59 protein-coding genes (1 of these 59 running past the window's edge) are annotated in these 56,804 nt (G+C 39.5%); 19 read left to right on the top strand and 40 right to left on the bottom strand.

The window, feature by feature from the left end:
- The 4 genes in view from WNY98_RS15795 to speA are tightly spaced (at most 60 nt apart) and all read right to left on the bottom strand, a layout consistent with a single transcriptional unit that may run on beyond the window.
- Positions 1–392 carry the 5' portion of a mechanosensitive ion channel domain-containing protein gene (locus tag WNY98_RS15795; protein ID WP_024599475.1) on the bottom strand. The gene continues 865 nt to the left of window position 1, outside the view, so 392 of the gene's 1,257 nt are visible here — the first part of the coding sequence; the start codon lies at positions 390–392; its stop codon lies beyond the left edge, outside the window.
- Positions 389–1,309: an acetyltransferase gene (locus WNY98_RS15790; protein WP_121955065.1), complete on the bottom strand. Its 921-nt coding sequence runs from the start codon at positions 1,307–1,309 to the stop codon at positions 389–391. The genes WNY98_RS15795 and WNY98_RS15790 overlap by 4 nt, the downstream gene beginning before the upstream one ends.
- An 18-nt stretch (positions 1,310–1,327) precedes the next feature.
- On the bottom strand, positions 1,328–2,212 hold the full coding sequence (locus WNY98_RS15785; protein WP_342878381.1) for an acyltransferase: 885 nt from the start codon (positions 2,210–2,212) through the stop codon (positions 1,328–1,330).
- Between the two features lie 60 nt (positions 2,213–2,272).
- Positions 2,273–4,153: a biosynthetic arginine decarboxylase gene (speA, locus tag WNY98_RS15780; RefSeq protein ID WP_342878369.1), complete on the bottom strand. Its 1,881-nt coding sequence runs from the start codon at positions 4,151–4,153 to the stop codon at positions 2,273–2,275.
- 198 nt (positions 4,154–4,351) lie between these two features.
- On the opposite strand from speA, the gene speE reads away from it, so the two are divergent.
- Positions 4,352–5,215, top strand: a complete 864-nt coding sequence (gene speE / locus WNY98_RS15775) for a polyamine aminopropyltransferase (protein WP_010554937.1) — start codon at positions 4,352–4,354, stop codon at positions 5,213–5,215.
- Between the two features lie 220 nt (positions 5,216–5,435).
- Here the strand turns inward: speE and WNY98_RS15770 are convergent, their stop codons facing one another.
- Complete coding sequence (locus tag WNY98_RS15770; protein WP_342878368.1) at positions 5,436–6,668, bottom strand: hypothetical protein; 1,233 nt, start codon at positions 6,666–6,668, stop codon at positions 5,436–5,438.
- Positions 6,658–7,281, bottom strand: a complete 624-nt coding sequence (locus tag WNY98_RS15765; protein ID WP_342878367.1) for a methylamine utilization protein — start codon at positions 7,279–7,281, stop codon at positions 6,658–6,660. Before WNY98_RS15765 ends, WNY98_RS15770 begins: the two co-directional genes overlap by 11 nt.
- Before the next feature lie 158 nt (positions 7,282–7,439).
- Between WNY98_RS15765 and WNY98_RS15760 the strand changes: the two genes are divergently transcribed.
- Positions 7,440–9,482 carry a glycoside hydrolase family 97 protein gene (locus WNY98_RS15760; protein WP_342878366.1) on the top strand — a complete coding sequence of 681 codons (2,043 nt, stop codon included), beginning with the start codon at positions 7,440–7,442 and terminating at the stop codon, positions 9,480–9,482.
- Between the two features lie 22 nt (positions 9,483–9,504).
- Here the strand turns inward: WNY98_RS15760 and envZ are convergent, their stop codons facing one another.
- Both envZ and ompR read right to left on the bottom strand, forming a co-directional pair.
- Positions 9,505–10,818 carry a two-component system sensor histidine kinase EnvZ gene (envZ, locus tag WNY98_RS15755; protein WP_024599469.1) on the bottom strand — a complete coding sequence of 438 codons (1,314 nt, stop codon included), beginning with the start codon at positions 10,816–10,818 and terminating at the stop codon, positions 9,505–9,507.
- Between the two features lie 5 nt (positions 10,819–10,823).
- A complete protein-coding gene (gene ompR, locus WNY98_RS15750) occupies positions 10,824–11,543 on the bottom strand; it encodes a two-component system response regulator OmpR (protein ID WP_002959552.1) in 720 nt (239 codons plus the stop codon).
- A 195-nt stretch (positions 11,544–11,738) separates the two neighbouring features.
- On the opposite strand from ompR, the gene greB reads away from it, so the two are divergent.
- The 4 genes from greB (at position 11,739) to WNY98_RS15730 (ending at position 15,774) form a co-directional block, all read left to right on the top strand.
- Positions 11,739–12,218: a transcription elongation factor GreB gene (greB, locus tag WNY98_RS15745; protein ID WP_076925836.1), complete on the top strand. Its 480-nt coding sequence runs from the start codon at positions 11,739–11,741 to the stop codon at positions 12,216–12,218.
- A gap of 116 nt (positions 12,219–12,334) precedes the next feature.
- Positions 12,335–12,646 carry a hypothetical protein gene (locus WNY98_RS15740; protein WP_342878365.1) on the top strand — a complete coding sequence of 104 codons (312 nt, stop codon included), beginning with the start codon at positions 12,335–12,337 and terminating at the stop codon, positions 12,644–12,646.
- 50 nt (positions 12,647–12,696) lie between these two features.
- Positions 12,697–13,278 (top strand): CBS domain-containing protein, encoded by a 582-nt coding sequence (locus WNY98_RS15735; RefSeq protein ID WP_024599663.1) that lies wholly within the window; start codon positions 12,697–12,699, stop codon positions 13,276–13,278.
- A 168-nt stretch (positions 13,279–13,446) separates the two neighbouring features.
- A complete protein-coding gene (locus WNY98_RS15730) occupies positions 13,447–15,774 on the top strand; it encodes a Tex family protein (RefSeq protein WP_342878364.1) in 2,328 nt (775 codons plus the stop codon).
- Positions 15,775–15,844: 70 nt separating this feature from the next.
- On the opposite strand, the gene WNY98_RS15725 is transcribed toward WNY98_RS15730, so the two are convergent.
- From WNY98_RS15725 to bioH, 3 genes are all read right to left on the bottom strand, one after another.
- Positions 15,845–16,705: a putative metalloprotease CJM1_0395 family protein gene (locus tag WNY98_RS15725; protein ID WP_170072829.1), complete on the bottom strand. Its 861-nt coding sequence runs from the start codon at positions 16,703–16,705 to the stop codon at positions 15,845–15,847.
- Between the two features lie 5 nt (positions 16,706–16,710).
- A complete protein-coding gene (locus tag WNY98_RS15720; protein ID WP_024599660.1) occupies positions 16,711–17,019 on the bottom strand; it encodes a hypothetical protein in 309 nt (102 codons plus the stop codon).
- Positions 17,020–17,109: 90 nt separating this feature from the next.
- Positions 17,110–17,847 carry a pimeloyl-ACP methyl ester esterase BioH gene (gene bioH, locus WNY98_RS15715; RefSeq protein WP_342878363.1) on the bottom strand — a complete coding sequence of 246 codons (738 nt, stop codon included), beginning with the start codon at positions 17,845–17,847 and terminating at the stop codon, positions 17,110–17,112.
- Positions 17,848–17,921: 74 nt separating this feature from the next.
- Between bioH and WNY98_RS15710 the strand changes: the two genes are divergently transcribed.
- Positions 17,922–18,599 (top strand): ComF family protein, encoded by a 678-nt coding sequence (locus WNY98_RS15710; protein ID WP_342878362.1) that lies wholly within the window; start codon positions 17,922–17,924, stop codon positions 18,597–18,599.
- A 223-nt stretch (positions 18,600–18,822) separates the two neighbouring features.
- Here WNY98_RS15710 and WNY98_RS15705 read toward each other — a convergent pair whose 3' ends face one another.
- Positions 18,823–21,375, bottom strand: a complete 2,553-nt coding sequence (locus tag WNY98_RS15705) for a M14 family zinc carboxypeptidase (RefSeq protein ID WP_342878361.1) — start codon at positions 21,373–21,375, stop codon at positions 18,823–18,825.
- A 146-nt stretch (positions 21,376–21,521) separates the two neighbouring features.
- Here WNY98_RS15705 and nfuA point away from each other — a divergent pair, with 146 nt between their 5' ends.
- Both nfuA and WNY98_RS15695 read left to right on the top strand, forming a co-directional pair.
- Entirely contained in the window at positions 21,522–22,097 is a 576-nt protein-coding gene (gene nfuA / locus WNY98_RS15700; RefSeq protein ID WP_002959571.1) for a Fe-S biogenesis protein NfuA, read from the top strand.
- Between the two features lie 9 nt (positions 22,098–22,106).
- Positions 22,107–22,376: a hypothetical protein gene (locus tag WNY98_RS15695; RefSeq protein ID WP_002959572.1), complete on the top strand. Its 270-nt coding sequence runs from the start codon at positions 22,107–22,109 to the stop codon at positions 22,374–22,376.
- A gap of 13 nt (positions 22,377–22,389) precedes the next feature.
- Here the strand turns inward: WNY98_RS15695 and WNY98_RS15690 are convergent, their stop codons facing one another.
- Positions 22,390–23,724, bottom strand: coding sequence for an MATE family efflux transporter (locus tag WNY98_RS15690; protein ID WP_342878360.1), 1,335 nt, complete (start codon positions 23,722–23,724; stop codon positions 22,390–22,392).
- Here WNY98_RS15690 and WNY98_RS15685 point away from each other — a divergent pair.
- Positions 23,704–24,741 (top strand): polysaccharide deacetylase family protein, encoded by a 1,038-nt coding sequence (locus WNY98_RS15685; protein ID WP_024599655.1) that lies wholly within the window; start codon positions 23,704–23,706, stop codon positions 24,739–24,741. The genes WNY98_RS15690 and WNY98_RS15685 overlap by 21 nt on opposite strands.
- Here the strand turns inward: WNY98_RS15685 and WNY98_RS15680 are convergent.
- The 13 genes from WNY98_RS15680 to WNY98_RS15620 all read right to left on the bottom strand — a co-directional run bounded on the left by WNY98_RS15680 (position 24,731) and on the right by WNY98_RS15620 (position 36,811).
- Positions 24,731–25,762: a chemotaxis response regulator protein-glutamate methylesterase gene (locus tag WNY98_RS15680; protein WP_170072825.1), complete on the bottom strand. Its 1,032-nt coding sequence runs from the start codon at positions 25,760–25,762 to the stop codon at positions 24,731–24,733. The genes WNY98_RS15685 and WNY98_RS15680 overlap by 11 nt on opposite strands.
- Positions 25,763–25,770: 8 nt before the next feature.
- Complete coding sequence (cheD, locus tag WNY98_RS15675; RefSeq protein ID WP_039489124.1) at positions 25,771–26,388, bottom strand: chemoreceptor glutamine deamidase CheD; 618 nt, start codon at positions 26,386–26,388, stop codon at positions 25,771–25,773.
- Complete coding sequence (locus WNY98_RS15670) at positions 26,378–27,202, bottom strand: protein-glutamate O-methyltransferase CheR (protein WP_342878359.1); 825 nt, start codon at positions 27,200–27,202, stop codon at positions 26,378–26,380. The genes cheD and WNY98_RS15670 overlap by 11 nt, the downstream gene beginning before the upstream one ends.
- Positions 27,203–27,282: 80 nt before the next feature.
- The gene (locus WNY98_RS15665) at positions 27,283–29,589 is read right to left on the bottom strand and encodes a methyl-accepting chemotaxis protein (protein ID WP_170072822.1); all 2,307 of its coding nucleotides are present in this window, start codon (positions 29,587–29,589) and stop codon (positions 27,283–27,285) included.
- A 45-nt stretch (positions 29,590–29,634) separates the two neighbouring features.
- On the bottom strand, positions 29,635–30,120 hold the full coding sequence (locus WNY98_RS15660) for a chemotaxis protein CheW (protein ID WP_024599650.1): 486 nt from the start codon (positions 30,118–30,120) through the stop codon (positions 29,635–29,637).
- On the bottom strand, positions 30,117–32,207 hold the full coding sequence (locus tag WNY98_RS15655; RefSeq protein ID WP_342878358.1) for a chemotaxis protein CheA: 2,091 nt from the start codon (positions 32,205–32,207) through the stop codon (positions 30,117–30,119). The genes WNY98_RS15660 and WNY98_RS15655 overlap by 4 nt, the downstream gene beginning before the upstream one ends.
- Before the next feature lie 10 nt (positions 32,208–32,217).
- Positions 32,218–32,580, bottom strand: coding sequence for a response regulator (locus tag WNY98_RS15650; RefSeq protein ID WP_024599648.1), 363 nt, complete (start codon positions 32,578–32,580; stop codon positions 32,218–32,220).
- Positions 32,581–32,588: 8 nt separating this feature from the next.
- Complete coding sequence (locus tag WNY98_RS15645) at positions 32,589–32,861, bottom strand: STAS domain-containing protein (RefSeq protein WP_024599647.1); 273 nt, start codon at positions 32,859–32,861, stop codon at positions 32,589–32,591.
- Positions 32,862–33,012: 151 nt separating this feature from the next.
- Complete coding sequence (locus WNY98_RS15640; protein ID WP_076925824.1) at positions 33,013–33,630, bottom strand: SCO family protein; 618 nt, start codon at positions 33,628–33,630, stop codon at positions 33,013–33,015.
- The gene (gene cyoE / locus WNY98_RS15635; protein ID WP_024599645.1) at positions 33,627–34,556 is read right to left on the bottom strand and encodes a heme o synthase; all 930 of its coding nucleotides are present in this window, start codon (positions 34,554–34,556) and stop codon (positions 33,627–33,629) included. The genes WNY98_RS15640 and cyoE overlap by 4 nt, the downstream gene beginning before the upstream one ends.
- 12 nt (positions 34,557–34,568) lie before the next feature.
- Positions 34,569–35,558 (bottom strand): COX15/CtaA family protein, encoded by a 990-nt coding sequence (locus tag WNY98_RS15630; protein WP_024599644.1) that lies wholly within the window; start codon positions 35,556–35,558, stop codon positions 34,569–34,571.
- Between the two features lie 28 nt (positions 35,559–35,586).
- Positions 35,587–36,081: a transmembrane cytochrome oxidase associated protein gene (locus WNY98_RS15625; RefSeq protein WP_342878357.1), complete on the bottom strand. Its 495-nt coding sequence runs from the start codon at positions 36,079–36,081 to the stop codon at positions 35,587–35,589.
- Positions 36,071–36,811, bottom strand: a complete 741-nt coding sequence (locus WNY98_RS15620; RefSeq protein WP_342878356.1) for an SURF1 family protein — start codon at positions 36,809–36,811, stop codon at positions 36,071–36,073. Before WNY98_RS15620 ends, WNY98_RS15625 begins: the two co-directional genes overlap by 11 nt.
- 14 nt (positions 36,812–36,825) lie before the next feature.
- Here WNY98_RS15620 and WNY98_RS15615 point away from each other — a divergent pair, with 14 nt between their 5' ends.
- On the top strand, positions 36,826–37,134 hold the full coding sequence (locus WNY98_RS15615; RefSeq protein ID WP_076925819.1) for a DUF2909 family protein: 309 nt from the start codon (positions 36,826–36,828) through the stop codon (positions 37,132–37,134).
- Here the strand turns inward: WNY98_RS15615 and WNY98_RS15610 are convergent.
- The 5 genes from WNY98_RS15610 to lexA all read right to left on the bottom strand — a co-directional run bounded on the left by WNY98_RS15610 (position 37,037) and on the right by lexA (position 42,312).
- Positions 37,037–37,912 (bottom strand): cytochrome c oxidase subunit 3, encoded by an 876-nt coding sequence (locus tag WNY98_RS15610; RefSeq protein ID WP_342878355.1) that lies wholly within the window; start codon positions 37,910–37,912, stop codon positions 37,037–37,039. The genes WNY98_RS15615 and WNY98_RS15610 overlap by 98 nt on opposite strands.
- Positions 37,913–37,947: 35 nt before the next feature.
- Positions 37,948–38,478, bottom strand: a complete 531-nt coding sequence (locus tag WNY98_RS15605) for a cytochrome c oxidase assembly protein (protein WP_024595090.1) — start codon at positions 38,476–38,478, stop codon at positions 37,948–37,950.
- Positions 38,478–40,070 (bottom strand): cytochrome c oxidase subunit I, encoded by a 1,593-nt coding sequence (gene ctaD, locus WNY98_RS15600; protein ID WP_024595091.1) that lies wholly within the window; start codon positions 40,068–40,070, stop codon positions 38,478–38,480. Before ctaD ends, WNY98_RS15605 begins: the two co-directional genes overlap by 1 nt.
- Positions 40,070–41,212 carry a cytochrome c oxidase subunit II gene (gene coxB / locus WNY98_RS15595; RefSeq protein ID WP_024594300.1) on the bottom strand — a complete coding sequence of 381 codons (1,143 nt, stop codon included), beginning with the start codon at positions 41,210–41,212 and terminating at the stop codon, positions 40,070–40,072. Before coxB ends, ctaD begins: the two co-directional genes overlap by 1 nt.
- 482 nt (positions 41,213–41,694) lie before the next feature.
- Entirely contained in the window at positions 41,695–42,312 is a 618-nt protein-coding gene (gene lexA / locus WNY98_RS15590) for a transcriptional repressor LexA (RefSeq protein ID WP_007584941.1), read from the bottom strand.
- 167 nt (positions 42,313–42,479) lie between these two features.
- Between lexA and WNY98_RS15585 the strand changes: the two genes are divergently transcribed.
- Positions 42,480–42,920: a PaaI family thioesterase gene (locus WNY98_RS15585; RefSeq protein WP_024599638.1), complete on the top strand. Its 441-nt coding sequence runs from the start codon at positions 42,480–42,482 to the stop codon at positions 42,918–42,920.
- On the opposite strand, the gene WNY98_RS15580 is transcribed toward WNY98_RS15585, so the two are convergent.
- Positions 42,921–43,301, bottom strand: a complete 381-nt coding sequence (locus WNY98_RS15580) for a hypothetical protein (RefSeq protein WP_008138697.1) — start codon at positions 43,299–43,301, stop codon at positions 42,921–42,923.
- A gap of 313 nt (positions 43,302–43,614) precedes the next feature.
- On the opposite strand from WNY98_RS15580, the gene WNY98_RS15575 reads away from it, so the two are divergent.
- Positions 43,615–44,340, top strand: coding sequence for a membrane protein (locus WNY98_RS15575; RefSeq protein ID WP_024599637.1), 726 nt, complete (start codon positions 43,615–43,617; stop codon positions 44,338–44,340).
- A gap of 75 nt (positions 44,341–44,415) precedes the next feature.
- Here WNY98_RS15575 and WNY98_RS15570 read toward each other — a convergent pair whose 3' ends face one another.
- Together WNY98_RS15570 and WNY98_RS15565 are read right to left on the bottom strand one after the other, a co-directional pair.
- Positions 44,416–44,736, bottom strand: coding sequence for a chaperone modulator CbpM (locus WNY98_RS15570; RefSeq protein ID WP_024599636.1), 321 nt, complete (start codon positions 44,734–44,736; stop codon positions 44,416–44,418).
- Positions 44,736–45,704, bottom strand: a complete 969-nt coding sequence (locus WNY98_RS15565; protein WP_342878354.1) for a DnaJ C-terminal domain-containing protein — start codon at positions 45,702–45,704, stop codon at positions 44,736–44,738. Before WNY98_RS15565 ends, WNY98_RS15570 begins: the two co-directional genes overlap by 1 nt.
- Before the next feature lie 231 nt (positions 45,705–45,935).
- On the opposite strand from WNY98_RS15565, the gene WNY98_RS15560 reads away from it, so the two are divergent.
- From WNY98_RS15560 to WNY98_RS15550, 3 genes are all read left to right on the top strand, one after another.
- A complete protein-coding gene (locus WNY98_RS15560) occupies positions 45,936–46,589 on the top strand; it encodes an endonuclease (RefSeq protein ID WP_342878353.1) in 654 nt (217 codons plus the stop codon).
- Between the two features lie 99 nt (positions 46,590–46,688).
- The gene (locus tag WNY98_RS15555; RefSeq protein WP_342878352.1) at positions 46,689–48,308 is read left to right on the top strand and encodes a S41 family peptidase; all 1,620 of its coding nucleotides are present in this window, start codon (positions 46,689–46,691) and stop codon (positions 48,306–48,308) included.
- On the top strand, positions 48,308–48,679 hold the full coding sequence (locus WNY98_RS15550) for a hypothetical protein (RefSeq protein WP_342878351.1): 372 nt from the start codon (positions 48,308–48,310) through the stop codon (positions 48,677–48,679). The genes WNY98_RS15555 and WNY98_RS15550 overlap by 1 nt, the downstream gene beginning before the upstream one ends.
- A 69-nt stretch (positions 48,680–48,748) precedes the next feature.
- On the opposite strand, the gene hmpA is transcribed toward WNY98_RS15550, so the two are convergent.
- Genes hmpA through WNY98_RS15535 form a run of 3 tightly spaced genes read right to left on the bottom strand, consistent with a single transcriptional unit; the run spans position 48,749 to position 51,452 of the window.
- Positions 48,749–49,930, bottom strand: coding sequence for an NO-inducible flavohemoprotein (gene hmpA, locus WNY98_RS15545; protein ID WP_342878350.1), 1,182 nt, complete (start codon positions 49,928–49,930; stop codon positions 48,749–48,751).
- A gap of 20 nt (positions 49,931–49,950) precedes the next feature.
- A complete protein-coding gene (locus WNY98_RS15540; protein ID WP_342878349.1) occupies positions 49,951–51,183 on the bottom strand; it encodes an NnrS family protein in 1,233 nt (410 codons plus the stop codon).
- Positions 51,183–51,452: a hypothetical protein gene (locus WNY98_RS15535; protein ID WP_342878348.1), complete on the bottom strand. Its 270-nt coding sequence runs from the start codon at positions 51,450–51,452 to the stop codon at positions 51,183–51,185. Before WNY98_RS15535 ends, WNY98_RS15540 begins: the two co-directional genes overlap by 1 nt.
- Before the next feature lie 159 nt (positions 51,453–51,611).
- Here WNY98_RS15535 and norR point away from each other — a divergent pair, with 159 nt between their 5' ends.
- The gene (gene norR, locus WNY98_RS15530; RefSeq protein WP_342878380.1) at positions 51,612–53,168 is read left to right on the top strand and encodes a nitric oxide reductase transcriptional regulator NorR; all 1,557 of its coding nucleotides are present in this window, start codon (positions 51,612–51,614) and stop codon (positions 53,166–53,168) included.
- Positions 53,169–53,189: 21 nt separating this feature from the next.
- Here norR and WNY98_RS15525 read toward each other — a convergent pair whose 3' ends face one another.
- On the bottom strand, positions 53,190–54,089 hold the full coding sequence (locus WNY98_RS15525) for a LysR family transcriptional regulator (RefSeq protein WP_024599628.1): 900 nt from the start codon (positions 54,087–54,089) through the stop codon (positions 53,190–53,192).
- A gap of 119 nt (positions 54,090–54,208) precedes the next feature.
- On the opposite strand from WNY98_RS15525, the gene WNY98_RS15520 reads away from it, so the two are divergent.
- On the top strand, positions 54,209–54,775 hold the full coding sequence (locus tag WNY98_RS15520) for an NAD(P)H-dependent oxidoreductase (RefSeq protein ID WP_182197794.1): 567 nt from the start codon (positions 54,209–54,211) through the stop codon (positions 54,773–54,775).
- A gap of 25 nt (positions 54,776–54,800) precedes the next feature.
- Here the strand turns inward: WNY98_RS15520 and WNY98_RS15515 are convergent, their stop codons facing one another.
- Positions 54,801–55,241 (bottom strand): TerB family tellurite resistance protein, encoded by a 441-nt coding sequence (locus WNY98_RS15515; RefSeq protein WP_024599626.1) that lies wholly within the window; start codon positions 55,239–55,241, stop codon positions 54,801–54,803.
- Between the two features lie 99 nt (positions 55,242–55,340).
- Here WNY98_RS15515 and WNY98_RS15510 point away from each other — a divergent pair, with 99 nt between their 5' ends.
- A complete protein-coding gene (locus WNY98_RS15510) occupies positions 55,341–55,721 on the top strand; it encodes a hypothetical protein (protein ID WP_076925808.1) in 381 nt (126 codons plus the stop codon).
- 2 nt (positions 55,722–55,723) lie between these two features.
- Here the strand turns inward: WNY98_RS15510 and WNY98_RS15505 are convergent, their stop codons facing one another.
- Positions 55,724–56,317: a hypothetical protein gene (locus WNY98_RS15505; RefSeq protein ID WP_342878347.1), complete on the bottom strand. Its 594-nt coding sequence runs from the start codon at positions 56,315–56,317 to the stop codon at positions 55,724–55,726.
- Between the last annotated feature and the right edge of the window lie 487 nt (positions 56,318–56,804).

The following is a 56,804-nucleotide window of genomic DNA, read 5'->3' as shown; positions in this document are numbered from 1 at the left end:
TAAATAGTACCCGCAATGCTCACAATACTACTAAAAATGAACCCGGCATAAATAATGAGTAAAGCTTGTCCTATCGTTTTTAGTATTTCTGCTGCTATTTCGTTAACTGGGTATACACTATCAAATGTAGCTAAAAACAATACGCAGCAAAGCATTCCTGCAATACGTTTATTTAGCTTATTAAGCATAGGCGAAAGCGCACCAATTCGCTCAGGGGAAAGCCTCGTCACTATTTTTTGAATGCCAGGTAACATTAACCTACGAGTAAATAAGTAAACAATTAATAAAGAAAAGATCCCTATCGAGACTGCGGTGATTGAGCTAAGAAAATCCGCGTCGGGTACTTTTTCAAACCAAGGAGCAATTAATTCCTGTAGGTGGGTGTTGGTCATAGTGTTTCAATTTCCTTACTGATTTGTGGTTCAGGTAAATCTTGTTGAGCATAAATGTCGGCAAGCTGCTGATCTTTAGCAACCCATAGCTCATTCACATAATGTTGAAAATTAACTTTAAATACGTCATCGCTTTGATAGCTGCCCTGCATGCTTTCATTAATGGGCGTTACGTTTATTGAAACATAAATAGAATCTAGCTCACCTTTTAACAAGTTACGACAAACATGATCTGTTTTACCGCTATACACTAAACTTGTATTAAGCATGGCATCAAATTGATCGGCTAATACTTCAAGCGCAAAAGCGATGCCGCCAGCTTTAGGCTTTAATAAATACTTAAAAGGACTTTGTTGCAGATTATGTTTGGCTGGCGTATAGCGTGTACCTTCAACAAAATTAATGATGGTAGTAGGATGATGACGAAAATTACGACAGCTACGCTTGGTGCGCTCTACATCTAATCCTTTCAACTTTGGGTTTTTAGCTAGTTGCGCTTTGCTTACCCGTTTCATAAACGGCATACCCATAGCCCACGCACCAGTCCCAATAAAAGGCATGTATTTTAACCCGTCTTTTAAAAAGAACTTAGGGGCAGGCAATGCATGTAATGAGCTAAGTACGGTTATATCTAACCAACTCGCGTGGTTACAAATAAGTAAATACCAACTTTTTGAGTTTAAGTCGCCACTTATATCAACCACAATATTAGGGCAACCTAACCAAAGCCCTAAACGGTTGCCGTTACACCAACCTCGGTAAGCGCTGTGTAATATAGAGTTAACCACAGGCAAAGGCAGTAATAACTTAATAAGGCCCAGTACAAATACTAGCGAGCCAAAAAGTATCATGTTAGAAAACAATACGCAGCCTACAATTAAGCCGTTAAGCCAATTGGGTAACCACTTTTTTAGCATAACTGTAAGCTCATATTTTTACCTTTTACTTATGGTTTTTTCGAGCGATTGCAGTGTTTGCTCTTTGTTTTCCCATAAGCGGTTTAACTCGCTTTGAAAGCGGACTCTAAATTCAGAATCACCTGTGTAGTCACCAATAAGTTCTTCGCTTACCGGCCTTACTTCCACGTGTACGTTGATATTTTTTACCTTACCACCAGCAAAATCCATAAAAGTAGGAATGCCATCAGGGTAGTGAATTGTTACGTTAACCACTTTAGTAATTTGCTCGCCCATTGCTTGCATTACAAAAGCAATCCCGCCGGCTTTTGGTTTTAATAAATGTGGAAACGGGCTATTTTGGCGCGCGTGCTTTTGTGTAGTAAAACGAGTGCCTTCTACAAAGTTAACTACGGTTACCGGCATTTCTTTAAATTTTTCACACGCTTTACGCGTGGTTTCTAAATCTTTGCCACGCAACTTTGGATTCTTTTTTAATTGGCTTTTGCTCGTGCGAGTCATAAACGGAAAATCAAGCGCCCACCAACACAAACCTAAAATAGGCACGTAAATAAGCTCTTTTTTCAAAAAGAAGTTTAAAAATGGAATTTTTCGATTAAACACACGTTGCAATACTAAAATATCGACCCAGCTTTGGTGATTTGCTATTACTAGGTACCAATCCTTTAGTTTAAGGTCTTCAAGGCCAGTTACATTAAGTTTAGTTGGCGTAAATAACTTTTGATTTAAGCTATTAAAGGTAACCCAAATAGTTGCAAATTGCTTAGCTGCCCAGCTCATAAGCTTTTGTAAAGGCTTAATAGGGATAAGCTTTATAAGCCCACAAACAAAAATAGGCACAAACCAAAAAAGTGTGTTTATTGTGTAAAAAATAATACTAAATACACTGCGAATAACTGACATTACTTCCATTCCTTTAAACATTGCGCAGCCACTAATACTGCGCTTTCAGTTGCTTACAAATTAATCTTCAAAATAGGTATAGCCTTCAAGGCCTGCATTAAGCTCAGCTAAATAACCTTCCTTACACTGTACTGATACATCAAGTTTATTAACTTGGTACGCAAAGTTGTCAGCTAAAATGGCGCTATCATAGTCAACAAACTTTAATACATCCTTAACGCTATCACCTTTTATGGCATTGGTTAACACATAACCTTCATCGTTAAGCTCTACGTGCACCGAATCAGTGTCACCAAATAGGTTATGTAAATCGCCTAAAATTTCTTGATACGCGCCGACCATAAACATAGCAATATGGTACTGCTCGCCATGCTTATATTCAGGTATTGGTAGGCTGGTTTCGATACCAGCGCCTTCAACGTACTCACGAATTTGCCCATCAGAGTCACAGGTAATATCTTGAATAATCGCGCGCTGAGTCAATGGCTGAGTTAAATTTTCGATTGGCATAACCGGAAACAACTGCTGAATACCCCAAACATCAGGCAATGACTGAAATAATGAAAAGTTAACGAACAGTTTATCTGCAAGTTTTTCGTTTAAATCGTCGAGTACTTCACGGTGCGCGCGCGCGTTATTACTAAGTGATGCCCGCACACGATGTAAAATAGTAAAGTAAAGCTGCTCTATTTTCGCCCACTCTAGCATGCTTACTAAGCCATGCACGTACTGATCGTGCGCTTCGCTAAATAAGTGCATAGCATCGTGATAAATCTCAAGCGCCATACGCGGGTTCAAACGCTGTAAACACTGCCACATTTCATCAAGTACTAATACGCTATTTTCAAGTGGTGGCTCTGGATTTAGATGATTAGGCGCTTTTTCTACGTCAATTACATCAGTAATTAATACCGCATGGTGAGCCGTTAAAGCACGCCCCGATTCGGTGATAATAGCCGGATGCGTAAGATTATGTTGGTCACACACTTCTGCAAATGCATTCACTACGTTACGCGCGTACTCTTCTACGGTGTAATTCATTGAACACGCACTACGTGAGCCAGAGCCCTCGTAATCAACGCCTAAGCCGCCGCCCACATCAACGGTATTTAACGGTACGTTTAATTGTGTAAGCTCAGCAAAGTGGCGTGCACATTCACGTAAAGCACGGTGAATATCGCGAATGTTGGCAATTTGAGAACCTATATGAAAATGCACCATTTGCATTAGGTGCAATTTATTATGCTTTTTAAGCACTTCAACTGCGCTTAGTACTTGACCCGCAGTTAAACCAAACTTGCCTTTTTCGCCGCCCGTATTTTGCCACTTGCCTTTGCCTACTGAGTTTAGGCGAATGCGAATACCAATAGCCGGTTCAATGCCTAGGTTGTCTATTTCTTCTAATAAGGTGGTCAGTTCTGAAAGCTTTTCTACCACAATTTTTACGCTGTGGCCCATTGCTTGACCAATACACGCTAAGCGTAAAAACTCACTGTCTTTATAGCCGTTACATACAATAGTGATTGGCTCTTTTGCCACGCCCAAAATAGCCATAAGTTCTGGCTTTGAGCCTGCTTCTAAGCCAACAAGCCCGCTTGGATGCGCTAATAATTTACTCACTACAGAGCGCTGTTGATTTACTTTAATTGGATAAACACAGGTGTATTTGCCGTTATATTCACGATTTGCTCGCGCTTGCGTAAACGCGTTAGTAAGTGTGTCTACACGATTTTTTAAAATATCAGTAAAGCGCACTAAAACCGGCAACGTTAAACCTTGTTGCTTAAACTGCTCAGTTAATTGCGTTAAAGAAATGGCCGGTTTTGTTTGGTCGCCATCTGGGTAAGCCACCAGTTCGCCTTGTGCATTAATATCAAAATAACCATCACTCCAATGAGCAACGTTATAAGTGGCGCGTGCTGTTTCTAAACCCCAGGTCATAGCAACTCTTCTTTAGTCAATTAGGTATAAAGGCGCATTTTAATACGTCACTATCCACTAGGCTAACAAAAATTGAACTTTCACTCACTCCTAACTAACTTTATTCGTCAAATCAGTTAAAATGTCATTGAGCAAAACGCCAAGCACTGGCAGAATTGCCCCTTTTTCATACTCAACCTAAAAAGTGTAATAGTAACTATGGCAAATTTAGATCAAAGTAAGTGGTTTACTGAAATTAGCGACCGCGATGGCAGCGCATTTTCATTACGTATTAATAAAAAGTTAGATGAAAAACAGTCTCCTTTTCAAAAGGTAGAAATGTTTGAAACCACAGACTTTGGTAATTTAATGATCATCGACGGGTGTACTATGGTAACAACCCGCGAAAACTTCTTTTATCATGAGATGATCAGCCACCCTGCACTTTTAGCGCATCCAAACCCTAAAAACGTCGTTATTATTGGCGGCGGCGACTGCGGTACTTTACGCGAAGTATTAAAACACCCAGGCGTAGAAACTGTAACGCAAATAGATATAGACGAAGTAGTAACGCAAATGTCGTTAAAATACTTCCCAGAGCTTTGTGAATCTAATAACGACGCCCGTGCAACGGTTATGTTTGACGACGGTATTAAATACATGCGCGAAGCCGCTGGCGAATCTATCGACGTGGTTATTGTTGATGGCACCGATCCGGTAGGTCCGGGTGAAGGTTTATTTAACCATGCGTTTTACACAAGCTGTTTAGATGCACTGCGCCCAGGAGGTATTTTAGTGCAACAAAGTGAATCGCCACTTATGCACATGCCATTATTAGTTGAAATGCGCGAAGCAATGCTAAGCGTAGGCTTTAACGATTTACAAACATTACCATTCCCACAACCAATTTACCCAAGCGGTTTATGGTCAGTAACACTTGCACGTAAATCACAAGCATTTGACGGCTTTAGAGAAGATGGCGCGGCACAAATAGCCGAGCACAGTGAATACTACAATAGCGGTATTCATCATGGCGCACTCGCTACACCTAACTACATGAAACGCGCATTCGATAAAAAATAATACCAATCTGCTTATATATGGGGTCTATTTAACGTTAAGAAAATTACGCTAGAACTAGGCAAAAATTTTTGTATCTAGTTGTTCTAAATAAAAAATTTTTAACGACGTTATAGTGCAATTTAATTCGTTAAATTGATCAAAGATTTATGCAGGTTGGTATAATCTATACCAATTTTATTAAACTAAAAAGGGAGCTTTAAATGCTCCCTTTTTTATACTTTTAAAAACGCCATTGCGCATTTAGCATTATTTGCTGCTGCGAGATTCGTTCATTAAATCCAATTGGCTCTCTATTTTTAGCAGCACTTTTAAGTGCAGAACCTTCAACCCCTATTTGTAGTTTATTAGTGAGCTGGTAGCGCCATGTTGCTGTTAAGCCTTCCCCATTGCTTGCATTAGGGTCAAACGCGGTTGTGTCGTTGTCAGTAACTTTAAAATAATCGTAACGTACTGAAACTCGATGTTTGCCTTCTTTATGGCTTAGCATTAAATAATGACTATAAAAAGCATTATCAATTAATGCGTTACTGCCCATTTCAGTTTTACCATTGAGTGCCTGAGCGATAAAACGTGTCTTGCTGTTAAATTTATAAAGCCAAGCGGCGCTCGTAAATCGAGTATTCCAAGCATATTGCCCAGAACTATAATTAACAGTATTTGGATCGCCATTATTATCATAATAGTAGATTCTAAATTGAGACTGCTTTAAGTAATCCCAATGTATACCGGCGTAATAACCAAAGCGCCCGTCTACTTCCTCAAACGGTAAAACCTGATTAGCTTGCCAGCGTAATTCGTATTCATTTAATGCCGCTACAGGCGCAAATTGCACGCTTTCGTTAAACGTTGTTTGTCTATCGTGTAATGCAAAGCCACGCCATGCGAGTAAAGTACCTGCGGGGTCATTGCCTTTAAATGTCGCACCTACAAAGCTAAAGCTATGTCTGCTGTTAAAACGTTTTGCTGGGCGCTTAATAGTTACTTCAGCACCAACGGTACGCACTTCCTCACCTATCCAGCTATTAATAGCTGAATTTGTATAGTTATAAGGAGAAGTCCAGCCTATGTCAGGGTTTTCAAGCGACATAAGCGGATAAAATCCCCCTACGCGCACGTGCCATTTATAGTTACTGTTAGATAGTGGCTGATACTTTACAAAAGCTTGCGTAAAACCAAGGCCAACGTCAGGATCTTGATTCGCATTTAACACGCCGTGAGCCGACCAGCTAGATGCTAAATCAACATTAAAATCTAAAATACCTTGCGATAGAATAAGCTCATCACTTTTAGTATCGTGCCGATATAGTCCGATACCGCCTTCTTGAAAACTAAGCGTATTATCACCCTGCACGGCTCTAATTTGTATTAAGCCTTTTACTTGTGCATACAACACATTACTAAAACATAAAGCACCGGCTACAAGTGCCAGTCTCATTAGCCTATTAATAATCATCAAATTCATCCGTAGCAAAATCAATTTGCTCCGCTATTTCCTGCTTTACTTTATAAGTGATAGGGTTGGTAGCCACAGTAATAGTTTGAGATTCAATCTTACTAATATCGCTAAACCCAGAATGCCAAACACTTAACGTGTATTCGCCTGCATTGGCATTTAAATCTACATGTCCATTTTCATCAGTGATTGCAAAAATAGTGCTATCTACCACCACAATATAGCCTAACATCCAATCATGAATATTACAGCCAAGCTCAACAACACCCGTTTGTTCAAAAGTAATAGGCGCTTTTGGATGCTCCTTATATAGTTTTAATTCAAACGTTTTAGCTTTAGAAAATGAATAAACATGATGCATGATTGAGTCCGCATTCGGAAACTCTACCTTTGCATTTTGTGGGACAACTAAAATACGCGGCTTAAACTCTCGATTTTGCTGGGTCATCGCATAAGGTGCTTCTGGAGGAATAACGCTAGAGGAATCTCCTGCAGTTAGCCACACAACAGCATTAGGTAATGGGCCATTATTAGCATTTTTAATTGTTATATTTGCTGCAAAAACTCCAGTACTAACACTTAGTAAAAATACACAAAGTAAGCTTTTTATCATTTTCTTGTCGCTATTATCAATTTGTTTACATTATAGACCGATTAAGCCACCAAATTCTTTCTATTTTTTAAAACATTGAATACGTATGTAGGCAGTCGTATTAATCATCAACAGTCATTATCCTTAAATGTCACCACCGACTCATCTAAGGGCACACCATGAGAATTCCTGCACTTGTGCTTTTAGCCTTTGCTAGTAATAGCTACGGACAAACCGTAGAGCTAAAATCGCCAGACACACAAATAACAGTAAGCATCTCTGACGAAAACAACACGCCAAGCTACGCAATAAAATTTAAAAACAAAGCGGTTATAAACAAATCTTTACTGGGGTTTGAATTTAAAACACAAGCGGCCTTTAGCGACGGCTTTAAAATTAAAAGCATTAAACAACAAAGCGTTAATACACAGTGGCAACAACCCTGGGGCGAGCGCCAAAATGTTGTTGACGAATATAATGAAGTAGCCATTACTTTTACAAAAAACGAGCCAAATAAAGACACCTACACTATTCGATTTAAAGCATTTGATAGTGGGGTTGGATTTAGATACGAAGTACCACAACAAGTAGGCTTCGAACATACAGAAATAACCAAAGAGTTAACTGAATTTGCAATAAACAATAGCCATGATGCAACAGCATGGTGGATACCTGCTCGTGGCTGGAACCGCTACGAATATATTTACAACACCACCCCACTTAACGAAGCCCCACTAGCTCACACACCATTTACGTTTAAAACAAGTGATGGTACTCATATTAGTATTCATGAAGCCGCACTTGTTGATTATGCAGCCATGGTACTTAATCAGCGTCGCTCTGGTACGTTTACTGCCGATTTAACGCCGTGGTCAGATGGTGTCGCCGTTAAAAAACAAGGTGCTTTTAAAACACCATGGCGCACCATTCAAATAGCTGACAGCGCTGTTGGCTTAGTTAACTCAGATATAATACTAAATCTAAACGAGCCTAATAAACTCGGTGACGTGTCGTGGGTTAAACCTGGTAAATACGTCGGTATTTGGTGGGGTATGCATATAAACACGCAAACTTGGGGTAGCGGTAAAGAACACGGCGCCACTACGCAAACCACAAAATACTATATGGATTTTGCAGCGCAGTATGGTTTTGATGGCGTACTCGTTGAAGGCTGGAATATTGGCTGGGATGGCGATTGGTATTTTAATGGCGATGTATTTAACTTTACCAAACCGTACGACGACTTTGATATAGCAGCGCTTACTCAGTACGGCAAAGAAAAAGGCGTACAACTCATTGGCCACCATGAAACATCAGGCAATGTAAGCAACTACCGTGACCAAATGGAAGATGCTTTTGCCCTTTACGAAAAATCAAACGTAAGCCAAGTAAAAACAGGTTATGTAGCCGATGGCGGAAATATAAAACGTATAGACAAAAACGGTATTGCTCGCCACGAATGGCATGACGGCCAGTTTATGGTTAACGAATACCTTTATAACGTAAAACTTGCAGCTAAACATAAAATTAGCATTAACACTCACGAGCCAATTAAAGATACAGGCCTGCGCCGTACTTATCCAAACTGGATTGCGCGCGAAGGCGCACGCGGACAAGAATACAATGCATGGGGTTCGCCACCTAACCCACCAGAGCATGTACCAATGCTTGCTTTTACCCGCATGCTATCTGGGCCGATGGATTTTACGCCAGGTATTTTTGATATGAGCTTTAATGGTTTAGGAGGCGATACAAACCGCCCACAAACCACTCTCGCCAAACAACTCGCACTTTACGTTGTTTTGTATAGTCCAATTCAAATGGCTGCCGACTTACCTAAAAACTACTTAGCTAAGCCCGATGCGTTTCAATTCATTCAAGACGTACCAACAGATTGGCAGCAAAGCATTGCTCTTGATGGTGAAGTAGGCGACTTTATTGTATTCGCTCGTAAAGAGCGTAAAAGCACTAAATACTCAGGAAACGATTGGTACTTAGGTGCTGTTACTGACGAAAAAGCCCGAACTATTGAGGTAAAACTCGACTTTTTAGAGCAAGGCAAAAAGTTCGAAGCGCAAATTTATAAAGATGGTAAAAACGCAGAGTGGAAAAATAATCCGTACGATATAACTATCGAAAAACGTATTGTAACTACAGACGATAAACTAACGCTTGAGCTGGCCACCAGTGGCGGCACAGCTATTCGTTTTAAAGCACTTTAATATAATAAAACCCCTGCATTTACTATGCAGGGGTTAATACTTTTATTGGCAAATATACTTGTGCACTTAAACCGCCTTCTGGACGGTTTTCTAGTTTTACTTTACCGTCGTGCATATCAACAATGCGTTTAATAATAGCAAGACCTAAACCACTGCCTTCACTGCCACGTGCAGCATCGCCTTGTTTAAAGGGCTCAAACACAGACTCTAATTCGTTTTCAGGAATGCCGGGGCCACTATCGTTTACAGCAATAACCACGTATTTTTTGTTTGAATTAAAGTAGCTAAGTACTTCAATATCGCCCTCAGAATAACGCAGTGCATTACCAATCATATTGGTAATTACACGCTTAATAGCCACAGAGCTTAACGGTATATTGCCTATATTAGGATTACTTTTAAAGGTAATAGTACGTTGATGTTGAAGCTCAGAATTGACAACCTCGGCAACTAAAGCATTTATATCTTCGCAACTTAGTTCTTCACGTTTATGGTGGCGTAAATACTCAATAAACTGATCAATAATCCCGTTCATGTCTTCTATATCGTAAATTATACCTTCACGAAGATAATCATCTTCATCAACCATCATTTCGGTAGCTAAACGAATACGCGTAAGCGGCGTACGTAAATCATGAGATACACCGGCCATTAGTAAACGGCGGTCGTTTTCGAGTGCGGCAATTCCGCGCGACATTTGGTTAAACGCACGCGTTACTTCTATTACCTCTGTTGAGCCTTGTTCTTCTAACTTAGTAGAAAAATCGCCTTTACCCACTTTCACAGCAGCTTGTTGCAGTGCTTTTAATGGCCTATTAAGGTGCCTTGCAAACAACCACCCACCCAGCACACTTAAAAAACCAATACTTGATAAGTAAAACGTTAAAAACTCTAAGTTATTCTCTTTAAAGCCTTTAAGCGGTACTTTTACCCAATAACCTGGCGCTTGCGGTGCTTCCACCCAATAAATCAACGGATCAGTTTGGCTAATACGTACACGAGAGTAACCACCAAGTTGCTCAGTCATGCTGCGCGATAGCATAGAATACTCGCGGCTTTGCCCAAGCCCTTGGCGCATTGCTTCTCGCTGAGTCATCACTTCAATGCCAGTGATTTCAAAAAACTTTGCAGATACTTCGTCGTTTATTTCAACGCCATCTTCCCAGTCAATAAATACCGTTTTAATTTGCTTAGCAAGCATCAAGTTAACTTGCTCAATGGTTGGTTTTACAACATAAAAACTAACCGTAACATAAGACACTATTTGATTTATGAGTAGCAGAGCCGCCACTAAAAAAACAGTTTGTCCAAAAGCACTGCGCGGAAACATGCCCATAAATATTACTTTTCACCGTCGGGAACAAACACATACCCCAAACCCCAAACGGTTTGAATATAACGTGGATTAGCAGCATCTACTTCAATCATGCGTCGAAGTCGCGACACTTGCACATCAATACTTCGCTCAAGCGCACTGTAATCACGCCCACGCGCTAAGTTCATTAGCTTATCGCGGCTAAGTGGCTCACGCGGATGCGAAACAAGCGCTTTTAGCACTGCAAACTCACCACTGGTAAGCGATATTGTTTTATCCCCTTCACTCATTTCGCGCGTTGCTAAATTAAGCGTAAATTTACCAAAAGCGATTAAGTTTTCTTCAGCAGCAGGTGCGCCTGGCACTTCTTTTGCGCGGCGACGTAAAATTGCTTTTATGCGAGCAAGTAGCTCACGTGGATTAAATGGTTTTGGAATGTAATCGTCAGCGCCAAGTTCAAGGCCAATAATGCGGTCTACTTCGTCGCCCTTTGCAGTAAGCATAACAATAGGAATTTCATTTTCTTTTTGGCGTAGACGGCGGCAAATCGATAAGCCATCCTCGCCCGGGAGCATTAAATCGAGAACCATTAAGTGAAAGTTTTCTCGCTCTAGGAGTCTATCCATTTGCTCCGAGTTTCCTGCGGTTCTAACAATAAAGCCTTGCTCTACTAAGTAACGTTCAAGCAAACTGCGTAAGCGCATATCGTCATCAACAACTAATACTTTTGTGGTCTCGTGTCCCATAATCTCTTTCTTATTTTTATATCCAATTACTAGTTAATATAAATGAAAAACTTAATAATCAAAAACTAATTACTTGCTTAGATTGTTACTGAACATTTCAAAGCTTCCTTACTCGTACTTTATTACATTTTACGCTCGACAAGTTTTGGCAAATTTAATAACGTGCACACCATTAGAGTTAATAAAGAATTCACCATGAAAACAAATTTAGTTACCCGCGAAGGTTACTTACAATTACAACAAGAACACGACCAACTATGGAACGTTAAACGCCCAGAAGTAACAAAAATAGTAAGCTGGGCAGCCAGCCTCGGAGATCGCTCTGAGAACGCAGACTATCAATATAACAAGCGTTTGCTACGCCAAATTGACCGTCGGGTACGCTATTTACGCAAACGCATACCTGATTTAAAAATCATCGACTACTCTCCCGTGCAAGATGGAAAAGTGTTTTTTGGTGCGTGGGTCGAAATTGAAAACGAAGAAGGTGAAGTTAAAAAATTCAGAATTGTGGGTCCTGATGAAATTTACGACCGTAAAGATTACATATCAATAGACTCACCTATGGCGCGGGCGCTGATAAAAAAACAAGTGGACGACGATTTTGAAGTACCTACTCCTCAGGGTAAAAAGCAGTGGTATGTAAACAGTATCGATTACCAAAAAAAGAAATAAAAAGTTTTGATTCAGATCATGTTAACTTTTGATTGTGTAAATTAAAGCAATAAGCTATAACTGAATTATTCAAGTTGATTTGTTTAATTTGAAAGCAGTTAATTAAGGTCGTGGTTATGTCAAACATAGTACAGCGCATATTTAGTAATGCCGTATTGTTTGCACTTTTAATGAGTGTAAGTTTGGCGCTGCATGCCAGCAACACTGACGTAAACCTTGATAACGCTAAACTATCTAATCACTTTATTGCTTGTGATATTCCTGACCAAGCAAACCTCGATTTTGACGTAGACTCTCACGTTAATACTATTACCTTTAGGTCGCTTCAACCACTTCCTAATGTCGTAGATTCTTTTTATAAGAGCACCAATCTAAACAGACCTTTTAGCACTGCATACCAACGCGGACCACCTAGCTATTTAATTTAATTCATTATTTTACAACTTAATTAAATTTTATAACTACTAAGGTGACTACTATGTCTAACTTTAAAGAATTGCGTACTCAGAATGTTTCTCACGGCGTTATAGCAAGCACATTTGCAGATGACCAACCATTGATTGATTTATCATCTCCAGCGCTAAAAATGGTAAATAACTTTACTCAAAAAACGCCTATTCGTGCAGAACATACAACAACGATTACAGATGCACTTAAACAAGTTAGTGCACAACAATCTGATTTTGTTTTAGTAACCGACGAGAACCAAAAATTAATTGGCCTAGTTTCTAGCGCCGATTTACAAAGCTCTAAAATTACTATTATTGCAGAGCGCTTAAATATGCAACGAAGCGAAGTAAGCTTGCGCGATATTATGACACCAGTTAACCGTCTTACAGGTGTAAGCATGCAAAGCTTAAGCTATGCATGCATTGGTGATGCGCTGCAAACGATGGAGCATCAGGGCACAATGTTTTTATTAGTTACAACAGCAAGTAGCGAAATTTGTGGTCTAATTTCAGCTCGCCAAATAGCTAAAACATTACATATTCCACTGCATATTAGCCCTATTGCTCACTCTTTCAGTGAAGTATTAGAAAACATTGAGCACCCTCACTAGGGCGCTCTTTTAGTTGAATTGATTTACTCCCTTCCCAACCATCTTAAAGCAAGTGAAATAGCTTGCTTTAAGAGCTTTTTATTACTACCTCCTGTGATATTATTCAAGCAATTAACGGCGCCAGTAACACGCTTCTGGTCTTATTTTATTGTATAAAAAGGTTTTTGCATGAGCGATATCTCTGCACGTTTAGCCGATGAGTTAAACGCACAGCAGCAACAGGTTGTTGCAGCTACAAAATTACTTGATGAAGGCGCAACTGTTCCTTTTATTGCCCGCTACAGAAAAGAAGTTACCGGTGGCCTAGACGACACCCAATTACGCCTTTTAGAACAACGTCTATCGTACTTACGTGAACTAGAAGAACGCCGTAGTTTTATTTTATCGACCATCGAATCGCAAAATAAATTAACGCCAGAGCTAAGTGCCGATATAACTAATGCACAAAGTAAAACTGAACTTGAAGATTTATACCTACCTTATAAAGCTAAGCGCCGTACTAAAGGCCAAATAGCAATTGAAGCTGGTTTAGAGCCTCTTGCAGATGCACTATTTAAAGATGCTAACCTTGACCCAGAGCAACAAGCCGAGCAATTTGTAAGTGCTGAAAAAAGCTTTGCAGATACAAAATCGGTACTTGAAGGCGCTAAATTTATCTTAATGGAACGCTTTGCTGAAGACGCAAAATTACTTGCTAAATTTAGAAGTCACATAAGCCAAAACGGTGCAATTGAAAGCACCGTAATTAAAGGCCAAGAGCAAGCTGGTGCAAAATACCGTGATTACTTTGAGCATCAAGAACTTCTCAAAAAAGTACCTTCTCACCGTGCGCTTGCTATGCTTAGAGCCCGAAATGAAGGTGTACTTCAGTTAAATGTTAACCCAGAGCCTAGCGCTGAAAATTCAGCGCAACTATGTGCCAACATGATTGCGGAGCATTACCGTTTAGATATTAAATATAAAGCGGCAAGTCCTTGGTTATTAAATGTTGTGCAATGGGCGTGGAAAATTAAGTTAGGGTTGCACCTAGAGAATGAATTTTTTGCAGCAATGCGCGAAAAAGCAGAAGCTGGTGCAATCGACGTATTTGCCAAAAACTTAAAAGATTTATTAATGGCAGCACCTGCCGGCCCTCGTACTACTTTAGGTCTTGATCCAGGCCTTCGTACTGGCTGTAAGATTGCCGTTGTTGATAGCACAGGTAAATTACTAGCTACACAAACTATTTTCCCTCATGCTCCACAAAATCATTGGGATAAATCAGTGCGTACGTTAGAGCAACTTTGTCGTCAGCATAAAGTTGAGCTAATTGCGATTGGTAACGGTACTGCATCACGCGAATCAGATAAGTTGGTTGCTGAGCTTATGAAAGCAAACAGCGAACTTAAACTTAGTAAAATTATGGTTAGCGAAGCCGGCGCATCGGTTTACTCAGCTTCTGAATTTGCAGCTAATGAATTTCCAGATTTAGATGTTTCTATACGAGGGGCTGTCTCTATTGCGCGCCGCCTTCAAGATCCACTTGCTGAACTTGTTAAAATTGAGCCAAAATCAATTGGTGTTGGCCAATACCAACACGATGTATCGCAAAGCCAATTAGGCCAAAGCCTTATTTCAGTAGTTGAAGACTGTGTAAACTCAGTAGGTGTAGATTTAAACATGGCATCGTTACCGCTACTTACACGCGTATCTGGTTTGAACAAAACATTAGCGCAAAATATCGTTAATTATCGCGATGCTAACGGCACTTTTACTAAACGTAGTGAGCTTAAAAAGGTTGAGCGTTTAGGTCCAAAAGCATTTGAACAAGCGGCTGGGTTTTTACGTATTAACAATGGTAGCGATCCACTAGATAACTCATCAGTTCACCCTGAAGCTTATCCTGTTGTTAAACGTATTTGTGAACGCAATAGCGTAGATGTCAGTAATCTAATTGGTAACAGAGACTTTTTAACTAAACTTGCTGCTAACGATTACACTGACGAAAAATTTGGCTTACCAACCGTTACCGACATTATTACTGAGCTTGATAAACCAGGTCGCGATCCGCGTCCTGAATTTAAAACAGCTGAGTTTAAAGCTGGCGTTGAAAAAATTAGCGACCTAAAACCAGGTATGATTTTAGAAGGCGTGGTTTCAAACGTTGCTAACTTTGGTGCATTTGTTGATGTAGGTGTTCACCAAGATGGTTTAGTGCATATTTCAGCAATCACGAATAAATTTATATCAGACCCACGCGAAGTAGTAAAAGCGGGCGATATTGTAAAAGTGAAAGTAGTTGAAGTAGACGCTGCACGTAAACGCATAAGCTTTACTATGCGTTTAGATGACGATATTGATACAAGTAATAAGTCAGCAGCTCCAGCTACGCAAAAACCACAAGCACGTGCTAATAATTCACAACCTCGTGCTGCAAAGCCTAAACGTGACAACGGTAATGCGTTAATGGGTAATGCATTTGCCGATGCGTTCGCTAATGCTAAAGTGAAAAAATAATACTTGTACAGCTAAGCTAAAACGAAAAAAACCGCGTAAGCGGTTTTTTTGTGTTCATTTTACGAAGTTATTAACCATACGCCGAAAAGCCACTTTCACTTTGTGGTGAACTCGTCATTTGATAAAAATTGGCAATGCGCCCAGCTCGAGCTTCCACATCGGCATCGCGAGATTGCTCTGTATTCGTGTCGCTTTCTGACTCTGCAGTGCTGGTTTCGTTGGCTGAAAGCTTATTACTTTGCTCATCGTCTTCGCTTTGCTCTTCTTCTGGCATCGCAAGTTCAGCTTGAGCAGCTGCCATTTTTTGTGTTGCATCAGCTGCTATTGATCTATCAGCTCCCGATGGTTCTGCAGGCGCTAATGCGGCAGCCCGCACGGTTTGCATCTTATCGATGGTGGCTTGCGGATCATTGGGGACTTCAGATACATCAATTTGTACCTCACCACTTACGGCATAGTTGGTGCCATCTGGACCGCGCTCATAACCATAGCTAGGCGATCCTGCATGTTGCCCGCCAACAGCAGCATGAGCTTGTTCGTGTACACGTACTTCTGTATCACGGGCTTTAAGTTCTTTAATTTGCTGTTGTTCTTGTTCGAGCTGTTGCTCTTCTTGCTCAGTTTCTTGTTGAGACGCTTCTTGTTCGGCATCTTGATCGGCACTCTCTGAATTTTCTGAGTTGCCTTCACGCTGCTCAATTGCTTTATCGTCAGCTAGTTTACCGGTAGCATCGTAAGTAGATACATCACTATTATTGCCTGGAAGTTTGGCTTTTTCAGCATCACTTTGCGCTTTGGTTTCTGTATTGCTTGCGCTACTAGATGCGGGAGCAGGAATAACTTCGCGTAGTTGGTTGTCACGCCGTGCAGTTTCCGTATAAACATTTGCTGTGTTTATATTGATAGACGGAAATGGCGTGACAATATTCATTATTACTAAACTTTAATATCGATTAACGTGCCAAGTACATCATCGGCCGTTTGAATTGATTGCGTGTTTGCCTTAGCATTAAACTCTTCAACTTTTAAGTTAACAAGCGCTTCATCAACACGAGCTGGTTGTGCTACTGGTGCAGTAACAGCTTCTTCAGGGCGTGCTGCGCTAAGCTGACGTTGCTGCGCTAATTGTGCATCATCTTGCTGTTCTATACTGGCACGGTTAATCTCAGCACTGGCTTTTTCAATACCTTGGCTAGCGCGATTAAACCCTTCTACACCACTGTTAAATACAGATCCGATTGGCATATTAAAATCTCCACCAAATAAACATTGTTTAATTATCGCTCAGGTTCTGCTCGAAATAAAGCTTTAAACAGCGCTATTCTTAGCTCTATTTTAAAGCATTGATTTAACGACAGATAAAAACTCACTTTTATGAGAAATAAATGGTGCGTGCGACGCTTTATCTAGTACTTCGTATTCAAACTCAGTATTTAGTACTGACATTTCACTAATTGCTTTATAAGGCACTAAGGCATCAAGTCGACCAAATACTCCTTTGATAGGTACTGGGCAATGAGCAAATAAATCACGTAAATCGTCGTTTTGTAAAATATCCAAGCCAGTACTCAGCGCTTCGATTTTTGGCGCACTATATTGGTTTAATAATTGTTTAAGTTGCTTTATATCATCACGTGCCGACTCGCTACCCATTGCTTGAATAGCTAAAAAGCGATCTATGGTTTTTTCTCTGTGATTAACTAATTGTTCTTTAAATTGGGTAAGTACTTTTGCTTTTATTCCGGGCCAATTGTCACATTCTGCAAAAAAAGGGGTGGAAGCAATTAAAATTACTTTTGACACTTTTTCGGGCCAATGCTTTGCAATATACAGTGCAAATAAACCACCTAACGACCATCCCATTAAAATAGATTTAGGCTTTAACTGCTCACTTAAAATTACTGCTGCATCATGCAAAGTATAAGGGCTTGGGCAAACAAGACTATTACCAAATCCCGGTAGGTCAAGGCTACGTACATTTTCTGAATATAAAGACTCAAGTTCTGGCTGTACTAACTGCCATACGCCCTGATTCATTCCCCAACCATGTAATAACACTAACTCATTTTGCATATTTGCCTAACCTTTACCAAACTTAGGCTTATCATAACGTTTAAATAGGTGGTTGTAATGCACGGAGTGAATCAATGAAACAAGCTGTTTTAAATTGGTTATTTCCCTCTTATTGCGTGCAATGTCAAAGCCCGATTACAGCTAATTTAGGGTTGTGTGATTATTGCCTTGAAGATTTACCGTTATTTGATTTTAGTAAGTATAATAATTTACTGCACCGACCCGATATTGTTGAGATGTTTCCTAATTGCGAGTTTGATAAGTTATTTGCCTGCGCTTTTTATCAACCGCCCTTTGAGCATTGGCTTAAACGGCTAAAATTTAGTAACCAAATTCATTATAAAAAAGCATTACAGCAAACTATTAAAAAGCAATTAGCGCAGTTTTTTGAGCAAAGCCCTACCTTGCCCGATACCTTTATTATTTTACCTCTTCATAAAAGCCGCTTTATTACTCGCGGATTTAATCAGGTAAGCCAAGTATGGCAACCCTGTTTAGCTAATTACGCCCCACTAAGTAATGTTCTTATTCGCGATAAAAAAACACAAGCTCAGTCGGAGCTATCCCAAGCAAAGCGTATAAGAAACTTAAAAAATGCCTTTATTTGTACACAAGACATGGCAGGTAAAACAGTCGCTATTGTTGATGATGTGATGACGACAGGGGCAACATTAAACGCAGCTACTAGTGCACTAAAACAAGCAGGCGCTAAACAAGTGTGGGCTTTTACAACTTGCTTAACGCCTATTTAATTATTAAAAAGTATTAAACCAATCCGCAATAATACTTAATCATTTTGTTGGGCTAAACGTACCGCTACCGGCGTTAAAAAATTCTCATTTACGACTGCATGGATGCAGAAGGTAGAGCAATGCAGGAGCAATTGCCGAGACCAACTAAATAGCGAACTTTTTGCCTAGCTATCAACACGTTGTTCCATCCTCAAAGTAGATCACTTAATTATGCAAATTGGTATTATTCGCCATTTGCACGAAACGTATGACCAAAAAATAAAGCATTGCTTAGTAGTCGACTAGTCCCATACCAGTAACCTCTAAATACAGGGTCGTCGGTCATGCCGATTACTGTACCTCGTCCGTACGAGTGTGCAATTAAGCCCGCACCACCAGCAACTTGTTCAACATTAACAGCATCGGTAAAGCCTGCCAATAATGGATTTTTAGTGTAGGTAAGCACATTTACGAACGGCGCACCGGAAGCTTCTAGCAACCAAGTACTGTTTTTGAATACAGGTAATGTATTGCGCTTAAGTGAAAATGTAAGCGGATGAGTTAAATCTACATTAGTATTAAAAATAGCACCTGCAATGCGCTGACGCCCTGCTAAATGATCTTTATCACCATAACTTAAACCTGTCGTTTTAAATGCACTCGCTAAATCTTGTCGTGATAGGTAGCTTGCTTTGAGTAATTGCTGATCAGCTAAAAATTTAGCGCCGCCTTTGTGACCCCAAATAACGCCGCCTTTTCTTACCCAGCTTTTAATAGCCACTTTGTCGGCATCAGATAAGCTATTGTAATTGCCATGAGCAAGCACAATATGGCTGTAGTCACTTAATTCGAGTGAGCTTAAGCGATTCATTTCAACAATTGTTGGTGCAACACCTACAAAGCGATCTAAGTAATACCACACTTCACCGACTTCGTACTGGCTTGCGCCTTGCCCGCCAATGAGCAGTACTTTTGGAGCATTAACAACCGCCATTGATCGCGACCCTAAATCGGCCCCTTTGCTTGTTAAGCCTGAGGTAATAGGTTTAATTGCAATACCAAACTCATTTTGTGCTTTATTTAGCAAGGTAATCCAATCTGTATTTGTTTGTAGTCCTGCCGGTATAATAATACTTCCAGGTTTAAAATTAATTTCTCCTGATGTTGATTTAGCCGTTAACGCTTTTAGTGCTACACGTGCTTTTATACCTTGCTGTAATAGGCTATTTAACAATTTAGGTGCTAAATAATCATCCCACGAAAAACCAAATGCGTAACCCTCGGTGAGTGGAGAAAATGATGGGGTTGCTACTTTTTCCCATGCTTTATCAGCAACCTTTAATCCCCAACTACTTTTAACTTTAGAAAATGGCAGATTAAACGCATGCGCTAATGTCCAGCCTGATACATCGTAAAAAGTATTATCAGTAAAGTTTTTTTGCTCACTAAAAACCGCTTTTACCAAACGGTATTGTGGCTGCGCTAATGGTACAAAGTAGCTATGCGTACTGAAATTCTTACCATCTGCTTTTAATGATTTAGTAAGTGGGTAAGCGTTAATTTGATGCTGCTTTAACAATTCTAAAAAATGCTCAATACGGGTGTTGTCACTTGCACCTTCAACAACATAGCCTTCAAAGCTTTCATCACTGGCTAAATCAGCTGCCTGATTATAAAACTTAGCTTGGTAATCAAGTAAAGCAGTTCGGTTATCAACAGCCGCCTTAAAGGTTGATAAGCTCGTTAATAACTGATTTTTAATAGTAAAAGGAAAAGTCAGTGTACCGTTTATGGTTTCTTGCACATGTCCGCGAGAGCTGGCTTGCTCAAATAAAATACCGACACCACCATTTACATCAGGATAGGTTGAACCTTTACCGTAATAGAAGTCATCAAAGCTTTCTTCGGTAAAGTACAGTGCGTTGTTTTTATCTAACGTTTTTGCGTGATAGTTAGCAATCGCTTTGGTTAAAGTTACATTTTCATCCGGTGTTATTGGGTGTTTACGGCTTGGAATACCTGGTTGAAAAAAGTAACTGCTATTAGGCCCCATTTCATGAAAATCGGTTAAGATATTTGGTTTCCACTGATGAAATTTGGCAATACGCGCGCGCGATTCAGGATGTTGTAGTAATAACCAGTCACGATTTAAATCAAACCAGTAATGGTTAGTACGGCTACTTGGCCAGTTTTCAACATGCTCACGGGTTTTAGGGTCACTTGATAAGTTCATGCCTCGGTTACTGTTGGCCCAATTAGCAAAACGAGCGAGCCCGTCAGGATTAAGTGAAGGGTCAAGTAAAATAACAGTGTTGTTTAATAACTCATCAACTTCATCGCCTTGAGCTGCAGCTAAATAATAAGCCACCAGCAATGATGAGTTACTACCTGATGATTCATTACCATGAACGCTATAACCCATCCACACAACAGCGGGTTCATCTTGGGCTTTATCATTATTATTATTACTTAAACGTGCCAGATGAGCTTGGCGTGTTTGTTCTATGTTTGATAACTTATTAGCCGCAGTAATTGTTAGCATTACAAGCGGGCGTTGTTCATGCGTGCGGCCAATCACCTCAAAATTTATACGGTCGCTTTTATCAGCAAGTATTTCCATATAACGTACGAGCTGATCGTGTCTCACGTGCCACTCTCCTACTTCGTAACCGAGTACTTGCTTAGGAGTAGGAATTGAAGGGTCAAATTTTACATCTTGTTCAAAATAATACGAAAGTGGCTTAGCTACACTTGAAAAGCTAAGCAACACCACCATTAATGTTAATACCAAACGCATATAAATTACTCAAAAAATGTTCGTTGTTTGCACGCTACCATTGCTTAAAATAGATGCCAACTTTTTACGCTCAACACTAGCCGCAACACGATGAGCGGAGTATGATACGCAGTATCCGAGTAATTTAGTCAAGTATAGATGGTTTTATGATTTCTATTTCCGAAACAGCGCAAGCGCATTTTGCTAAACTATTAGCAGATCAATCACAACAAACCAATATTCGTGTGTTTGTTGTAAACCCTGGTTCATCACAAGCGGAATGTGGTGTGTCTTATTGTCCAGAAGACGCTGTAGAAGCGAGCGATATTCGCCTAAACTTTAACGGTTTTGATGCCGTTGTAGATGCAGAAAGTGCTCCATTTTTAGAAGAAGCTGAAATCGATTTTGTTACCGACAAAATGGGTACTCAGTTAACGCTAAAAGCACCAAATGCAAAGGCGCGTAAAATAGGTGATGATGCATCGTTAAACGAACGTGTACAGCACATGCTAGAAACCGAAGTAAATCCACAACTTGCTAACCACGGTGGTCAAGTAAGCCTTGTTGAAATTACAGCTGCAGGTATAGCTATACTTCAGTTTGGTGGTGGTTGTAACGGTTGTTCTATGATCGATGTAACGCTAAAAGAAGGCATTGAAAAAGAAATGATAGCTAAGTTTGAAGAAATCACCGGTGTTGCTGATATAACAGAGCACGAAGCGGGCGATCACTCTTACTATTAGGCCTTTTAAATGCTAAAGCAGCTTATCTATCGCTTAGGGAGCAACCCTAAGCTGAGCTTAAAGCGCTTTTTTCGCGGCTTAGCACTGTTTGTGCTAGCCGTGATATTCATATCTATTGGGTATTACACTCACTACAGCTTACAAATAATTGGCGTTATAATTTTACTCCCCGCATTATTTTTTGCCGGTTGGGGCTACTGCGGTATTTTTGCTAATCGTTTTTCACAAGTTTTAAAAGATATGGGCCCTAAACACCACGACCCCGATCTCTGGAAATAAACCATTCATTTATTTAATCTAATAGCTGATTATTTATTTTTAAGTGGTAATATTTAATGATTAATGTAACCCCGCGCATTAACATAAAGCAGCTCATAGCCAGCCATAACCCATTATTTTCCCAGTCTATAAACACCCAAAACACACCAAAAAAACCAACTCCAGCGGAAAGTATCATACTGTTACGCATGTTCTTTGCTCTTGTGAGTCCAACAAAAACACCATCAAACAAAAAGCAACTCATGGCCAAAATAGGCAATACTATTAGCCATGGCAAATAGTGAGTTGCCTCTTGAATAACCTCTGGCACATTGGTTAAAAGCTTTATTATAGTGCTGCCAAATAATGCAAAAAAAGCGCTATATAACACGCCAAAAAGCATGCCCCAAAATACACTTATTTTAACCCATAGTTCTATATTTTTAACACTTCCTTGGCCTTTAGCTTGCCCTACTTTTGCCTCAGATGCGTAAGCAACGCCATCAAGAGCAAAACTCACCAACATTAGAAAGTTAAGTAAAACAGCATTAGCGGCGAGTGTAGTTTCGCCAATTCGCGCTGCGTAGAATGTCATAAAACTAAAACATAATTGCAGTATCAAAGAGCGAATAAATATATCTCTATTCAAACTCAATAATTCAGCCATTTTGCTAATACTTAGCCAATTCGGTACATTTAGTTCAATACCTTGCTTTTTAGCTAATTTAACCACTAAAAACAGTGCAAATACTAAAGCCGTATAATCAGCAATAAGTGAAGCCAACGCAGCGCCTGCAACTGCCCAATCTAAATAAACCACAAAATAAATATCTAGCACTATATTAACGATATTAGTGACGAGTAATAAATAAAATGGACCTCGGCCATAATGCACACCAAGCATCCAACCCAGTAACACTAAATTACACAATGCTGCTGGAGCACTAAAAATACGAATGCTAAAATACTGATACGCTTGGGCGAGTACATCGCCATTGGCGGCGGAGAGATAAGCAATAGCGTGCTTTATTAATGGGGATAACACAATTAATAGCACAGCCACTGCGCTTGCAAGTAATAGGCTTCGTTTAAGTAAAGCGGCAAGTTGGGTTAAATCGTTTTTTCCGTACGCTTGTGCCACGAGTCCCGTGGTGCTCATTCTTAAAAAACCAGCAAGCCAAAATAAAATAGATATAACTGCAGAGCCAAGGGCAATACCCGCTAAGTAATGAGCGCTTCCTAAGTGCCCAATTACAGCAGTATCAACAATTCCTAACAACGGCACTGTGATATTTGATAGTATCATCGGACCCGCTAACAACAGCAAGCTTTTATGGTGTGCCTTATTATGTATAAGAAATTGTTTCATTTAGTATTATTTATCCTCATTAGTATATCTGTGCGGGCTCAAGCAGCCGTTATTTTACAGTATCATCATGTTAGTGAAACCCTGCCTGCTGTAACGAGCGTTAGCGCGAATACTTTTACTAAACATTTAAGCTATTTAAAAGAGCACAACTTTAACGTTATTCCTCTTAATGAGTTAATAAGCGCGCTTCAGCAAGGTGAAACCTTACCTGATAAAACTGTCGCTATCACCTTTGATGACGGTTATAACAATAACTATGAACAAGCTGCACCTATTTTAGAAAAGTTTGGCTACCCGTACACTATCTTTGTAAATCCTAAATTAATAGACGAAGGCATGAGTTACGTAATGGGGTGGGATAAGCTCAAAGAATTATCTAAAAAAGGGGCATTAATAGCCAATCATAGCGGACAACATGATTACTTACACCTTAAGCTTGAAAACGAAACTGATGCGCAATGGCAATCACGTATTAAGCAAGATATTCTTAGCTCTCAAAAGCGTATAAAAGAAGAAATAGGCCACGACTATAAATACTTAGCATACCCGTATGGTGAGTTTAATAACGAGCTGCAAGCACTTGTGACAGAGCTTGGTTTTGTGGGTATTGGTCAGCACTCCGGCGCTGTAAATAAAGATTCTAATTTTAGCCGCTTACCACGTTTTCCTGCATCAGGCTTTTACAGCAAACTAGAAACTCTTATTACTAAGCTTAACTCACGCGCGTTTAATATCACCAATTTAACTTATCAAGATAGCGTTACACAACAAAATCCACCCGCGCTCACAATTGAATTTAATATGGGTGATTTCCATAAGAGTCAATTTGCCTGTTACGTATCAAGCGTAGGACAAGCTGATTTAAAATGGATAAATAAAAATACAGTTGAAATAACCTCACCAAAAGTACTCAATGAAGGGCGCTCTCGCTTTAACTGTACTGCCCCTTCTATTTCAAGTCCTAGTGATTATTTTTGGTTTTCACAGCCTTGGGTAATCGAAGCGCCTAAACCTTAACGGCCTGATATAAAAGCCGCTGGGTTATTTTATCCAGCGCAACTATTTCGTCTGCCGCATTTAGCTCAGCGGCAGCTTTAGGCATACCCCATACCACCGATGAGTACTCATCTTGAGCTAGGGTATACGCACCGTTTTGTTTTAGTGCAAGTAGCCCTTTTGCGCCATCACTCCCCATTCCAGTTAATATTGCTGCAACTACATTTTTAGCCCCAGTCTCTACTAATGAGTTAAACAACACGTCTACCGCGGGTTTATGTCTGTTAACCGGCTCGCCATCATCAAGCTGGCAATACAGGCTAACACCCCGTTTTTTAATACTTAAATGAAAACCACCTGGTGCTATATAAGCCCAGCCCGCGCTGAGCTTATCTCCATGTTCAGCCTCTTTCACATTTATCGCGCATGTACGGTTCATTCGCTCAGCAAATGAAGCGCTAAACACAGGAGGGATATGCTGAGTAATTACAATGGGCGGGCAATTTGGTGGCATTTTAATAAGTACTTCTTTTATAGCCTCAGTTCCACCCGTTGAAGCACCTATCGCAATTACTTTATTAAGTAAAAACTGAAAATGAGTATTAATAGGCTCATTTGTGATGGCTACTTTTTTATAGCTTCTTACTCTCGCTCCAGCAGCTATTCGCACCTTTTGCTGGACAAGTGATGCATATTGGCTCAATTGCTCTCTTACGTTGTTAGTCGGCTTAGCTATAAAATCAACAGCCCCTAATTCGAGTGCTTCTAATGTGATAGGAGAGCCTTTTTGAGTTAGTGTTGAAATCATCACTACTGGCATTGGCCTTAATCGCATTAAGTTTTTTAAAAAACTAATACCATCCATTTTTGGCATTTCGACGTCGAGCGTTAATACATCAGGACTGAGCTTTTTTATCATTTCACGAGCTTCGTAGGGATCCTCAGCGCTACCCACTACTGTAATATCTTCAGCTTGTTGTAATATTTCAGTGAGTAAACGCCTTATTAAAGGAGAGTCATCAATTATTAATACTTTAATCATGCATACTCCTAAAACAGCTCTATATCAGTCACTACTTCTTGCTTTTTAAGATTTTGTAAATAACGGACTTCGCGTTTTTCAATCGTATTGTTGTGTAGGTTTTTAAGCTTTTTCATATGAACTTTACCGGTATTCGGATGAAAAAATATTTTCCGCGGCCATGGTCCACCCATATCGTGGGCAACTAGATTTAATGCCTCTTCTTTAATATACGCCGCTGCAAAACTAATATTACCTAGCCCTATATCCGTCATCGCACTAATAATTTTACCCCCGCCAAAAAGCTTTACTTTTAGGTTACACCGAGACGCGCCATTTTTTAAAACTTCGTTTATAAGATACTCCATAGCCCAATTACCGTAGCGACAACTTAAACTATGCGCATTTTTAAGTTCTACTCCCTTTTGAATTGGTAACATAAAGTGATTCATCCCACCAATACCAAGTACTTCATCGTATACACAAGCCGCAATACACGAACCCAGAACTGTAGAGATCAGTTCATTATTTTTAGAAACATAAAACTCACCCGGAAGTACTTTAGCAACAACGCTACCTCGGCCCGAATCCCAGTATCGTTTAATATGTTCAAAGTTAGGTAATACCGGCCTAAACTCAGCGTGCATTTTGTCCCTTTTGGTACATAGTTTTCCCTAAGTTTTTGAATTGTGAATGCTCTTTACCCATACTTTCTGAGTGACCTAAAAACAAATAACCTTGTTCATTTAATATATTGGCGTAACGCTTAAAAAGCTGATCTTTTGTTTCTTTATCAAAGTAAATAACAACATTACGACATAAAATAAGATCAAATGATCCTTTCATTGGCCAGTCTTGTAATAAGTTTAAACGCTTGAAAGAAATAGACTCTTTTAGTTTATCTCTAACTTTATAATTTTCACCGTCTTTGCTTTTTAAAAACCAACGCTTAAGTTGCACGTCATCTAAGCCATTAACATTCGCTGCGGTGTAAATACCTTTTTGTGCTTTTGCCAATACATTAGAATCTAAATCGGTTGCTAGTATTTTTACATCCCAATTGCTTGGAAATGCATTATTTAAAGTCATCGCCAAACTGTAAGGCTCTTCCCCTGTTGAGCAACCAGCAGACCAAATTCTTACTCGCTTACTGTCTTTATTTGCCTTTAAAAGAGCTGGTACAAGCTCAGATTTTATAAATTCAAAATGGTGTATTTCACGAAAAAAAGACGTTAAGTTAGTTGTTATAGCATTGATGAAGGCATCAAACTCTTTATCTTTATGGTTATTTAAATACTCTAAATACGCTTTAAAATCAGTTAGTTTACGCTCTCTAATACGTCTTGCTAAGCGTGAATAAACCATCTCTCTCTTATGTTCACCTAATACAATTCCACACGCGTTATAAACTAAGTTAGCAATTTCTTTAAAGTCGCGTTCGGTACACAAAAACTCTTTCATTGTTCGCTCTCAATTAAGCCTACCGAATAACACCTCGCTGTGATTATGTATCCAGCGAGGTATATTAAAAAGATTGGTTATTAAAACTCTTCCCATTCATCAGCAGAGTCTACAAAGTTATCGCCTCTGGGCTTATTACTCACAAAGCTACTTTGCGATCTATGAGATAATTTAGGCGTGTGCATAGTCGGCGAAATCATTGCCATCTCTTGCTGGCCTATTGAGAAAAAATTGAGTAGTCGACGCATCTCATTAGCTTGCTCAGCCATAGACTCGCCTGCTGCAGAAGCTTGCTCTACTAAGGCAGCATTTTGTTGCGTCATTTCGTCCATTTGGGAAATGGCTTTATTAACTTGCTCTATACCCGCACTTTGCTCTTCAGATGCCTCTGTAATATCAGAAATCATTTGTGTCACTCTTTGCACCGACACAACAATTTCTTTAAGTGTAGCGCCCGACTCATTAACTAATTGAGAGCCATCGGCTACTTTGCCTACGCTATCTCTTATTAACTCTTTAATCTCTTTAGCTGCACCTGCAGAGCGCTGTGCTAAATTACGCACTTCACCTGCCACGACGGCAAAGCCTCGACCTTGTTCACCCGCTCTTGCAGCTTCTACTGCAGCATTAAGCGCTAATAAATTAGTTTGAAATGCTATTTCATCAATGACACCAATAATGTCTGCAATTTTCTTACTCGACTCATTAATTGCCGACATGCTCGTAACGGCTCTATTAACAACCTCACCACCTTGAATCGCTTTTTCACATGTTTCTTCTGCTAGATCGTTCGCTACTTTTGCGTTATCAGCATTTTGACGAACGGTACTGGTCATTTCTTCCATACTTGACGCTGTTTCTTCAAGTGACGAGGCTTGCTCTTCTGTACGTTGGCTTAAATCAGCATTACCTTGAGAGATTTCTTCTGCACCACTGGCTACTAGCGTTGCCGATGAATTTATGCGATTAATCACTTCCGTTAACTTATCTGCCGTAGCATTTGCGTCGCGTTTAAGCTTATCAAATGAACCTTTATATTCTTTTTCAATACGTTTTGATAGATCACCACTTGCCATCGCATCGAGCATATTGCCAGTGTCGGCAACTGCATCATCAACTATTTTAACTAAGCTGTTTAGCCCTTGAGCCAAACGTAAAAAGAACCCTTCCTTCCCATCTTCCGCTACTCTTGTATCTAATTCGCCATTACCTGCAGCACCAATAAGCTCAGCAATCTCTTTTTCAAGCGCAACTTCATTGGTCCTATCTTCCCACTCAACAATAGTGCCTAAATGCTTTCCGTCTTGACTAATCCAAGGTGAAGCAATCAAGGTGAAAGTGACACCCGCTAAAAGTAATTCGGCTTTATGAGGCTTATCGAGATTTTTTAATAAATCGCGCTGATGGTTAGGGTGTTTATGAAAATCATCAACACAGGTGCCAATTAAATTATCAACAGAAAAGCTTGGTAATACAGTTTGTAATTCTTTTTCACGTACTTTTAGCATTTTCTGAACACGGTCGTTCACAAATACTATATTGAGATCTTTATCAGCAATCATTACATTAGCTTGGCAAACTTTAAGCGCATTTGCTAAATCGGCTGCTTTGCGAGATGCTTTTTCAAGCTCTTTTTGTTCAGTAATATCAGATGCATATTTGATCACTTTAAACGGCTTACCGTTCATATCATAAATTGGGTTATAAGAAGCCTGGATCCAAACCTCCTGACCCTGTTTCCCTATTCTTAAATATTCCCCTGAATCAAATTCACCGCGACCTAGTTTGGCCCAAAACTCTTTATACTCGATACTATTTGCATGTTCGGGGTCAATAAAAAGCCTATGGTGCTGACCTTTAATCTCACTGAGTTGATAGCCTAGCGCATTTAAAAAGTTATCATTGGCATCAATAATGGTGCCATCTAAATTAAATTCGATAACCGCTTGGGATTTACTTATAGCGCTAATTTGTCCAGAAGCTTCTGCTGAAATTAACTTTTGTTCAGTCACGTCGGTGGCAAATTTAACGACTTTTAATACTTGCCCTTGCTCATCAACAATTGGATTATAAGTTGCTTGAATCCATACCTCAGTTCCACCTTTAGCATTTCGCTTAAACTCATCTGAGATAAACTCGCCGTTACGCAAGCGTTGCCAAAAGTTTTTATAGTCGTTGCCCTGAGCTTCATCTGGGTCCACAAACATAGAGTGATGCTGGCCTTGAACCTCTTCAAGACGATAGCCCATCGCGTTTAGAAAGTTCATATTTGCAGTAATTATCTTACCGTTAGGTTCAAACTCAATCACCGCTAATGATTTATTTAATGCATCTACAATTAAATCGTTGCTTGATTTTGACTGCTTTGGATTACTAAACCATCCCATCCCCATCACCACCTTTAAGTTTATTATTCATTTAGTTTCTATTTGCTAAATATTCATTGTTTTTTGCAGGTCAATTAGCGCTACCATTTTTTCACCGACATTCACCAACCCCGCTACATATTCACAATTACTCGATTCAGATAAACTAGGGACCGCTTTCGCATCCTGCTCTGCAATACTGTAAACATCAGAGACGGCATCAACGGCAACACCTATAATTTTACTACCTAGTTCAAACTCTATTTTGACAACGATAACCACCGTTAATGGCCCATAGTCGACACTTGGTAATCCAAAACGCAACCGTAAATCAATAATTGGCACTATTGTTCCACGTAAATTAATAACGCCTTTTACAAATTCAGGCGCATTGGGCAGTACTGTAATTTCTTCCCAACTGCGAATTTCTTGTACTGTTAAAATATCAACGCCGTATTCTTCATCAGCCATAATAAAAGTTAAAAACTGTTTTACACCTTGCTGTTGTTGAAGATTTAATTGATTACTTAACTGGCTTTGCTCTGAGCTCATAACGCCTCCAAAGTGGCTTGCGTTTCAATCGTTAGTTCTTGGCTACCTGGTTTTTTTAAACCTGAGAGCTTTATTAAGCCGCTAACGTCAACAATCAGTGATACACGCCCATCGCCTAAAATAGTGGCTCCTGATACGCCATCAACTTTGTGATAGTTAGCCTCTAAACTTTTAATAACAACCTGTTGTTGAGACAGTAAATCATCAACTAATAAACCGACCTTTTGATTATCTGTTTCTACAACAACAAGTAGCGTTTTATCGAGTGATTCAATGGCATTTTTATGATTAAAAATATCGTAGAGCCTTAAAATAGGAATGTATTCGTCCCGAAGCCTCAATACATCAAGGTTTTTACCCACTCGACTCACTTTAGCAATATCAATTTGCAGAGATTCCACAATAGAAATGAGCGGAATAATATAAGTATGCTGAGCCACCTTAACTAATTGCCCATCTAAAATAGCGAGAGTAAGTGGTAATCTAATAGTAAACGTAGAACCAACACCGGGCTCTGAGGTTACCTCTACTGAGCCATTTAAAGATTGAATATTTCTCTTAACTACATCCATCCCAACTCCACGACCAGATAAATCACTTACCTCATCCATTGTTGAAAAGCCGGGCATAAAAATAAGCTCATTTATTTCATCGTTATTGAGGTGGTTATCAGCTGGGATTAATTGGTTAGCGATGGCTTTTTCTTTTATTTTTTTTGTATTTAACCCCTGCCCATCATCCATTATTTCAATAACAATGTTTCCACCCTGATGAAATGCATTTAAGGTTACTGTGCCAACGGGATCTTTACCTGCCGCCAGCCTTTGCTCAACAGTCTCTAATCCATGATCAAGTGAGTTCCTCACTAAATGGACCATAGGGTCGGATATTTTTTCCATTACTGTTTTATCAAGCTCGGTTTGCTCTCCAATCAACTTTAGCTCAACCTGCTTGTTTAGCTTTTGTGCTATATCTCGCACTAATCGAGGAAAACGGCTAAATACAAAGTTTATCGGGAGCATACGAATGCGCATCACATTTTCTTGTAAATCACGCGTATTATGGGCAAGTTGCGCTAGGCCTTCTTGTAGTAAAGTGATTGTGGCTGGTGTGATTTCTTGTTCGCTAAGCTGATTTAGCATAGCTTGTGTAATAACAAGTTCACCAACCATATTTATTAACGAATCCACTTTATCAATGCCAACACGAATGGAGGTGGATTCTGGTGTACTTGCAGGTTTTTTTTCTTTATTAGCAGCCGGTTGCTGAGGCTTACTTGGTAACTCAGCTACTTTTATTGAATCGGATTCTTCAAGCTCAACAGCTTTAGATATTTCACCTTGGTTTGGTTGTATTGGCTCATCATTGCCAAATAAGCCTCCGCATAGTTCAATTGTTATGTCGGCATCGTCTTCAACCCATTCAAATACTTCTTTTATGGTTTTTTCATCATGGCTAGTGCTTAAAAAAAAGCGCCAATGTAAAAAGCATTCATCACTACTTAAATCGGTGATTTCTGGAACTTCATCGTAAAATGCTGTGGTTTCTAACTCGCCTAGCTCTTCAAGCTCACTGATCATATACAGTGGCTCGTTTCCTGTTTTAAATAAATGATGATGAGGTTTAAAGTCTATTTGATAGGTATTACTGCCTGTTTGCGGTTCTTGGCTTTGAGGTTTACTTGCTTGTGTTTTGTTTTTCATTCCAAGTACATGTTCAAATTGTACTTTTAACGAATCTGCCTCGGTTAAATCAGGCTCTTGCTCACCTTGAAGTGCAGCAAGTAAACCGCGTAAGCAGTCCACAGCTTTGAGTAATAAATTTACATGATCGGTGCTAAGCACACGTTCACCTTGGCGAATTTGATCTAGTAATGTTTCAAGTACATGAGTAAAATCAGCAACGGAGCTAAAACCAAATGTTCCACTGCCTCCTTTAATCGAGTGAGCAGCTCTAAAAATAGTGTTGATAGTTTCTAAATCTTCCTCACCTGGCACTAAGTTTAATAGCTCAGCCTCCATGGTATCGAGGCCTTCAAAACTCTCTTCAAAGAAAACTTCAAAAAACTGACTTAAATCTATACTCACACGGCGCTCCCTAGCGAATAACCTTTTTAATTACCGCTAATAGCTGATCGGGATTAAATGGTTTAACAATCCAACCTGTTGCCCCTGCAGCTTTACCTTCTACTTTTTTTTCTAAACCCGACTCTGTTGTGAGCATTAGTAGTGGTGTAAATTTATAACTCGGTAAAGTACGCAGCTCTCGTATTAATGTAATTCCATCCATTATTGGCATATTTACATCTGAAATAACGGCATCAAAGTCTTGCTGTTTGGCAATAGCGAGTGCCTCACTACCATCTTTAGCTTCGGTTACATCAAACCCGGCAGTTTTTAATGTAAAGCTCACCATCTGACGCATCGATGCTGAATCATCAACCGCTAAAATTTTTTTCATATATACCCCTAACTTTTACTTTCGGTTGTTAAGTATTGGCTTAAGCCAAGTTTATTAATTGTATGTGTTAAGGCCTCGCTACTGCCTACCCATATTATTTTGTGCTGTATGGTAAGTAGGTGCTTTTGTAAGGCGCATAAAAGTTGAATTGAGGCAGTATCAGCAGAAATTACATCGTTAATATCAAGACAGATATCATCGTTGCTATTGAGTTCTTGTAGTAAATCTTGATGTAGTGTTTCAACTTGCGAAATAGCAAGTTCGCTCGGAAGTTTTAGCATTAAGTAAGTGCATTCCCTGTCAATTCAATTCATAACAAAAGCTTAGCCCTAGTTATTAAAATTGCCATAAAATGCTTAATTAAATTTAACTTGTCGTTAAAAAACAAAAAAAGGAGCCTAAAGCTCCTTTAAAATTGTTAAAAAGTAAAAACTAGTTTTTGTAGTAATCAGCTATTTTTTTAAACTCTTCAGTTAAAGTAGTCGCATTAATTAATGGCACACTACCTTGTTTAAATTCGGGTTTAAAAATAGCTCTAACGGCTCCATTTTGATCAACCATAGCGACCGAGGCACTATGATCAACTGCATATTCTGATTCACTACTATCGCTAATGGCGTAGATTAAACCAAGCTCTCGAACTACAGGAAAAAGGTGTTTATGCTCTCCTGATACAGCTAAAAAGTCAGGGTTAAAGTAATCTATGTATTGCTTTCGTTTAGCTGGCGTATCGCGTTTTGGATCAACCGATAAAAACCAAACTTGCAGCGGATAATCTGCTTGTAAATTTTTATAAACAGCATTTAACTTAGCAAGTGTTAATGGGCAAATATCTGGACAGCTTGTATAGCCTAAAAATACTAAATTCCACTGCCCTAAAAATTGTTGTTTAGTCACTAATTCGCCGCGCTGATCGTTTAGCGTAAAATCAGACAGTGGCTTTGCATTTTCGTAAACTAATGCATCTACATCTGGTCGGCTATTTTCATTTGAACATGCTGATAAAAACAAAACTAAAATAACAATTAATCCAAGCCATAACTGCTTCATAAAGGGAGCCATTTATCTATAAATAAGATTACAAAGAGTACCATTAAATGAATAATCGAAAAACGAAATAAGTCCATTGCAGCCTCATCATTTCCAGCAATTTTTAATTTAACCGCTTTATATATAAACACTGCATTTAATACACACGCACCTATTAAATATATTAATCCAGACATACCAATTAAATAAGGCAATACGCAAACTACAGCGAGTAAAACAGAGTAAGCAACGACGCACGTTTTACAAAAATCGATACCGTGTGTTACTGGCAGCATAGGGATTTTAGCGCGTTCATAATCACTTTTTCGTGCTATAGCCAGTGCCCAAAAGTGTGGTGGGGTCCAGGTAAATATTATCATTACGAGTAACCAAGGGGCTGCTGCCATTTGGTTTGTTTCTGACACCCAACCTAATAATGGAGGCATTGCGCCAGCCAACCCACCTATAACAATATTTTGCGGCGTTGCACGCTTTAAAAATGATGTATAAACAAATGCATAACCTACCAATGCAAATAACGTTAATATAGCGGTTAAGACATTAGCCCACACCATCAGCATAATAAAGCCAGCAACCCCAATAACAGCTGCAAAACTAAGCGCATGTGTTTTACTTAAGCGCCCTTTAGCCACAGGGCGATGACGAGTCCGTGCCATTTTTGAGTCTATCTCGCTATCAACCACATGATTAATAACCGCTGCAGCAGCAGAAAGTAGCCCTATACCTAACAAGCTAATAAACTGTACGACCATACCGCGCCCCACATCGGGAGCCAGCGCTAAACCAACCCAAGCTGTTAGCACCAGCATGGCTACCACTTTAAATTTACTAATTGCTAAGTAGTCTTGCAGCAAACTATGAGTACGCGAAATTAGCGATTGAGTATTAACGGGTAGCAGTATTTTTTTATCAATTATAAGTGCCATCATATTTCCCCTTTATGTGCGTGATTTTAGGTAATAACACAACCTAACCATGCTTAATAACAGTATGGCAGCCATCAAGTTATGCGCCAGTGCAACTCCCAACGGAATATGCCAATGTATTAAAATAAGCCCTAAACTAATTTGGCACAGCAGGATAAGTAATACGCTCACAACACAATTTTTAATTTTTTTAGAGTACGCTTGTCTGTATATTTTCCACATAATTAATGCCAGAACGATGCAAGTAACGAGCGCCCAAATGCGGTGTAATAAATGAATAGACATACGCGCTTGCTGTGATAACACACCAAACTCATAATTACTGTGCTCAAGTGGTAATTGAAATACGCTACTCAATGAAAACGGTTGTGCGTAATTACACAATGGCAAACCACTACAATGCGGAGCGGCGTAATTTGCAGCCAGCCAACCACCAAGTGCAATTTGGATAACCAACACACTAAGCGCTACTAAACTCAAACCAAAATAGCGTTTTGCGCCGCTATCGCCCCCCATAATAGGTTTTGCGGTTAGCCGTAAATATAAAAGTGTTATAAGTGACAAAATACTAAAGCCACCTAATAAGTGGCCCATTACAATAAGAGGCTGAAGGTTCATGGTTACTGTCCACATACCAAGGGCAGCCTGAAACACCACTAGTAGAAGCAAAGCCAAAGGCAATTTAACTGGCGTAGTTGGATATTGGCGTTTTAAAAAAGCCAACACAAATAAACCTAAAATAAGTAAGCCTAAAGTACCAGCAAAATAGCGATGAATCATTTCTTTCCACGCTTTTGCGGTTTCGAACATCATATCGGGGTAGCTTTGAGTTGCTAAAGCAATATCGGCCTCATGCTTAGGTACCGTTAAAAAACCATAACAGCCAGGCCAATCAGGGCACCCTAAACCTGCATCGCTTAAGCGGGTGTACGCACCTAAAGCAACTACAATCAAAGCGAGTAATCCTGTTATTAATACTAAGTTTTTATAATTTTTATACATCAGATACTCCAACTTAAGCTCAACTTAATTAGCTAGAACGAGAATAGTTAAGTAATTTTTTTAGATCTTTTAATAGCCCTTTTTGTACTAAACGGTTTTCTTGTGGCTCGGCCTTAAAGGGATATTCAAGTACCACTAACCCCATATGATCAATTAAATATAAACTTGCAGGATTTAAACTCTGTTGCTCGGTAATAGTTTTCCATGGTAGATTTTTATTGTCGGGGCTTCCTATTACAGCCATATCAACCTTGCCTTGGTTTTTACCAAGTGCCACATATAAGTTATTAAGTGCATTGAGCTGTTCGCTGCATGGGGTGTTACATTCGTTTGAATAATTAAGTGCGATAGTCCATTGCTTGGGATTATTTTGCGGCCAATTTTTAAGTTTTATTTCTTGGCTTAAAAACTCTCCATTATTAGTAATTGCAGTAGGCAACCAATCAAACTTTAATGCGCCATATGCCAAAACTAATGGGATTGCGCAGCAACCCACAAACAACAAAAGGGGATTATTTTTCATTATGTGTCCTTTTTTTACTCGCAAAAATAGCAACAACAGCACATGCAACAGCAATTAAAAACCATTGCACAGCGTAGGCATTATGTTTTTGAGGGCTCATAACAACGGCCTCATAATGAGGTGTTGCAATCTCATCACCAGTACCTTGTCTGTAAGCCATAAAATTAATTAATGATTGCTGGCTTTGAGTGCTCAGCATATTTAAGTCGATAGATTGGATTCTTGTAGGTAAGTCGTTATTTGTAGTTTTATCTTCAAGCGTAAAGCTACTTAAGTTATTTTCTTTTATTTGCGCTTTAAGAATAAAAACACCTGTAGGCAGAGTAACCTTTGGTAGTGTACCTCTAGATATAGGCGCTTTTACCCATCCTAAATTAACTAAAATCACTTTTCCTTCGCTGTCTGGCTTTAGTAAAGCAAGTAAGTCGTACCCTACTTGCCCGTTATAAACTTGATTATCTAAAAGCCAATATTGGTTTTGTACAAACCGCCCTTTTAACTCAACCAATACACCTGTTTTGTTCCAGCTATCAGGCAGGTTAAGTAATTGAGACCAGCTCATCACACCACGAGTCTGTTGCTTAGCAATAGCGGTTAGTTGCTGCTGTTTTTGCTCACCCCGCTCCAGCTGCCAAAATCCTAGTCGCACACACACAAGTACAACAACCACAACCATACAAAGTGTGATTAGTGAACTAAGCTTTTGTTTGTGCCATAAAACTAACTGCATAAAGGGTCAACTCAGTGATTATTAAAATTATTATCGTACTGTTGTTAATATTTATACTTTTTAACTTATTTAGAGCATTGTTTATTATGGTGTCAGGAAAAACTGGGGGACGACCTATGTCTCACTTTTTAGGTCGTCGCGTATTGTTTTCGGTCGTTGTTTTAGTTGTTGTTATTGCAGCACTTAAACTTGGTTTTATTAAAGCAAATAATTCGCCAACAAACGCTACAGCACATATACAAATACAAACAAACACAGCCACACCACATCAACAAAGTGCCAATACCAAGCAGCTGCTTGAAAAGCAAAATGCTTATCTTTAGTAAAGTGCCCTTTTAATATCCGTAAAAATATTACAAATAAAAGTACGGTTCCAAGGGTTACATGCATGCCATGAAAACCAGTCAATAAAAAGAACGTATTACCGTAAACACCTGCATCTAGCGTTAAGTTTAAGTCGTTATACGCATGAATATATTCCTCAACTTGTAACCCTAAAAAGCAAACACCCAATAAAATAGTAGCGCCTAAAAAAACTTTAAGTGGAGTACGTTTATTGTTTTCCATCGCTACATGGGCAAAATGTAAAGTAACTGAGGAAGTAAGCAGTATTAAGGTATTAATAAGCGGCAAACCTTGCCAGCCCATAGCTTGAGTAGTTTCGCCTGCAGGTGTTGAAACTAGCGGCCAAACAGCTTCGAAAGTTGGCCATAATACTTCATTGGTCATTGCATTATTGCCTGCGCCTCCAAGCCAAGGTACCGACAATACGCGTGCATAAAAAAGCGCACCAAAAAAGGCCATAAAAAACATCACTTCAGAAAAAATAAACCAGCTCATACCTTGCCTAAAAGAGCGATCCATTTGTGCTGAGTACAAACCTTGGTCCGACTCACTAATTACATTTTTAAACCAGCTAAACAACATATACACAAGCACAGCAATACCGGCATAAAGCAGGTAAACCCCGCTCCCCCCTTCTTTGCCTACACTCATAACTGTTAAGCCTGCCCCTACTGCAATAAAAAACAATGCAACAGCGCCCACAATAGGCCACGGGCTTTGCTCTGGTACATAATAATGCTCATATTCTTGATTCATTTTATTTACTCCTAGTTTCACACTAGTTTAAAAAGCTAGTTATTACTTGCCACCAGCTGTTCACTAATATCAAATACGGTATAAGATAAAGTTAATTCTTCAATGTCGCTTGGCAGTGCTGTATCAACATAAAAAAGTAATTTAAATTCAAGTTCTTCCCCTGCTTTTAGAGGTTGCTGATCAAAGCAAAAACACGCTATTTTATGTAAATACTTTGCCGCTTTACCTGGCGAGACTGATGGTACAGCCTGCATTACTTTATCTAGGTTGCTGTTATTTTTAGCACTAAACATTACTTCACGCATTGCACCGGGTTTTACCACAACACTGTATTCTTTTGATTTAACTTCAAACGGTGCACCTCTTTGCGCGTGAGTAGTAAAACTAACGCCAACTTCTCGGTTTTGTATTATTTGCGTACTTTGCTCTGCTTGCTCAAGCGAAGGTTTTCCATTAAGCCCTGTTACGTCGCAAAACACGTCATACAAAGGTACTAAAGCAAAGGCAAAGGCAAACATGCCTATGCAAATAAGTACTAAACGTTTGAGTAGCGGTGCGTGTGTCATTACTTGATTACCGGCGGCTTAGAAAAAGTATGATATGGCGCTGGAGAGTCAACTTCCCACTCAAGCCCTTCTGCCCCTTCCCATACCTTTGCAGGTACTTTATCACCGCCGCGTGCACATTTAATTACCACAGCTACAAACAACAATTGCGATAAACCAAAGGCAAATCCACCAATACTTATGATTGCGTTAAAGTCGGCAAATTGGAGTGCGTAATCGGGAATTCGACGCGGCATACCGGCAAGCCCTACAAAATGCATAGGAAAAAACAGTACGTTCACGCTCACCAGTGATAGCCAAAAATGCCATTTAGCTAACGTGATATTAAACATATTGCCCGTCCACTTGGGCAACCAGTAATAAGCCCCTGCCATTATCGAAAATACGGCCCCTGTTACTAATACATAATGAAAGTGCGCCACTACAAAATAAGTATCGTGATATTGAAAGTCAGCAGGTGTAATTGCCAGCATCAATCCCGAAAAACCACCTAAGGTAAACAGCACAATAAACGCAATACTAAAAAGCATTGGCACTTCAAAAGTTATTGAGCCTTTCCACATTGTGGCAACCCAATTAAATACTTTTACGCCTGTAGGTACCGATATAAGCATGGTCGCGTACATAAAAAACAACTCGCCAGCGACCGGCATCCCAGTGGTAAACATATGATGAGCCCATACAATAAAGCTCAATAGTGCTATGGAGGATGTGGCATATACCATTGAGGCATAGCCAAAAAGTTTTTTACGAGAAAAGGTAGGTACTATTGTAGATATAATGCCAAAGGCAGGAAGAATCATTATGTATACTTCGGGGTGACCAAAAAACCAAAAAATGTGTTGGAACATCACCGGATCGCCACCGCCTGCGGCATCAAAAAAGCTGGTCGCAAAGTACTTATCGGTAAGTACCATAGTGACAGCCCCTGCAAGCACAGGCATTACCGCTATTAATAAAAAAGCAGTAATTAACCACGTCCATACAAATAAGGGCAACTTCATCCATGTCATGCCGGGGGCACGTAAGTTCACTATGGTTACAATCACATTGATTGCGCCCATTATTGAGCTAATTCCCATAATATGTACGGCAAATACAAACAATGCAGTATTATCATTACTGTATGTTGTGGACAGTGGTGCATAAAAAGTCCAACCAAATGCAGGACCCCCACCAGGCATAAATAACGATGCCAATAGGATTAAAAATGCAAACGGTAAAATCCAAAAGCTCCAGTTATTCATTCTTGGCAATGCCATATCTGGCGCGCCAATCATTAGCGGTATCATCCAATTAGCAAGGCCTGTAAAGGCCGGCATAACCGCACCAAACACCATAATTAAACCATGCACTGTGGTCATTTGATTAAAAAAGTGAGGGTCGACCAACTGTAAACCAGGTTGAAATAATTCAGCTCTGATCACCATGGCCATTCCACCACCAATTAAGAACATGGTCAGCGAAAAAATTAAATATAAACTACCTATATCTTTATGATTAGTTGTGTAAAGCCAGCGTTTAAAACCTTTAGCTGGGTGATGAGCATGATGAGCTTCATTGGCGTTAGGTTGTTCTACTATGCTACTCATTAGTTCGCCTCCACTTTGGCATCAAGTGCTGCCTGTATTTGACTCGGTTGAATAACATCACCCGTATCATTACCCCACGCATTACGTTTATAAGTAATAACCGCTGCTAATTGCTTTATAGATAACTGCTTGGCAAATGCTTGCATTGCCGTACCAGGTCGTCCATGGATAACTACATCAATGTGATCTTTTATATCGCCAAGCACTATCGGGCTGCCTTTAAGTGCAGGAAATACACCCGGTAATCCCATGCCAGTAGGCTGATGACATGCAGCGCAATTGGCCATATATACTTGTTCGCCTAAAGTCATTAATTCTTCTTTTGGGAGGGTTTTATCAAGTAATGCGGCATCTGCTAATGCTGCTTTTTGTTTAGCCTGCTTTGCATCTGCAAGCCATGTTTTAAAATCAGCCTCAGATTTAGCAACCACCACAACGGGCATAAAGCCATGATCTTTACCACACAACTCAGCACATTGGCCTCGGTAAGTACCTTCTTCGTTTATGTTCGTCCATGTTTCATTTATAAAGCCGGGGTTCGCATCTTTTTTAACTGCAAAATCAGGTACCCACCAAGAGTGAATAACATCGTCAGAAGTCATTAAAAATCGTACTTTTTGATTTATTGGCAGTACAAGAGGCTTATCAACCTCAAGTAAGTAGTTAGGATTTTTATCTGCAAGATTCGCGATTTCATCTTGCGGGGTAGATAAAATAGAGTAGAACTCTACATCTTCACCCATATATTCATAATGCCATTTCCATTGTGAGCCTGTAATTTTAATAGTGAGATCAGCTTTGCTGGCATCTTCCATTGCAATTAGGGTTTTAGTGGCTGGTACTGCCATAGCAATTAAAATAACAAACGGAATTGCAGTCCAAAGTATTTCTACTTTAGTGCTTTCGTGAAATTGGGCAGGTACAGCCCCTTTAGATTTACGGTGATGAATAAGTGCCCAGAACATAATTGCGAACACTATCACCCCAATCACACAACATATTATAAATATGGTCATGTGCAGCTGATATACATTATTGCTTATATCGGTTACGCCTTTGCGCATATTGTATTGGCTGTTAGCCAAAACTGGGTGCGAAAAAACACATAATATAAGCCACAAGGTAGAGGTCAGTTTACCCATGTGGTGGCTCCTTTGATGCTATTGCGAATGCAAAGCGAAGAGGCATACGGCTTAAACGCCAATTCGTTATTTTTATTTTTTTAGCCAATCTCATTTAATATTGATTGGTTTTGCTGCGCCAACAACATGTTTGTGTATATTGTGTGTTCTCAAAACTAAAAAGCTGTGAGTTATTATTAGCTCAGCACATTAACAATTAGCTAAAAAATGAACAACAAGCAAGTTTTAGTAGAAAAAACAATCAGGTTGTAATTGGGTAATTAACAAAAAATCAGCAACTAGCTAGGCAACAGGAAGTTCAAAAGATGAGAAAAACAAAGGGGTTTAACGCATTTGGAGGGGAAATTATAAGTGCAAAAAAGTTTACAGGTTGAATAGTCAGTGGGCTGTTTACGCCCTATTTTAGTACAAATTTTAAAACAAAAATGCGTACTAATTAGTACGCATTTATAAAACTGCTTGTTTAAAAGCTATTTTTAAAGTCACATCCAATCAGCGTTTCTTATAACGCCAACGGCTAAGCCTTCAATATTAAAAGACTCATTCTCAAGATCTACTTCAATAGATTCAAAATCGTCGTTTTCAGCATGAAGTAATACTTTACGACCTGCTTTCTCAAGACGTTTTACAGTTACGTCTTCGTCTAAGCGCGCAACAACAACTTGTCCGTTTTCAGCAGTTTGAGTACGATGTACAGCAAGTAAATCACCATCCATAATACCAATATCTTTCATGCTCATACCGTTAACGCGTAGTAAAAAATCTGCAGCCGGTTTAAACATTAATGGATCGATTTTGCAGTGACTTTCAACGTGCTCTTGCGCCAAAATAGGTGAACCAGCAGCAACACGCCCTATAAGCGGTAAACCTAATTGTTCTGGCTCTTCTTCTTCAATTAACTGAATACCACGGCTTGCACCTGGCTTCATCTTAATTGCGCCTTTTTTAGCAAGTGCTTTTAAATGTTCTTCAGCAGCATTGGCACTTTTAAAACCTAATGTTTGCGCTATTTCAGCACGTGTAGGAGGCATACCAGTGTCTTTAATAAAAACTTTAATTAGTTCGAGTATTTGAGCTTGGCGGTTCGTTAATGGTCGCATACAACTGGTTTTCCATACAGTACATTTAACTGTGAGTATATACAGTTAAATAAAAATCGCAAATTTAAATTAAGCCTTAAAATAGCCAAAGTAATTTCACTTGTGTACATTTTAGGGATATAACTAAAGCTAAGTTTATAAATGATAAAAAAAGCAAAGGAGTCATTATGAGTATTTGGTATCAACCTATTACTTTAGAGTTTTGCAAACAGCTAGATGAAGGTATAAATGGTCAAGGTACGCTGATGAAAACTATGGGGATAGAAATCACAGAGATTGGCGATGATTACTTGGTTGCCACAATGCCGGCAATTCCTGAGCATCATAACCCAATGGGGATGGTTCACGGCGGTGCTAACGTTGTACTTGCCGAAACAGTTGCCAGCTATGCAGCTAACTTTGTTGTCGATTTTACAAAATTTTACTGCGTGGGACAGGAAATTAGCGCAAGTCATTTAAAAGCGTCTCGTAACGGCACTTTAACAGCCACGGCAAGAGCATTTCATATCGGTAAACGTAGTTCAGTATGGGAAATAAAAATTACAAATAGCCGCAATGAGCTGTGCTGCGTATCTAAAATGACCGCAGCAGTCGTAGAGCGAAGATAGTTACTTTTCGATTGGGTAAATTGTAATTTCCATACCCGCACCAATCGCAGATATACGTAGTAATGTATCTGCATCTAAGGCTTGATTAAAGCACTTAGGAGAAGTGCCTGATTCAAAACCAATATCAAAAGTTCTACGTGAACAGCTTAACCATTGCTTTAGCGCGTTACGCGAACACGACTCAATAAGCTCACATATATGGTTTATTGCTTTGTCAGGCGTGTTTACTACACCTGTTGCTTCAATACGCGCTAATTGACGGTATTCGTCTTTGTCATAATGTAAAATCGTAGCGACTTTTTTTAAGTCCGCCACTAGCAAACTAATATCTTGCTTTGATTCAAGCTCAAGATCTACATTTAAAAATTGAATTTCCGACATCGTTTCGTATTTATCCTCTAATAATTTCATTGCAAACTTTAACGCAGTTTTACCGTTATACCAAATCAACTATGCTCTATTAACCACTTTATATGGATATTTCGCAGCTTTTAAGTATTTATTAGCATTTAAAGCTAGCTAGATATCAAACATTCAGCTCAATTATACAAATAAATCATATTAGCAATTTAAGTGTAATCTTTTTTATTCTTAAATGATTACAGTAAGCTATAGTTTAAACTGCGACAAAATGTCGCAGTAACTTATCTCATTAATGTAATAAACTAGCCTCTAAAAATAATAAGACTAAAACATGAATAAAAAAATATTTAAACATGCTCGCAAGTTACATAAATGGTTAGGTTATTTATTAGCATTACAAATTTTAGCTTGGCTATTAGGTGGTTTAGTAATGAGCGCTATCCCTCTTGATAAAGTTCATGGGAAGCATCTTGCAACACGCACTCTTAATAACCCATTTACGCAAGCTGATTATGTTGCCTCCCTTGACGATATTGCATCTCAGGTGGCTAATCCAACACAAATAATTTTTGAGAACTTCTTAACCACACCTATAATTACAGTTATAAATAAAGATGAACAGCAAAGCTTTAACGGTATAACAGGCCGGCCTTTTGAGCCGCCAACTAAAATACAAATTACCGCAAATGCTAAAGCACACTTACTTATTGATGCTCAAGTAACAAGCGCTGTACTGCTAAAGCAAGGTATGCGAGAAGTTGGATATAAAACCAATGTTTGGCAGGTACAATTTGACGACACATTTAACACAACACTGTACTTGTCAGAAAATAACGGCAGAGTTGTCACCGTTCGCAGCACACTCTGGCGAATTTTCGACTTTTTTTGGATGTTACATATTATGGATTACGATGAGCGAGAGGATTTTAATAATCCGCTGCTTATTAGTTTTGCAGCAACCAGCGTACTTTTTTGTTTAAGTGGAATATTACTACTTATACAAAATATACGACTAAAACGATTTATCCGAATTAAAAGTAAGAATAAATCAAAGTAGTCATATTGGTTTTTGAGAACTAGCGCACTCTCACCATAGAGTAAGTAAGCCCTAGGAAGTACCCAAGGGCAGATTTTATTCCAAGTGTTTAAATCGACTCAAATGTCGCTTTAACATTTCGTTTTCGAAAATCAACTCATCACGCTCATCCAGTAATTGTAAAACTAAGGCTATTGCCGACCAATCTAACGAAAAGTCATGTTGAATACGGGCCGCTTTTTTAACTAAAGTCACTGCAGATACCGTAAATTGCCACTGCGTAACATGATCCCCCTCAATTGGAACCGCAATATTATGCTCAACTAGCTCATATAAAATTGCTTCGCTAATATCACTGCTCAAACATAGCTCTTTGCTAGTAAGTAAATCGTCTTTTTGTGTCACGATAATTTGCATTATGGTTTGCTCCAGTTATTACGGGGATCAAAGTGAGCTTTTTCGGCTAATTCTTCCCACAGTTTTTTACTGGCATCATCAATAGATGTTGGATTAACAATTTTAAGCACAGCAAATAAATCACCTTTGGCTTTTTTACTCATTAATCCCTTACCTTTAATACGCAAGCGTTGACCAGACTGACTATTAGATGGAATAGTTAATTGGATTTTGCCTGCCAACGTAGGTAAATTTATTTTTGTACCAAGAGCCGCTTCCCATGGTGCAAGAGGGACGACTATATTTAGGTTATGGCCTTCAACATCAAATAATGGGTGAGGCACTAAACTAATTTGTAAATACAAATCACCATTTTGCCCATTCGCTGACCCTAATCCGCCTTGCCCTTTTAGTCGAATTCTCTCACCATTTACTGAACCTGCAGGAATTTTCACTTTAAGTGATTTTTTAATTTCAGAGACACGCCCACTGCTATCTCGCTGCGGTAACATAAACTCAACAGGCTTAACGGTATCAACTAAAGTCTCTTCAAGAAAAATTGGGAATTCTATTTCCACATCTTGTCCTTTTTGCGCGCGAGCGGCGTTACTTCTGCTCTGCCCGGAACGATCGAACCCACCAGCTCCGCCAAACATTGAATTAATAAAATCAGAAAACTCTTGGTCGGTTTGAGGATCGCTCTGCTGGTAATTACTTTGCGAAGAGGCATTGTTACCACCATAATTACCTTGTTGTTGACGAGTACGATTTTGCTGGTGACGACGTAACTCGTCGTATTTTACACGTTCTTCTTTGTTATGAATGACTTCGTAAGCTTCTGCTATTTCTTTAAACTTATCTTCTGCTTGAGGCTCTTTGCTTACATCTGGGTGATATTTTCTGGCTAACTTTTTATAAGCTACTTTAACCGCTTTATCGTCTGCATCAGGCGATATTCCAAGCACTGCATAATAATCAACAAATTTCATTTGCAATCCAAATCCCCATATTGAGTAAGCTTTAAGCATACTCCTTAACGGGTAATCTTGTGTGGTTAAAATACGATAAATAGTAAGAAATAAATGAATAGTGAAAATAACTTTAAGTAAAAAATTAATCAGACACCTTTTAGTAATATAAGTACAGGCCTTAAGTTAACTTTATCTTTTATCTTCAAGGCTTTAAACTGCCTGTTCCTGTAGTTCACATTTGTGATGGATATGACTCGATTTATTCTGGCCTTACTGGCTTGTTGTGTGTGCGTTTCGGTATCTGCCGAACAATTTACCCGTTTTTCAACGGCTAAAAGACATTTAATTAAAACCCTACCAGACAACGCTAAAAGTATTTACTGCGGTTGTGATATTAAAAAAGAAGGCAAAAAACTCATTCCTGATCCTTCTAACTGTGGTTACATTCCTCGAAATACACTTACCCGCTCAGGTAAAGTAAATGTGCGAGCACTACGCATTGAGTGGGAACACATTGTTCCGGCGTGGGAATTTGGTCACCAGCTACAGTGTTGGCAAGATGGCGGGCGTAAAAACTGCCGTAAAGTAAGTGCTAAATTTAGAAAAATGGAAGCTGATATAAATAACTTAGCGCCAGCTATTGGCGAAATTAATGCCGATCGCTCTAATTATCGTTTTGGTATGCTTAGCGAAAACGCCACACAGTATGGTCGCTGCGAAGTAAAAGTAAACTTTAAGCAACGTGTAGTTGAACCGCCTGTTTATGCACGTAAACGTATAGCCGACACTTACACTTACATGCAAAAAACATACGGTTTAAAAATCTCGGATAAACAGCAAAAGTTATTTAATGCATGGAAAAAGCAAGCATTCGCAGATACAAGTAGTGCGAGCAAGCTCTAAGCTTTAACACTCATTTACATAAATCAAAGCTATAAATGTTGAATAAATGAGCGAGTGTTGTAATATTTTAAACAACTTATTTACAGAAAGTCCTTAACTATGTTTGAAAATAATAAAACCTCGCTAGCCATTTTTGCAGCACTTTCGGGCTTTGCTTTAACGGGTTGTGGCGGCGGTAGCGGCATCGACTCTGCTCCTGTAATTACTACTCCTATCGTTACAACACCTGTTAGTAGCAGTCCAACATGGACAGCAGGGGTATTTGAGCCCTCTAATGATTTAAAAAACTTTTGCGAAACACCCCGCACAGGTAACGATCCCTTTAATAACAACGAGCCTTACCCAGATCAAGCAGGTTCTGCCCTTTACGAAAAACTCTGGCTTCGCTCTTGGAGCGACGAAACCTATCTTTGGTATGATGAGATTGCCGATAACGATCCTGAAAGCTTTGGCACAGTAGCCGATTATTTTGCCCAATTAAAAACAGAGCAGCTTACCGACTCAGGGGCAAAAAAAGATAACTTTCATTTTTCAGAACCTACTGAAGATTACTTTCAAGAAGCGCAATCGGGCGTTACTTCTGGTTACGGTATAAATTGGGCGTTTATTGGCGATACAGCCGACCGTATTTTACGCGTCGCTTATCTTGAAGATGATTCACCTGCAAGCCAAATAGGCTTTCAACGTGGTGATACCGTACTTTCAGTGGACGGTGTTAGCATTAATACCAATACAGAATCGGGGGTAGATACGCTTAACGAAGGTTTATTTAGCCCAACTAACGGCGACTCACATACTATTGTTGTACGCAGTAACGATGGCGCCGAAAAAACATTTAATATAACCGCTGGCAATATTGAACAAACACCGGTTCAAAATGTTAAAACGATTACAACCGCAAATGGTTCAAACGTGGGTTACATGCAATTTAATAGCCATATAAGCATTGCTCAAGAGGGCCTTATTGCTGCGGTAAATAAGTTTAAAACCGATGGTATTGATGAGCTTGTAATCGACTTTAGATATAACGGCGGCGGGTTATTAGCGCTATCAGCTCAATTGGCTTATATGGTTGCCGGTAATGCCAACGTTAACAACCGCTTTTATTATCAAACTCAACAAAACGATAAACAGCCCGTAGATTCGCCTTTTCCATTTATTGATGAAGAAATAGATTACTCTACTTTTTTTAGCACAGGTGAAAACCTACCTGATTTAAACCTATCAAAGGTTTATGTATTAAGCACATCAGGCACCTGTTCGGCATCAGAAGCTTTTATTAATGGTTTAAAGGGTATAGACGCAGAAGTTATTTTAATTGGCGATACAACCTGCGGTAAGCCCTATGGCTTTACCCCAACTCATAACTGCGCAACAACCTATTACACTATTCAATTTAGTGGGGTAAATAGCAAAGGATTTGGCGAATACGCTGCGGGTTTTACACCAACCCCTACGCCACAATTTGATGCTGATGTTCAAGGTTGTGAAATTGAGGACGACTTCGATCATCAGTTAGGCGACAGTGACGAGGCCGTTTTAGCCACCGCATTATTTCATGTTGAAAATGGCAGTTGCCCAGTTAGAACGGCTGCTGCAAAAGCAGAGCCAGCTAGTTTTTCAGGCTCTCGTGAATCCCTCATTCCTTTAAATATGCCTGAGCAATTTACCCAGCGTAATATGGACTTAACTTGGCCAACGCTGAGTGAGGAAAGATAGTGGCTAAATTATTACTCCCATTAGCCATCTTGCTCACTTTAGGTGGATGCCAAAGTGTAAATAGTGAGCCCGCTAAACCCGCTATATTAACGAGCGTTAATCCCAGCGTTATTACAACACTACAACAGGCAATTCAAAAAATTAAGGGAGGCGCATTAGTAACACTTGCCGATTCGGTATTTACTAAACGTAGCGAACTGCTAATTGATCATGCAATGAGTAAAGGGTCTAATGGCAGAGTAATTATGGGCGCGCATAATATAAAATCTGAGAAGTTTATTTTGCAACTACGTAATAACCAATGCGAGCTTTACTATCCTAAAAAAGAGCTTACTACAGTACTTGAAGGTGTTACCTGTAAAGAATTATAAGGCACTTTAAAGTTTATAAAAAAGGCTCGCAGCATATCGCTGCACGCCTTTTTCTATTTTAAAGCGTTATTACAAGTCTTGGTGCGGACCAAACACTTCATAATGAATCTGCTCGTTTTTAACACCTAGCTCAAGTAACTGGTTTTTTATAAATGCCATAAAACCGGCAGGACCACATAAGTAAAAGTCGCCATTACTCAATGGTAGCTGTGCTTGTACTGCATTTAGGTTCATTAACCCAGTAAAGTCAGCGCCCTTTGTCGCTTGGTTAAACCACGTCATTGTTTGTAAGCGGTTATAAACTGTATTTAACTCATTTAAATATTTTGAAAACGAATGCTGCTGAGTATTTTCGCAGGCATGTAAATACACAATCTCTTGATTAGAGTTTTCACTTAATAGCGTTTCAAGCATAGCCAGCATTGGCGTTTGCCCAACACCTGCTGAAATTAGTACCGCTGGACTTGTATTATTACGTAAAAAGAAGTCTCCTGCCGGCGGGTATAACTCAACAATAGTGCCTTGCTCTAATGAGTGTAAATAATTAGACACCATGCCAGGCTTTGGCTGTAGCTCTTTTTTAACACTAATACGGTAGTTTTTAGCGTTACTTTTTTGTGAAATAGAATACTGGCGAATTTCTTCATATTCAGCGCCCTCTAGCTTAACTTTAATACCTAAATACTGCCCTGGTTTATGTGTAATAACAGCTTCGCCATCAACTGGCGTAAGTGTAAAGCTCGTTACTAGTTCTGATTCAGCCTGCTTGTTGGTTATTTCAAATTGGCGAGTTCCCACCCAGCCACCGTGTTTATTTTTACTGTGCTCATACAAAGCAGCTTCTTCGGTTATACAAATATCAGCAAGTACGCCGTAAGCTTCGCGCCAAGCATATTCAACATCGGGAGTAAATTGATCAGGAATAAGCTCTTTTAAAGTACCAATTAAATGCGCACCTACAATAGGGTAATGCTCAGGTAAAATATTCAAGCTTGTATGCTTATGATTAATACGTGTTAGCGCTTCTTTTAATACGGCTAAATTATCAATATTTTGTGCATACGCAGCCAATGCATTAAAAAGTGCAAATTGCTGACGACCTGTATCTTGGTTCGCCATATTAAAAATATTTTTAAGCTCAGGATTATGACTAAATAAACGCTTATAAAAATGATCGGTAACAACCGTACCCGCCTGCGCTAATAACGGAACTGTGCTTTTTACAATCTCAATGGTTTTATCAGATAACATATGTGTTTCCTATGGATGAACTAACCACGACGCCCATCAACACGACGCCGCGTTAATATAGGTGTGCAGTGAATTAAAAATAATGAAAAAGCTACTAACCACAGCAAAGCACTTATTTGCCAAGCAAGGTGAGGCCTAATAATAAAAGGGAGTAATGAACGAGTAATAGCGGCCACAAGCAAAAATGCAAAAGCAACAGCCATGTAATGAGGAATAGCGAGTATCCGCCCTGTATGACCATGCGATACACGCGTCATCATTGCTAAAATCATCATACCTATTGTGCCAATAGTGATTAAGTGCAGCGCATCTTTAAATTGCATTGCACTGCTATAAAAGCTAAATGCAACCATCATTAACCCTACGCCTAACGCTAAGTAGGAAAAATGTAAAGACCATAACAACGGCACTCTCAATACCTTGCTATCCCACCAACAACCAGCCCTAAGCAGGTGAAGCGCAGCAACAGTTGCAACAACTAACGCAGGATTAATCGTGTTCAAAAACAACTTGTTGATGAAAAATAAAGTGATAGCCACAATAGATAAATACATAACAGCTTTATCTATTTTAGGAGTGCGAACTTGTGCGGCTAACCCCAGACCTTTAGCGGTAAAAAATGGTAAAACGCGGCCCGCAACAATGCCAACTAGTAAAGTAATAACCAGCACTGCGGTATCAACCACACCAAGTGCAAGCTGCATGTTTTGTTGTAAAACAAGTATTAAATACAATACATTGAGCCCACAAAGCACAGCTAAAATAGCTAAAAACGGATAGTTACTTTTGCTATTGGCTTTTAATAGCATATTAGCCAACGCGGTTATGGCGCCTAGCCACCAAATAACTTGTAATGTAAGTGCAGCATATAAATTAAAATGAGCAATATCTGGCAGTACTACAAAAAATGCTAAGCGCGCTGCAAGCCATATAAACGTAAGCCACATAAGGGCTTTGCCACTTATGCTCGCAACGCCTGTCCACGTTTGTGCTGCGGTAAGTAAAAAGCCAACAGCTACAACTCCTGCAAAGCCAAACAGCATTTCGTGCGCGTGCCATAATGTCGCAGGTATCGATAAGTGCCAACTTGCATGGCCTGTTAAAATAAGTAGCCAATACCCCACTGACAAAAATGCCAATAAGCCACCGCCTAAAAAGAAAGGCCTAAAAGCTAGCATCCATAACGGCCATTGAGATACTTGATGAATAGCAACGCGTGCTGGCATTGGCTCAGTTAAGTTTATAGGGCGCATTATCGTACCTCCTGCCCTAAACCATGTTGTGCAACACAGCGCAGTACGTAACTTACTTTTAAAATAGCAGCAACAACAATAGTGCCAATATGAGCTGATACTTGCACCGCCATGGAAAAGTACTCTGCAAACGGGTAGCTAATTAAAATACTTGCCGTAATACACACTAAACTCACAGCCAATGCAGTATTGGCAGCAAATAATACGGTTTTGTACAGTGAACTAAACTGTATTTGATTGTTTAAATTATTCAGCATTAGTGTGTTCATAGTGACCTCTGTAACTAACTACGTTACTTAGCTATTACACATACTGTGCCAAAAAATTTATTCAATTAAATTCAATAGGTTAAATTAAACCACTTTACACTATGAGTCTTTATGACCTACTATAAATTAACTCAAAAAACACGAATAGGTCATTTTGACATGAACCAGCAATTCAACCTTACACAAGTTGCTCTAGAGCTTGCTCAAAGTACACTGCACGAGCATAGCTTTGATCAATTACTAGCAACGGTTGAACGGGTGATCCCTAGTGATGCAAGTGCGTTATTAGTGCTTCAGGGCGAGCAATTAAAACCACTGGCAATTAAAGGATTAATGTCCGACAGCCTTGGCAGACGATTTAAAATAGTAGAACACCCTCGCCTAGAAGCTATTTGCAAAAGCACACTCGCGTTACAATTTGCGCACGACTGCCCACTACCCGATCCATACGACGGATTACTATTAGCTAAAACCGGCGACATACCGGTACATGCATGTTTAGGCTTACCTCTTTATGATAAAAACGCGCTACTTGGCGTACTTACGTTTGATAGCCTTAACGCCAATGCATTTAACAGCATAAGCGCTGATACACTCAATACCTTACAAACGCTGTGTAGTGCGCACTTTAAAACAGCTTTAGAGCTTGCCCATTACAAACAGCATGCACAGCACTCAAGTGCATTAGTGCAAGAACTAAATCGTGAAGCGTTAACACGAGATGGCGGTGAAATTATTGGCCAAAGTCCGCTAATGCAAACACTTAAAAACGAAATTAAACTCGTTGCAGCATCTAACTTTAGCGTGCTTATATTAGGTGAAACAGGAGTAGGAAAAGAACTTGTTGCGCGTAATATTCACTTAAATTCAGCTCGAAAAGATCAACCGCTTATTCACTTAAATTGTGCATCGCTCCCTGAGAATCTTGCCGAAAGTGAATTTTTTGGTCATGCAAAAGGGGCTTTTACAGGCGCACAAAATTCACGCCAAGGTAAATTTCAATTAGCTGATGGAGGCACGTTATTTTTAGATGAAATTGGCGAACTGCCTCTTGCCATGCAAAGTAAATTATTACGAGTGCTACAAAGCGGCGAAATACAAACGGTAGGAGAAGACACGCCAAAGTACGTAGATGTACGCGTCGTTGCCGCAACCAACAGAAATTTAAAAGAAGAAGTAGAACAAGGTCGCTTTAGAGCCGATTTATACCATCGCCTCAGTGTCTACCCTATTACTGTGCCACCACTTAGTAAACGCGAGCACGACATAACACTCTTAGCTGGTTATTTTATTGAGCAAACAGCCCGTAAATTAGGGATAAAACAATTAAAACTGAGCCCTGAAGCGCAAGTATCGCTTAATCAATACAACTGGCCAGGTAACGTTCGCGAGCTTGAGCATGTCATTAGCCGCAGCGCCCTAAAAGCAAAACAAAGCCAATGGCAAAATCCAATAATAACCATTACAAGCGAGCACTGTGATTTAACACCGATTGCGCCGAAAAACTCTTTAGTAGCAAGCCAAAGTACAACCAACACCTTAATCAACCAACCTTTAAAGCAAGCTGTAGAATCGTTGCAATACAACGTAATTACTGAGCAATTAAAGAAGCATAACTACAACTGGTCAGCAGCAGCAAGAGTGCTTGAATTAGATAGAGCTAACTTAGTACGCTTGGCTAAACGCATAGGGATAGAAGTAAAAAAAACACTATAATCATCCAAAACACAGCTAAAATTATTGATTAGCAGCCAACTTACTAAAGTGTGTTTTTAACAACCCTGCAAAAGCTTGTACTTTAGCAGTGCGATGTACTAGGTGATGCGTGACTAACCATACATCTGTAGGCCAGCTTAACTCACTGTGTAATATTGGTACTAAATCAGAATATTGCGCCGCCACATCATGTTGTAATCCGCCAATGCCTAGCCCTTTAATTATTGCACGAGTTGCTTCTGCGGTTTCAGACACTCGCAGCTTTATTTGCGATGCGGGAATATGTTCATCAGCCCATGCAAAATAAGGCACGCGGGCATTAAAACCCGCCACACCTGATACAAAATTATGTTGTTGTAAATCACTTAATAATTTAGGCATGCCGTATTTATTGATGTAACGTTTATTAGCGTATAAACCCGATGAAAGCTGCGCTAAATGCTGAGCAATATAATCGCCCTCATCAGGTCTTGGGCCTGCACGCACTGCAATATGTGCTTGTCCGTGATCAAGTCTTAACCTTTTTTGTTCTAAAATAACCTCAAGCTGCACTTGTGGATGTAGTGCCTGAAATTGCTCACATACATCACCAAGTACATCCATAAAACCACTTACCGTCGTTAGTAATAAACTCCCTCTAAGGGTGCTATCGGCCGCTGCTATATCGTTATGTAACTGCTCTAAGGAGCTATGGATAGTTTGTGCTGTTGCAAATAATTTGGTGCCAATTTCAGTAACCTTGTAACCACGGGCATGGCGATGAAAAAGGCGTGTATTTAAGTTTTTTTCAAGATTATTAATTCGCCTAAGAACTGTGCTGTGGTGCACATTAAGCTCTTCTGCCGCCGCCGTTAACGTGCCTAATCGTGCTACTTCAAACGCTACTTTGACGTCTTGCCAATCTTCAAATTTTATCGCCATGCTGCTTACCTTATACTTATGTGCATTTACGCACATAAGTGTTGCGTTTATTGGGGTTTTCTACAAGCAAAATTTTGCTACATTAGCGTTGTAATTTTAAACACTAAAAGGTCACTAGCATGTCAGCACCAAAAATTATTGCCCTAGCAGGAAGCCTTCGCCAAGAAAGCTTTAATCAAAAAATTATTAATGAGGCAGCACGTTTTGCTCTACAAACAGGTGCTGAAGTAGAAGTAATAAAACTAAACGAATTAAACATCCCACTATTTAACGAAGATATTGAAGCGCAAGGTACACCAAGCGATGTACAGCTTTTAAAAGACAAACTACGTGCAGCTGACGGTATTTTACTAGCAAGCCCGGAGTACAACGGCTCTATAACTGCAGCGCTTAAAAATGCGATTGATTGGGCATCGCGTACAGAGCAAGGTGCTGTTCCTGCTTTTCGTAATAAAGTGGTAGCGCTGTTTTCAGCATCACCAGGTGGACTTGGTGGGTTGCGCGGTTTAAATCATGTACGAGATATATTAAGTGGTATTGGATCGTTAGTGCTTGCCGATCAACTTGCAGTACCCGCTGTACACACATTGTTTGATGAAAGTGGGCAAATTAATGAACCTGTTACAGCTGAAAAAGTGTCAGCACTTGCTCATCAGTTAGTAAGCGTTGCAAGTAAGTTAAAATAACTTGCACGCCTAAATAACTAAATAATTACTTTGTCGCCGCGATTTTTGCGGCGATAAAATCGGTATGCGTTACATATAAAAGCCCCGCTACTTTACGTATTACGTAGTCCTCCTGAGGATCTATTTCTCCATCAGCATAAGCCAAGCGCCATAGTAGTTCTATTATTTCAATGCGCTGAACAGCACTACAATGCTCATTAATTTGTTTTGAAAACTGAAAGTAGTCAATAGCACCATCTAAACTACTTGCTGCGTTATTAGTAAGCTCTTCAACTTCTGCATCTGTTAAATTAAAGTATTTTTTTAAGGTTACAGTCAGGGTTCGTTGTTCATCATGGTCAAGCTTAGTATCAGCACGCATAACCTCAATAAGCAATGCAGCGACCGCTGTTTTTAAATCATGCTGCTCTATACTAGGTTCCTGATCATCGAATACAGCAAAAAGCTGCTTTATTTGTTTGAACATCACATTATCCCTTTTTGGGTGTTAGACTAATACGTAAAGAAATCGATCTTATTACTCTTATTAATGGGTATAAAGTTCGCAAATTAAAGGATACATTTTATGAAAGGAATAAACACACCACGCTTATTTATAGGCGCTACACTGGTGGCTCTTTCGAGTGCAAATACTGCACTTGCTGAAAAAGCCGAAACAGAAAAGCTCTACGACTTTGACAACAAAGTGCATTACTACCAAACAAAAATTGGCGAAGACAACTATAAAATAGAAATCCAGTCAGACGATTACAAACACTTTACCAATCAAAGTGTATTTTTATTACGCCATGCTGACCGTCTATGCCGCGGCAATACCTTTATGTTGAAAATACTTGAAGGCGTGCAAGAGTACGAGCGCTTTCCAACAAAACCACGTGCTTACCAACCAGATTTAAGTGTTTTACTACAATGCGAAACTAAAGAAGATACAAACAAGGGTAAGTAACCTTAGTCTTTATAACCCCAAGGTGCTGATGGTGGAGTAATCGGTTTCGTTAAATCAAAATCCACCTTAAACTCACGTCCTTGGCGAATTAATCGATAAGTAAATACTTCTGGGTAAATATACATTTGCCATGTATTACCTACAGACTGTGCAATGCCTTCTTTTACGAATAACTCTTTAGAGTATTGGTCTGCTGGAAACGACTGCATTTGCGCAAACCCTGCATCAAGCGTATGGCCACCATACATAGTTGATGCGTCGTCTGTTCCATCTTTATGACGATGATCGTGCTTTAAACTCAAGCCACTACCCGTTTTAGTTATGATCCACGTACGTGATGCATCGTCACCTACATGAAACGGTACTTGTAACTCAGTCTCGCTACATTTACGTACATGCATAACCAGCTTTTTATCTGTAAATGAGCTTGGCCCTTTCGCGTTATCTACCGCTACTTCACCTTCAAAAGCTTTACCGCAATGCGCTGCAATACTATAAAAAAAGGCATCGTGAGTAGGAATAGACACTAAAGGTGCAGGGCGTGAAAAAGCTGTCGATGAAGCAAGTATTAGAGTTGCTGCTGTTAATAATTTCATATTTTTCTCGTTATAGTTATTTTAAAACACCTGTAATAGTACAGCTTTCTTTAGTGCTTTATTAGAAGTATCTTTACCTAATTAAATATGCAATTCAGTTGAGTGTTTAATAGATAATTAAATGAACCATAATAACTCACGCATGATTTTCTGCAGACGTAAAAAAGCCCGACTCTTTCGAATCGGGCTTTCTACAATGTGAAGTCGGTGCGCTACGCAGTAGGATGTCGTAGTGCCCACCGCAGTAAAAAGTCACAGTGAAATGCTACATACTTATCGGCGTGCAGAGATATTGAGTGATTTTGGTGTGATTAAACATAACTTTAGCGCCAGGAGTCACTACGCTCGCCCGCCCTACGTGATGGGTGTTGATGTGAGTGTCTATTAATTACGCGCATTTCACTTTTCTACAGACGTAAAAAAGCCCGACTCTTTCGAATCGGGCTTTCTACAATTTGAAGTCGGTGCGCTACGCAGTAGAATGTCG

Source organism: Pseudoalteromonas sp. AS71, from assembly GCF_038900275.1.
Taxonomy (GTDB): domain Bacteria; phylum Pseudomonadota; class Gammaproteobacteria; order Enterobacterales; family Alteromonadaceae; genus Pseudoalteromonas.
This window is presented reverse-complemented; position numbering and strand designations above follow the sequence as displayed.

What these genes read in the sequence shown, in the direction of transcription:
- WNY98_RS15565 (WP_342878354.1), bottom strand. Translation starts at nt 45,704, where the DNA reads ATGAAATTTGTTGATTATTATGCAGTGCTTGGAATATCGCCTGATGCA.
- WNY98_RS15585 (WP_024599638.1), top strand. Translation starts at nt 42,480, where the DNA reads ATGAGTATTTGGTATCAACCTATTACTTTAGAGTTTTGCAAACAGCTA.
- WNY98_RS15650 (WP_024599648.1), bottom strand. Translation starts at nt 32,580, where the DNA reads ATGAAAAAAATTTTAGCGGTTGATGATTCAGCATCGATGCGTCAGATG.
- WNY98_RS15560 (WP_342878353.1), top strand. Translation starts at nt 45,936, where the DNA reads ATGACTCGATTTATTCTGGCCTTACTGGCTTGTTGTGTGTGCGTTTCG.
- envZ (WP_024599469.1), bottom strand. Translation starts at nt 10,818, where the DNA reads ATGGGCATGTTTCCGCGCAGTGCTTTTGGACAAACTGTTTTTTTAGTG.
- WNY98_RS15660 (WP_024599650.1), bottom strand. Translation starts at nt 30,120, where the DNA reads ATGAGCTCAGAGCAAAGCCAGTTAAGTAATCAATTAAATCTTCAACAA.
- WNY98_RS15535 (WP_342878348.1), bottom strand. Translation starts at nt 51,452, where the DNA reads ATGAACACACTAATGCTGAATAATTTAAACAATCAAATACAGTTTAGT.
- cyoE (WP_024599645.1), bottom strand. Translation starts at nt 34,556, where the DNA reads ATGGCACTTATAATTGATAAAAAAATACTGCTACCCGTTAATACTCAA.
- cheD (WP_039489124.1), bottom strand. Translation starts at nt 26,388, where the DNA reads ATGCACGCTGAGTTTAGGCCGGTATTACCTAACTTTGAACATATTAAA.
- WNY98_RS15770 (WP_342878368.1), bottom strand. Translation starts at nt 6,668, where the DNA reads ATGATTATTAATAGGCTAATGAGACTGGCACTTGTAGCCGGTGCTTTA.
- WNY98_RS15515 (WP_024599626.1), bottom strand. Translation starts at nt 55,241, where the DNA reads ATGTTCAAACAAATAAAGCAGCTTTTTGCTGTATTCGATGATCAGGAA.
- WNY98_RS15690 (WP_342878360.1), bottom strand. Translation starts at nt 23,724, where the DNA reads ATGAAACAATTTCTTATACATAATAAGGCACACCATAAAAGCTTGCTG.
- ctaD (WP_024595091.1), bottom strand. Translation starts at nt 40,070, where the DNA reads ATGAGTAGCATAGTAGAACAACCTAACGCCAATGAAGCTCATCATGCT.
- WNY98_RS15555 (WP_342878352.1), top strand. Translation starts at nt 46,689, where the DNA reads ATGTTTGAAAATAATAAAACCTCGCTAGCCATTTTTGCAGCACTTTCG.
- nfuA (WP_002959571.1), top strand. Translation starts at nt 21,522, where the DNA reads ATGATTTCTATTTCCGAAACAGCGCAAGCGCATTTTGCTAAACTATTA.
- WNY98_RS15740 (WP_342878365.1), top strand. Translation starts at nt 12,335, where the DNA reads ATGTCAAACATAGTACAGCGCATATTTAGTAATGCCGTATTGTTTGCA.
- WNY98_RS15520 (WP_182197794.1), top strand. Translation starts at nt 54,209, where the DNA reads ATGTCAGCACCAAAAATTATTGCCCTAGCAGGAAGCCTTCGCCAAGAA.
- WNY98_RS15765 (WP_342878367.1), bottom strand. Translation starts at nt 7,281, where the DNA reads ATGATAAAAAGCTTACTTTGTGTATTTTTACTAAGTGTTAGTACTGGA.
- WNY98_RS15685 (WP_024599655.1), top strand. Translation starts at nt 23,704, where the DNA reads ATGTATAAGAAATTGTTTCATTTAGTATTATTTATCCTCATTAGTATA.
- WNY98_RS15640 (WP_076925824.1), bottom strand. Translation starts at nt 33,630, where the DNA reads ATGAAGCAGTTATGGCTTGGATTAATTGTTATTTTAGTTTTGTTTTTA.
- WNY98_RS15760 (WP_342878366.1), top strand. Translation starts at nt 7,440, where the DNA reads ATGAGAATTCCTGCACTTGTGCTTTTAGCCTTTGCTAGTAATAGCTAC.
- WNY98_RS15790 (WP_121955065.1), bottom strand. Translation starts at nt 1,309, where the DNA reads ATGCTAAAAAAGTGGTTACCCAATTGGCTTAACGGCTTAATTGTAGGC.
- WNY98_RS15570 (WP_024599636.1), bottom strand. Translation starts at nt 44,736, where the DNA reads ATGCAAATTATCGTGACACAAAAAGACGATTTACTTACTAGCAAAGAG.
- WNY98_RS15620 (WP_342878356.1), bottom strand. Translation starts at nt 36,811, where the DNA reads ATGCAGTTAGTTTTATGGCACAAACAAAAGCTTAGTTCACTAATCACA.
- coxB (WP_024594300.1), bottom strand. Translation starts at nt 41,212, where the DNA reads ATGGGTAAACTGACCTCTACCTTGTGGCTTATATTATGTGTTTTTTCG.
- WNY98_RS15630 (WP_024599644.1), bottom strand. Translation starts at nt 35,558, where the DNA reads ATGTATAAAAATTATAAAAACTTAGTATTAATAACAGGATTACTCGCT.
- WNY98_RS15680 (WP_170072825.1), bottom strand. Translation starts at nt 25,762, where the DNA reads ATGATTAAAGTATTAATAATTGATGACTCTCCTTTAATAAGGCGTTTA.
- WNY98_RS15575 (WP_024599637.1), top strand. Translation starts at nt 43,615, where the DNA reads ATGAATAAAAAAATATTTAAACATGCTCGCAAGTTACATAAATGGTTA.
- WNY98_RS15735 (WP_024599663.1), top strand. Translation starts at nt 12,697, where the DNA reads ATGTCTAACTTTAAAGAATTGCGTACTCAGAATGTTTCTCACGGCGTT.
- WNY98_RS15730 (WP_342878364.1), top strand. Translation starts at nt 13,447, where the DNA reads ATGAGCGATATCTCTGCACGTTTAGCCGATGAGTTAAACGCACAGCAG.
- WNY98_RS15785 (WP_342878381.1), bottom strand. Translation starts at nt 2,212, where the DNA reads ATGTCAGTTATTCGCAGTGTATTTAGTATTATTTTTTACACAATAAAC.
- speE (WP_010554937.1), top strand. Translation starts at nt 4,352, where the DNA reads ATGGCAAATTTAGATCAAAGTAAGTGGTTTACTGAAATTAGCGACCGC.
- WNY98_RS15705 (WP_342878361.1), bottom strand. Translation starts at nt 21,375, where the DNA reads ATGCGTTTGGTATTAACATTAATGGTGGTGTTGCTTAGCTTTTCAAGT.
- greB (WP_076925836.1), top strand. Translation starts at nt 11,739, where the DNA reads ATGAAAACAAATTTAGTTACCCGCGAAGGTTACTTACAATTACAACAA.
- WNY98_RS15670 (WP_342878359.1), bottom strand. Translation starts at nt 27,202, where the DNA reads ATGAAAGAGTTTTTGTGTACCGAACGCGACTTTAAAGAAATTGCTAAC.
- WNY98_RS15625 (WP_342878357.1), bottom strand. Translation starts at nt 36,081, where the DNA reads ATGAAAAATAATCCCCTTTTGTTGTTTGTGGGTTGCTGCGCAATCCCA.
- WNY98_RS15665 (WP_170072822.1), bottom strand. Translation starts at nt 29,589, where the DNA reads ATGGGATGGTTTAGTAATCCAAAGCAGTCAAAATCAAGCAACGATTTA.
- WNY98_RS15540 (WP_342878349.1), bottom strand. Translation starts at nt 51,183, where the DNA reads ATGCGCCCTATAAACTTAACTGAGCCAATGCCAGCACGCGTTGCTATT.
- WNY98_RS15720 (WP_024599660.1), bottom strand. Translation starts at nt 17,019, where the DNA reads ATGCCAATCGGATCTGTATTTAACAGTGGTGTAGAAGGGTTTAATCGC.
- WNY98_RS15580 (WP_008138697.1), bottom strand. Translation starts at nt 43,301, where the DNA reads ATGTCGGAAATTCAATTTTTAAATGTAGATCTTGAGCTTGAATCAAAG.
- ompR (WP_002959552.1), bottom strand. Translation starts at nt 11,543, where the DNA reads ATGGGACACGAGACCACAAAAGTATTAGTTGTTGATGACGATATGCGC.
- WNY98_RS15725 (WP_170072829.1), bottom strand. Translation starts at nt 16,705, where the DNA reads ATGAATATTGTCACGCCATTTCCGTCTATCAATATAAACACAGCAAAT.
- WNY98_RS15645 (WP_024599647.1), bottom strand. Translation starts at nt 32,861, where the DNA reads ATGCTAAAACTTCCGAGCGAACTTGCTATTTCGCAAGTTGAAACACTA.
- hmpA (WP_342878350.1), bottom strand. Translation starts at nt 49,930, where the DNA reads ATGTTATCTGATAAAACCATTGAGATTGTAAAAAGCACAGTTCCGTTA.
- WNY98_RS15610 (WP_342878355.1), bottom strand. Translation starts at nt 37,912, where the DNA reads ATGAATCAAGAATATGAGCATTATTATGTACCAGAGCAAAGCCCGTGG.
- lexA (WP_007584941.1), bottom strand. Translation starts at nt 42,312, where the DNA reads ATGCGACCATTAACGAACCGCCAAGCTCAAATACTCGAACTAATTAAA.
- speA (WP_342878369.1), bottom strand. Translation starts at nt 4,153, where the DNA reads ATGACCTGGGGTTTAGAAACAGCACGCGCCACTTATAACGTTGCTCAT.
- WNY98_RS15510 (WP_076925808.1), top strand. Translation starts at nt 55,341, where the DNA reads ATGAAAGGAATAAACACACCACGCTTATTTATAGGCGCTACACTGGTG.
- WNY98_RS15525 (WP_024599628.1), bottom strand. Translation starts at nt 54,089, where the DNA reads ATGGCGATAAAATTTGAAGATTGGCAAGACGTCAAAGTAGCGTTTGAA.
- WNY98_RS15695 (WP_002959572.1), top strand. Translation starts at nt 22,107, where the DNA reads ATGCTAAAGCAGCTTATCTATCGCTTAGGGAGCAACCCTAAGCTGAGC.
- bioH (WP_342878363.1), bottom strand. Translation starts at nt 17,847, where the DNA reads ATGCAAAATGAGTTAGTGTTATTACATGGTTGGGGAATGAATCAGGGC.
- WNY98_RS15605 (WP_024595090.1), bottom strand. Translation starts at nt 38,478, where the DNA reads ATGACACACGCACCGCTACTCAAACGTTTAGTACTTATTTGCATAGGC.
- WNY98_RS15505 (WP_342878347.1), bottom strand. Translation starts at nt 56,317, where the DNA reads ATGAAATTATTAACAGCAGCAACTCTAATACTTGCTTCATCGACAGCT.
- WNY98_RS15710 (WP_342878362.1), top strand. Translation starts at nt 17,922, where the DNA reads ATGAAACAAGCTGTTTTAAATTGGTTATTTCCCTCTTATTGCGTGCAA.
- norR (WP_342878380.1), top strand. Translation starts at nt 51,612, where the DNA reads ATGAACCAGCAATTCAACCTTACACAAGTTGCTCTAGAGCTTGCTCAA.